63 protein-coding genes and 4 tRNA genes (2 of these 67 only partly in view) are annotated in these 54747 nt (G+C 63.5%); 57 read left to right on the top strand and 10 right to left on the bottom strand.

Features of this window, described 5'->3' with window-relative positions; all coding sequences use genetic code 11:
- The 5 genes from PV773_RS10410 to PV773_RS10390 form a co-directional block, all read left to right on the top strand.
- Positions 1–1997, top strand: partial view of a penicillin-binding protein 1A gene (locus tag PV773_RS10410; RefSeq protein WP_347966264.1) — the 3' portion only. Its footprint begins 457 nt before the window's first position; the window shows 1997 of its 2454 coding nt (coding positions 458–2454); its start codon lies off the left edge, out of view; the stop codon is at positions 1995–1997.
- A 242-nt stretch (positions 1998–2239) separates the two neighbouring features.
- The gene (locus PV773_RS10405; RefSeq protein WP_347966263.1) at positions 2240–2707 is read left to right on the top strand and encodes a VOC family protein; all 468 of its coding nucleotides are present in this window, start codon (positions 2240–2242) and stop codon (positions 2705–2707) included.
- Positions 2708–2849: 142 nt separating this feature from the next.
- A protein-coding gene (gene prfB / locus PV773_RS10400; protein ID WP_347966262.1) for a peptide chain release factor 2 occupies positions 2850–3981 on the top strand; the annotation gives its coding sequence in 2 pieces (ribosomal slippage) (positions 2850–2915 and positions 2917–3981; 1131 coding nt in all).
- A 130-nt stretch (positions 3982–4111) separates the two neighbouring features.
- Entirely contained in the window at positions 4112–4450 is a 339-nt protein-coding gene (locus tag PV773_RS10395; protein ID WP_347966261.1) for a hypothetical protein, read from the top strand.
- A 226-nt stretch (positions 4451–4676) separates the two neighbouring features.
- Positions 4677–5324, top strand: a complete 648-nt coding sequence (locus PV773_RS10390) for an OmpA family protein (RefSeq protein ID WP_347966260.1) — start codon at positions 4677–4679, stop codon at positions 5322–5324.
- Positions 5325–5394: 70 nt separating this feature from the next.
- On the opposite strand, the gene PV773_RS10385 is transcribed toward PV773_RS10390, so the two are convergent.
- The 4 genes from PV773_RS10385 to PV773_RS10370 all read right to left on the bottom strand — a co-directional run bounded on the left by PV773_RS10385 (position 5395) and on the right by PV773_RS10370 (position 8681).
- Positions 5395–6933, bottom strand: a complete 1539-nt coding sequence (locus tag PV773_RS10385; RefSeq protein ID WP_347966259.1) for a DEAD/DEAH box helicase — start codon at positions 6931–6933, stop codon at positions 5395–5397.
- Positions 6934–7101: 168 nt separating this feature from the next.
- Positions 7102–7875, bottom strand: coding sequence for an NAD kinase (locus PV773_RS10380; protein ID WP_347966258.1), 774 nt, complete (start codon positions 7873–7875; stop codon positions 7102–7104).
- Positions 7876–7959: 84 nt separating this feature from the next.
- Positions 7960–8376 carry a hypothetical protein gene (locus PV773_RS10375; RefSeq protein ID WP_347966257.1) on the bottom strand — a complete coding sequence of 139 codons (417 nt, stop codon included), beginning with the start codon at positions 8374–8376 and terminating at the stop codon, positions 7960–7962.
- Positions 8377–8513: 137 nt separating this feature from the next.
- The gene (locus tag PV773_RS10370) at positions 8514–8681 is read right to left on the bottom strand and encodes a hypothetical protein (protein WP_347966256.1); all 168 of its coding nucleotides are present in this window, start codon (positions 8679–8681) and stop codon (positions 8514–8516) included.
- Between the two features lie 154 nt (positions 8682–8835).
- On the opposite strand from PV773_RS10370, the gene PV773_RS10365 reads away from it, so the two are divergent.
- Positions 8836–8911 (top strand) — tRNA-Thr (locus PV773_RS10365).
- Between the two features lie 46 nt (positions 8912–8957).
- On the opposite strand, the gene PV773_RS10360 is transcribed toward PV773_RS10365, so the two are convergent.
- Together PV773_RS10360 and PV773_RS10355 are read right to left on the bottom strand one after the other, a co-directional pair.
- On the bottom strand, positions 8958–9932 hold the full coding sequence (locus tag PV773_RS10360) for a glycosyl transferase family 90 (RefSeq protein WP_347966255.1): 975 nt from the start codon (positions 9930–9932) through the stop codon (positions 8958–8960).
- Between the two features lie 38 nt (positions 9933–9970).
- On the bottom strand, positions 9971–10459 hold the full coding sequence (locus PV773_RS10355; RefSeq protein WP_347966254.1) for a YbaK/EbsC family protein: 489 nt from the start codon (positions 10457–10459) through the stop codon (positions 9971–9973).
- A gap of 202 nt (positions 10460–10661) precedes the next feature.
- Between PV773_RS10355 and PV773_RS10350 the strand changes: the two genes are divergently transcribed.
- Entirely contained in the window at positions 10662–10979 is a 318-nt protein-coding gene (locus PV773_RS10350) for a BA14K family protein (protein ID WP_347966253.1), read from the top strand.
- Between the two features lie 53 nt (positions 10980–11032).
- Here PV773_RS10350 and bhcR read toward each other — a convergent pair whose 3' ends face one another.
- The gene (gene bhcR / locus PV773_RS10345) at positions 11033–11869 is read right to left on the bottom strand and encodes an HTH-type transcriptional regulator BhcR (protein ID WP_347966252.1); all 837 of its coding nucleotides are present in this window, start codon (positions 11867–11869) and stop codon (positions 11033–11035) included.
- Positions 11870–12075: 206 nt separating this feature from the next.
- Between bhcR and gcl the strand changes: the two genes are divergently transcribed.
- Genes gcl through PV773_RS10330 form a run of 3 tightly spaced genes read left to right on the top strand, consistent with a single transcriptional unit; the run spans position 12076 to position 15610 of the window.
- Positions 12076–13857, top strand: coding sequence for a glyoxylate carboligase (gene gcl, locus PV773_RS10340; RefSeq protein ID WP_347966251.1), 1782 nt, complete (start codon positions 12076–12078; stop codon positions 13855–13857).
- A 15-nt stretch (positions 13858–13872) separates the two neighbouring features.
- On the top strand, positions 13873–14670 hold the full coding sequence (hyi, locus tag PV773_RS10335) for a hydroxypyruvate isomerase (protein ID WP_347966250.1): 798 nt from the start codon (positions 13873–13875) through the stop codon (positions 14668–14670).
- Positions 14671–14692: 22 nt separating this feature from the next.
- Positions 14693–15610 carry a 2-hydroxy-3-oxopropionate reductase gene (locus PV773_RS10330; protein WP_347966249.1) on the top strand — a complete coding sequence of 306 codons (918 nt, stop codon included), beginning with the start codon at positions 14693–14695 and terminating at the stop codon, positions 15608–15610.
- Positions 15611–15722: 112 nt separating this feature from the next.
- Here the strand turns inward: PV773_RS10330 and PV773_RS10325 are convergent, their stop codons facing one another.
- Positions 15723–16598, bottom strand: a complete 876-nt coding sequence (locus PV773_RS10325; protein WP_347966248.1) for a F510_1955 family glycosylhydrolase — start codon at positions 16596–16598, stop codon at positions 15723–15725.
- Between the two features lie 125 nt (positions 16599–16723).
- Positions 16724–17572, bottom strand: coding sequence for a 23S rRNA (guanosine(2251)-2'-O)-methyltransferase RlmB (gene rlmB / locus PV773_RS10320; RefSeq protein ID WP_347966247.1), 849 nt, complete (start codon positions 17570–17572; stop codon positions 16724–16726).
- 199 nt (positions 17573–17771) lie between these two features.
- Here rlmB and PV773_RS10315 point away from each other — a divergent pair.
- The 15 genes from PV773_RS10315 to PV773_RS10245 all read left to right on the top strand — a co-directional run bounded on the left by PV773_RS10315 (position 17772) and on the right by PV773_RS10245 (position 34601).
- Positions 17772–17856, top strand: a tRNA-Tyr gene (locus PV773_RS10315).
- A 28-nt stretch (positions 17857–17884) separates the two neighbouring features.
- Positions 17885–17958: transfer RNA gene (locus tag PV773_RS10310), tRNA-Gly, on the top strand.
- Between the two features lie 197 nt (positions 17959–18155).
- Positions 18156–19331: an elongation factor Tu gene (gene tuf, locus PV773_RS10305; protein ID WP_347966236.1), complete on the top strand. Its 1176-nt coding sequence runs from the start codon at positions 18156–18158 to the stop codon at positions 19329–19331.
- 111 nt (positions 19332–19442) lie between these two features.
- Positions 19443–19922: a group II truncated hemoglobin gene (locus PV773_RS10300; protein ID WP_347966246.1), complete on the top strand. Its 480-nt coding sequence runs from the start codon at positions 19443–19445 to the stop codon at positions 19920–19922.
- A 93-nt stretch (positions 19923–20015) separates the two neighbouring features.
- Complete coding sequence (locus tag PV773_RS10295; protein WP_347966245.1) at positions 20016–20309, top strand: metal-dependent hydrolase; 294 nt, start codon at positions 20016–20018, stop codon at positions 20307–20309.
- A gap of 236 nt (positions 20310–20545) precedes the next feature.
- Positions 20546–20621 (top strand) — tRNA-Trp (locus tag PV773_RS10290).
- Between the two features lie 305 nt (positions 20622–20926).
- Positions 20927–21124, top strand: a complete 198-nt coding sequence (gene secE / locus PV773_RS10285) for a preprotein translocase subunit SecE (RefSeq protein ID WP_340041857.1) — start codon at positions 20927–20929, stop codon at positions 21122–21124.
- Between the two features lie 26 nt (positions 21125–21150).
- Complete coding sequence (nusG, locus tag PV773_RS10280) at positions 21151–21678, top strand: transcription termination/antitermination protein NusG (RefSeq protein ID WP_340041855.1); 528 nt, start codon at positions 21151–21153, stop codon at positions 21676–21678.
- Positions 21679–21834: 156 nt separating this feature from the next.
- Positions 21835–22263 (top strand): 50S ribosomal protein L11, encoded by a 429-nt coding sequence (rplK, locus tag PV773_RS10275; RefSeq protein ID WP_347966244.1) that lies wholly within the window; start codon positions 21835–21837, stop codon positions 22261–22263.
- Between the two features lie 4 nt (positions 22264–22267).
- The gene (gene rplA / locus PV773_RS10270; RefSeq protein WP_347966243.1) at positions 22268–22966 is read left to right on the top strand and encodes a 50S ribosomal protein L1; all 699 of its coding nucleotides are present in this window, start codon (positions 22268–22270) and stop codon (positions 22964–22966) included.
- A 363-nt stretch (positions 22967–23329) separates the two neighbouring features.
- Positions 23330–23848 (top strand): 50S ribosomal protein L10, encoded by a 519-nt coding sequence (gene rplJ / locus PV773_RS10265; protein WP_340041848.1) that lies wholly within the window; start codon positions 23330–23332, stop codon positions 23846–23848.
- A 54-nt stretch (positions 23849–23902) separates the two neighbouring features.
- A complete protein-coding gene (gene rplL, locus PV773_RS10260; protein ID WP_340041846.1) occupies positions 23903–24280 on the top strand; it encodes a 50S ribosomal protein L7/L12 in 378 nt (125 codons plus the stop codon).
- Positions 24281–24476: 196 nt separating this feature from the next.
- Complete coding sequence (gene rpoB, locus PV773_RS10255) at positions 24477–28613, top strand: DNA-directed RNA polymerase subunit beta (protein ID WP_347966242.1); 4137 nt, start codon at positions 24477–24479, stop codon at positions 28611–28613.
- 183 nt (positions 28614–28796) lie between these two features.
- On the top strand, positions 28797–32993 hold the full coding sequence (rpoC, locus tag PV773_RS10250) for a DNA-directed RNA polymerase subunit beta' (RefSeq protein WP_347966241.1): 4197 nt from the start codon (positions 28797–28799) through the stop codon (positions 32991–32993).
- Between the two features lie 186 nt (positions 32994–33179).
- Entirely contained in the window at positions 33180–34601 is a 1422-nt protein-coding gene (locus PV773_RS10245) for an APC family permease (RefSeq protein ID WP_347966240.1), read from the top strand.
- 40 nt (positions 34602–34641) lie between these two features.
- Here the strand turns inward: PV773_RS10245 and PV773_RS10240 are convergent, their stop codons facing one another.
- Positions 34642–34923, bottom strand: coding sequence for a transcriptional regulator (locus tag PV773_RS10240; RefSeq protein ID WP_347966239.1), 282 nt, complete (start codon positions 34921–34923; stop codon positions 34642–34644).
- Positions 34924–35407: 484 nt separating this feature from the next.
- Between PV773_RS10240 and rpsL the strand changes: the two genes are divergently transcribed.
- From rpsL to PV773_RS10080, 32 genes are all read left to right on the top strand, one after another.
- Positions 35408–35779: a 30S ribosomal protein S12 gene (gene rpsL / locus PV773_RS10235; protein ID WP_008837709.1), complete on the top strand. Its 372-nt coding sequence runs from the start codon at positions 35408–35410 to the stop codon at positions 35777–35779.
- Positions 35780–35841: 62 nt separating this feature from the next.
- Complete coding sequence (gene rpsG, locus PV773_RS10230) at positions 35842–36312, top strand: 30S ribosomal protein S7 (protein WP_347966238.1); 471 nt, start codon at positions 35842–35844, stop codon at positions 36310–36312.
- Positions 36313–36344: 32 nt separating this feature from the next.
- Entirely contained in the window at positions 36345–38435 is a 2091-nt protein-coding gene (gene fusA, locus PV773_RS10225) for an elongation factor G (protein ID WP_347966237.1), read from the top strand.
- 67 nt (positions 38436–38502) lie between these two features.
- Positions 38503–39678: an elongation factor Tu gene (gene tuf / locus PV773_RS10220; protein ID WP_347966236.1), complete on the top strand. Its 1176-nt coding sequence runs from the start codon at positions 38503–38505 to the stop codon at positions 39676–39678.
- A 66-nt stretch (positions 39679–39744) separates the two neighbouring features.
- Positions 39745–40053 carry a 30S ribosomal protein S10 gene (gene rpsJ, locus PV773_RS10215; protein WP_006205468.1) on the top strand — a complete coding sequence of 103 codons (309 nt, stop codon included), beginning with the start codon at positions 39745–39747 and terminating at the stop codon, positions 40051–40053.
- 58 nt (positions 40054–40111) lie between these two features.
- Positions 40112–40822, top strand: coding sequence for a 50S ribosomal protein L3 (gene rplC / locus PV773_RS10210; RefSeq protein ID WP_340039518.1), 711 nt, complete (start codon positions 40112–40114; stop codon positions 40820–40822).
- Positions 40822–41442 (top strand): 50S ribosomal protein L4, encoded by a 621-nt coding sequence (rplD, locus tag PV773_RS10205; RefSeq protein WP_347966235.1) that lies wholly within the window; start codon positions 40822–40824, stop codon positions 41440–41442. The genes rplC and rplD overlap by 1 nt, the downstream gene beginning before the upstream one ends.
- The gene (locus PV773_RS10200) at positions 41439–41732 is read left to right on the top strand and encodes a 50S ribosomal protein L23 (protein ID WP_340039522.1); all 294 of its coding nucleotides are present in this window, start codon (positions 41439–41441) and stop codon (positions 41730–41732) included. Before rplD ends, PV773_RS10200 begins: the two co-directional genes overlap by 4 nt.
- Positions 41733–41754: 22 nt before the next feature.
- Positions 41755–42588 (top strand): 50S ribosomal protein L2, encoded by an 834-nt coding sequence (gene rplB / locus PV773_RS10195; protein ID WP_018427844.1) that lies wholly within the window; start codon positions 41755–41757, stop codon positions 42586–42588.
- Positions 42589–42603: 15 nt separating this feature from the next.
- The gene (gene rpsS, locus PV773_RS10190) at positions 42604–42882 is read left to right on the top strand and encodes a 30S ribosomal protein S19 (RefSeq protein ID WP_035032279.1); all 279 of its coding nucleotides are present in this window, start codon (positions 42604–42606) and stop codon (positions 42880–42882) included.
- Between the two features lies 1 nt (position 42883).
- On the top strand, positions 42884–43273 hold the full coding sequence (rplV, locus tag PV773_RS10185) for a 50S ribosomal protein L22 (RefSeq protein ID WP_019171222.1): 390 nt from the start codon (positions 42884–42886) through the stop codon (positions 43271–43273).
- Positions 43273–43992 carry a 30S ribosomal protein S3 gene (gene rpsC / locus PV773_RS10180; RefSeq protein WP_340039529.1) on the top strand — a complete coding sequence of 240 codons (720 nt, stop codon included), beginning with the start codon at positions 43273–43275 and terminating at the stop codon, positions 43990–43992. Before rplV ends, rpsC begins: the two co-directional genes overlap by 1 nt.
- Before the next feature lie 27 nt (positions 43993–44019).
- Complete coding sequence (gene rplP / locus PV773_RS10175) at positions 44020–44433, top strand: 50S ribosomal protein L16 (protein ID WP_018427848.1); 414 nt, start codon at positions 44020–44022, stop codon at positions 44431–44433.
- Positions 44434–44446: 13 nt separating this feature from the next.
- Positions 44447–44647, top strand: a complete 201-nt coding sequence (gene rpmC / locus PV773_RS10170; protein ID WP_340039532.1) for a 50S ribosomal protein L29 — start codon at positions 44447–44449, stop codon at positions 44645–44647.
- Positions 44648–44658: 11 nt separating this feature from the next.
- Entirely contained in the window at positions 44659–44898 is a 240-nt protein-coding gene (rpsQ, locus tag PV773_RS10165) for a 30S ribosomal protein S17 (protein WP_018427850.1), read from the top strand.
- Between the two features lie 72 nt (positions 44899–44970).
- On the top strand, positions 44971–45339 hold the full coding sequence (gene rplN, locus PV773_RS10160; protein WP_006205457.1) for a 50S ribosomal protein L14: 369 nt from the start codon (positions 44971–44973) through the stop codon (positions 45337–45339).
- Between the two features lie 12 nt (positions 45340–45351).
- Complete coding sequence (gene rplX / locus PV773_RS10155; protein ID WP_340039877.1) at positions 45352–45666, top strand: 50S ribosomal protein L24; 315 nt, start codon at positions 45352–45354, stop codon at positions 45664–45666.
- Positions 45659–46216, top strand: a complete 558-nt coding sequence (gene rplE, locus PV773_RS10150; RefSeq protein ID WP_340039880.1) for a 50S ribosomal protein L5 — start codon at positions 45659–45661, stop codon at positions 46214–46216. Before rplX ends, rplE begins: the two co-directional genes overlap by 8 nt.
- Before the next feature lie 27 nt (positions 46217–46243).
- The gene (rpsN, locus tag PV773_RS10145) at positions 46244–46549 is read left to right on the top strand and encodes a 30S ribosomal protein S14 (RefSeq protein ID WP_347966234.1); all 306 of its coding nucleotides are present in this window, start codon (positions 46244–46246) and stop codon (positions 46547–46549) included.
- A 12-nt stretch (positions 46550–46561) separates the two neighbouring features.
- On the top strand, positions 46562–46960 hold the full coding sequence (rpsH, locus tag PV773_RS10140; RefSeq protein ID WP_347966233.1) for a 30S ribosomal protein S8: 399 nt from the start codon (positions 46562–46564) through the stop codon (positions 46958–46960).
- Between the two features lie 35 nt (positions 46961–46995).
- Entirely contained in the window at positions 46996–47529 is a 534-nt protein-coding gene (gene rplF, locus PV773_RS10135; protein WP_347966232.1) for a 50S ribosomal protein L6, read from the top strand.
- 78 nt (positions 47530–47607) lie between these two features.
- On the top strand, positions 47608–47967 hold the full coding sequence (gene rplR, locus PV773_RS10130) for a 50S ribosomal protein L18 (protein ID WP_347966231.1): 360 nt from the start codon (positions 47608–47610) through the stop codon (positions 47965–47967).
- Positions 47968–48096: 129 nt separating this feature from the next.
- Complete coding sequence (gene rpsE, locus PV773_RS10125; protein WP_340039889.1) at positions 48097–48672, top strand: 30S ribosomal protein S5; 576 nt, start codon at positions 48097–48099, stop codon at positions 48670–48672.
- A 25-nt stretch (positions 48673–48697) separates the two neighbouring features.
- The gene (rpmD, locus tag PV773_RS10120; RefSeq protein WP_067961904.1) at positions 48698–48895 is read left to right on the top strand and encodes a 50S ribosomal protein L30; all 198 of its coding nucleotides are present in this window, start codon (positions 48698–48700) and stop codon (positions 48893–48895) included.
- Between the two features lie 21 nt (positions 48896–48916).
- Positions 48917–49390, top strand: coding sequence for a 50S ribosomal protein L15 (gene rplO / locus PV773_RS10115; RefSeq protein WP_347966230.1), 474 nt, complete (start codon positions 48917–48919; stop codon positions 49388–49390).
- 130 nt (positions 49391–49520) lie between these two features.
- Complete coding sequence (gene secY / locus PV773_RS10110) at positions 49521–50861, top strand: preprotein translocase subunit SecY (protein ID WP_347966229.1); 1341 nt, start codon at positions 49521–49523, stop codon at positions 50859–50861.
- Entirely contained in the window at positions 50858–51451 is a 594-nt protein-coding gene (locus PV773_RS10105) for an adenylate kinase (RefSeq protein WP_347966228.1), read from the top strand. The genes secY and PV773_RS10105 overlap by 4 nt, the downstream gene beginning before the upstream one ends.
- Before the next feature lie 184 nt (positions 51452–51635).
- Entirely contained in the window at positions 51636–52004 is a 369-nt protein-coding gene (rpsM, locus tag PV773_RS10100) for a 30S ribosomal protein S13 (RefSeq protein ID WP_340039900.1), read from the top strand.
- 127 nt (positions 52005–52131) lie between these two features.
- Entirely contained in the window at positions 52132–52521 is a 390-nt protein-coding gene (gene rpsK / locus PV773_RS10095) for a 30S ribosomal protein S11 (RefSeq protein ID WP_340039903.1), read from the top strand.
- 97 nt (positions 52522–52618) lie between these two features.
- Entirely contained in the window at positions 52619–53629 is a 1011-nt protein-coding gene (locus tag PV773_RS10090) for a DNA-directed RNA polymerase subunit alpha (protein WP_340039905.1), read from the top strand.
- 39 nt (positions 53630–53668) lie between these two features.
- Positions 53669–54097: a 50S ribosomal protein L17 gene (rplQ, locus tag PV773_RS10085; protein WP_340039908.1), complete on the top strand. Its 429-nt coding sequence runs from the start codon at positions 53669–53671 to the stop codon at positions 54095–54097.
- A gap of 196 nt (positions 54098–54293) precedes the next feature.
- On the top strand, positions 54294–54747 hold the 5' portion of the coding sequence (locus tag PV773_RS10080; protein WP_347966227.1) for a DegQ family serine endoprotease. It continues 1031 nt past the right edge of the window; the window shows 454 of its 1485 coding nt (coding positions 1–454); the start codon lies at positions 54294–54296; its stop codon lies beyond the right edge, outside the window.

Here is a 54747-nt window from a genome sequence, read left to right as displayed (position 1 = left end):
GCATCGAGCAGGCCTATTCGAAGGACCGGATCCTCGAGCTCTATGTCAACGAGATATTCTTCGGCCTGGGCGCCTACGGCATCGCCGGCGCTGCGTTGACCTATTTCGACAAGTCGGTCAACGAGCTGACCGTCGCCGAGGCCGCCTATCTCGCTGCCCTGCCCAAGGGTCCGTCCAACTATCAGCCGTTCAAGTACACCGACCGTGCCATCGAGCGCCGCAACTGGGTGATCGACCAGATGGTAACCAACGGCTACGTGTCGCGCGAGGAGGGCGAAAAGGCCAAGGCGACGCCGCTGGGCGTCACGCCGCGCCGCAACGGCACCTATCTGTTCGCCGGCGAGTATTTCACCGAGGAAGTTCGCCGCGAGCTGATCGCCCGCTACGGCCAGGACGCGCTGTATGAGGGTGGCCTGTCGGTGCGCACCACCCTCGACCCCAAGCTGCAGCTCGTCGCCCGCAAGGCGATGCAGACCGGCCTGCTCAAGTACGATCGCCTGCGCGGCTACCGTGGGCCGGTGACCAAGATCGACGTTTCCGGCGATTGGGGCACCGCACTCGGAGAGGTGAAGGGCCTCGACGACGTGCCCGAGTGGCGCCTCGCCGTGGTGCTAGACAGTTCCGGCACAGGCCTGGACATCGGCCTGCAGCCCAAGCGGGATGTGTCGGGCGCGCTGGTGAAGGAGCGCGAGCAGGGCAAGGTGTCGGAAGAAGACATGAGCTTTGCCATGCGCTACGTCGTCGACGGCAAGCGCCTCAAGGCGAATTCTCCGGCCGAAGTGCTCAAGCCGGGCGACGTGATCTTCGTGGAGAAGAACGAGAAGGGCGACGGCTACGCGCTGCGTCAGCCGCCGGAGGTTTCCGGCGGGCTGGTGGCGATGGACCCGCACACCGGGCGCGTGCTCGCGATGGTCGGCGGCTTCTCCTACTCGCAGTCCGAATTCAACCGCGCCACACAGGCCATGCGCCAGCCGGGATCGGCCTTCAAGCCGTTCGTCTATGCCGCGGCACTCGACAACGGCTACACGCCGGCGTCGGTCATCATGGACGGGCCGATCACCATCCAGACGGGTACGACGAGCTGGACGCCGAAGAACTATGACGGCAAGGCGGCTGGCCCGTCGACCTTGCGCACCGGCATCGAACGGTCGCGCAACCTGATGACGGTGCGGCTGGCCAACGACCTCGGCATGCAGACCGTCGCCGAATATGCCGAACGCTTCGGCGTCTACGACAAGATGCTGCCGGTGCTGGCGATGTCGCTTGGATCGGGCGAGACTACGGTGATGCGCATGGTCTCGGCCTATTCGGTGATGGCCAACGGCGGGCGCCAGATCAAGCCGTCGCTGATCGACCGTATCCAGGACCGCTACGGCAAGACCGTCTACAAGCACGACGAACGCGGCTGCGAGGGCTGCGTCGCCACCGAATGGGCCAACCAGCCCGAGCCGGAGCTGATCGACAATTCCGAGCAGGTGCTCGACCCCATGACCGCCTACCAGATCACCTCGATGATGGAAGGCGTGGTCCAGCGCGGTACGGCGATGACGCTGCGCGAACTGGACCGTCCGCTGGCCGGCAAGACCGGCACGACCAACGAAGAAAAGGACGCCTGGTTCGTTGGCTACACGCCCAACCTCGTGGTCGGCCTCTACATGGGCTACGACAAGCCGACGCCGCTCGGCAAGGGATCGACCGGCGGCGGCATCGCTGCGCCGATCTTCAAGGACTTCATGTCGGTCGCACTCGAAGGAACGCCGAAGGTCGACTTCGTGGTTCCCGAGGGCATGAAGCTCATTGCCATCGACCGCAAGACCGGCATGCAGGCCCAGGAGGGCCAGCAGGGTACGATCATCGAGGCGTTCAAGCCCGGTACCGGGCCCGCCGACAGTTACTGGGTCATCGGCATGGGCGAGGATGGCAGCAACGGTTCGGGCGAGGCGTTGTCGCCGCAGGCCAGCAAGGCCATCAGCGAGGGCGGCGGCGGACTTTACTAGCCACGAGCCGGCCACCATGGAAACGATCAGCGCGCGGCTTGCCGCGCGCTTTTTGTTTGAACTGCGACGCGTTCGAATCCGACTTGTGGATTCCAATATAGTTATATATCTTGCCGGTTATCTAAAAGTCAAACCGGAAGCGGTTTCCCGCAAATGTCGGGACCTCCGTTGCCCGAGCGTCCTTGATGGGGTGCGGTACCGGGAGCCGCCCTCCAATCGGATTCAGCACCAGGGAGAGAATGATGCAGAAGATCAGTCCGTTCTTGTGGTTCGACACCCAGGCCGAGGAGGCCATGAAGTTCTATACCTCGATCTTCAACAACTCGAAGATCGGGCGGGTCACGCGCTATGGCGACGCAGGGCCAGGACCGGCAGGCAGCGCGATGGTGGCGGAGTTCGAGCTGGAAGGCCTTCGCTTCATCGCGCTCAACGGTGGCCCCATGTTCAAGTTCACGGAGGCGATCTCGATGGTCGTCGACTGCAAGGACCAGGCCGAAGTCGATCACTACTGGTATGCGCTGTCGGAGGGCGGACAGCCGGGCCAGTGCGGCTGGCTGAAGGACAAGTTCGGCCTGTCCTGGCAGATCGTGCCCGAGGCGCTGCCGCGCCTGCTGAGCGACCGCGACGGTGCCAAGGCCGGCCGCGTCATGCAGGCGATGTTGCAGATGACCAGGATCGAGGTTGCCAAGCTCGAGGCTGCTGCCGGCTGAACTTCCTCAAGCTAGTCGAGCCATGGGCAGGTGCCGCGGCGGCCTGCCCATTTTGCTTTACAGGCGGCGGCCTCATCCCTATGGTCCGCGCCGATTCAATAGGCCTTTCGGGGCCGAACCCAGCAAGAAGAAGCAAGATACCATGCGCGCGGAAACGCAGAACATCGTCGACGAAATCAGGCAGGCCATAAGCCTGCTGAGGAGGCATCTTTGACTGGGATCAGGCGGTAAAGCGGCTTGATTACCTGAACATGCGGGCAGAGGATCCCAGCCTCTGGAACGACCCGCAGGAAGCGCAGAAGCTGATGCGCGAGCGCCAGTCGCTGGATGACGGCGTCAACGGCGTCAAGCAACTCGAACAGGCACTGTCCGACAATCTCGAACTCATCGAAATGGGCGAGGCCGAGGGCGACCAGAGCATCATCGGCGATGCCGAGGCGGCCATCAAGACCATGGCTGGCGAGGTGCGCGAGCGCCAGATCGAGACCATGCTGTCTGGCGAAGCCGACAGCAACGACACCTATCTCGAAGTCCACGCGGGCGCCGGCGGCACCGAAAGCCAGGACTGGGCGAACATGCTGTTGCGCATGTACACGCGCTGGGCCGAGCGCCGCGGCTTCAAGGTCGAGGTGCTGGAGATGCACGACGGCGAAGAAGCCGGAATCAAGTCGGCGACCCTAATGATCAAGGGGCATAATGCCTACGGCTGGCTGAAGACCGAATCCGGCGTGCACCGCCTGGTGCGGATTTCACCCTACGATTCCAACGCCCGGCGGCACACCTCGTTCTCCAGCGCCTGGGTCTATCCGGTCATCGACGACACGATCCAGATCGACATTCCCGAGTCGGAAGTGCGCATCGATACCTATCGTTCGTCGGGCGCCGGCGGCCAGCACGTCAACACCACCGACTCGGCGGTGCGCATCACGCACATCCCGACCGGCATCGCGGTGGCGTGCCAGGCAGGCCGCTCGCAGCACCAGAACCGGGCCAAGGCCTGGGAGATGCTGCGTTCGCGCCTGTACGAGCAGGAACTCGAGAAGCGGGAGGCCGCGGCCAACGCCGAGGCGGCCGCCAAGACCGACATCGGCTGGGGCCACCAGATACGGTCCTACGTGCTGCAGCCCTACCAGTTGGTGAAGGATCTGCGCACCGGCGTCGAGAGCACCAGCCCATCCGACGTGCTCGACGGCGATCTCGACGAGTTCATGGAAGCCTCGCTCGCCAACCGCATCGAGGGCGGCGTGGGGCAGCCCGTCGCGGATATCGACTGAGCGTCGCAAATGCCCGGCCTGCCGCATTGCGGCAAGGCCGGGCGCATGATGCCGGGAACATTCGCGGCAAGATTCCGTTAACCAGACGGGCGCAGGATTCGCTTGGGAGGTGATCTCGAGGGACACTGTCATGCGCCCGAGAAAACGCCTGCCGCGTGCGCGCTGCGCGTCTACCGCAGCCGCCGGTGTCCTCTTGTTGCTTGGCCGTTCTCCCGTGCTTGGGCATGAGGCACCCCAGGGGTGGACCTATCCCTTCGCCTGCTGCTCCGGCTACGACTGCCGGGAGGTGCCCAAGAAGGAGGTCAGCGAGCGACCTCAGGGTTATGTCATAGAAAGGACGGGCGAAGTGGTGGGCTACGGGGATCCGCGCATCCACGATTCTCCGGATGGTGAATATCACTGGTGCTCGGTGGCGGGCGCCGACGACACACGCACCATCTGCCTGTTCGTGCCGCCGAGGTCGTATTGACACGATTTGCGCGCACTGTGCCTGCTCTGTCGAGAACATCGAAGTGTCGGTGGGGAAGGGCGCTAGATCAAGGTTCAACCTTACAGTCGTTCGAAGGCGTGAAACTGTGAGATTGCGCGGCTTCAAGCCTCAGCCGTTCCGTTTTTCGCCGTATTTCATGCTACAAGGCCGAACAGGGCTTTGGGCGATGCGCGGAGCGCTCGCGAATACGGAGAGGGATTTTTCCATGAAGAAGACTGTCTTGTGCGTGCTGGTCGGCAGCATGCTTGTCGCCGCCTGCACGACCGATCCCTATACGGGCCAGCAGAAGGTCTCGAATGCCGCTGCCGGCGCCGGCATCGGAGCGCTGGCAGGCGCGGGCCTCGGCCTGCTCGCCGGCGGCAACGATCGCCGCAATGCCCTGATCGGGGCTGGTGTCGGCGCCCTGGCGGGCGGTCTCGCCGGCGGCTACATGGACCGGCAGGAAGCGGAGCTGCGTGCCCAGCTTCAGGGAACGGGCGTCAGCGTCACGCGCGCCGGCGACCAGATCATCCTGAACATGCCGTCGAACATCACCTTCAACACCGACCAGGACGCGGTCAAGGCGAACTTCTATCCGACCCTGAACTCGGTGGCGCTGGTGCTGAAGAAGTTCAACCAGACGACCGTGGACGTGTTCGGCCACACCGACTCGACGGGCGACGACAACTACAATTTCGAACTGTCGCAGCGCCGCGCGCTTTCGGTGGCGAACTACCTCAGCGCCCAGAACGTCGATTCGCGCCGCTTTGCCGTCACCGGCTTTGGCGAAACGCGGCCGATCGCTTCGAATGGCACGCCGGAAGGCCGCGCCCAGAATCGTCGCGTGGAGATCCAGCTTTCGCCGCTCACCTGAGCGGCGCACGCATTCTGAAAAAAGAAACGGCCCCGAATTTCGGGGCCGTTTCCTTTTGAAGTGAGCTTTTTCAGACGTTGGTCGCGATCAGCATGAAGGCCGGCATGTCGTCGCCGAAGCCGACGATGCGATCGTCCTCCTCGTCTTCGCGGCTGCGATTGCCTCGGCGGCTGCGGTCGTCCCGCCGCGGCTTGTCCTCGTGGTCGGGACGCGACTTGCGTTCGGCATTGCCGTTCCGGATCGCATCCTTGCGCGCCCGGCGCTCGTCGATATCGGAGACGACATTGTCGGCGACCGGCTCGACCTCGGCAGCCTGCTGGGCAGGCGCTTCCTCGCGCTGAGGCTTGCGGTCGCGCTCGCGGCCATGGCGTTCCTTGCCGCCGCGGCGCGAGTGGCCGCGGCCATGGCGCGGGGCCTCGTCGTCGCCTTCGCTCGCAACCACCGTCGAAAGGTCGCCGTCGTGCCATTCGATCTTCTGGCCGATCAGCTTCTCGATGGCGTCGACATATTTGGTATCGGAGCGGGTGGCGATGGTGAACGACTTGCCCGAGCGGCCGGCGCGGCCGGTGCGGCCGATGCGATGGACATAGTCCTCCGAATGGATCGGCACATCGTAGTTGAAGACGTGGCTGACGTCGGGAATGTCGAGGCCGCGGGCGGCGACGTCGGACGCCACCAGCAGCTGCAGCTTGCCGTCGCGGAAGTTGGACAGCATCGTCATGCGCGCCCGCTGATCCATGTCGCCATGCAGCGCGCCCGCATTGAAGTCGTGCTTGACCAGAGAGCGGAACAGCTCGGAAACGTCGACCTTGCGGTTGCAGAAGATGATCGCGTTCTTGATCTCGTCGCCCTCGGCGCGGATAAGGCGACGCAGCGTCTCGCGCTTGTCCCACGGCTTCGGCCCGGATTTGGCGAGCCGCTGGGTGACGGTCGATGCCGTCGTGGCCGCCTTCGCCACCTCGACGCGCACGGGCGCGTGCAGGAACTGCTCGGTGAGCTTGGTGATCTCCGGCGGCATGGTCGCCGAGAAGAACAGCGTCTGGCGGGTGAACGGGATCAGTTTGCAGATGCGCTCGATGTCGGGGATGAAGCCCATGTCGAGCATGCGGTCGGCTTCGTCGATGACAAGGATCTCGACGCCGGTGAGCAGGAGCTTGCCGCGCTCGAAATGGTCGAGCAGCCGGCCAGGCGTCGCGATCAGCACGTCGGCGCCGCGCTCGAGCTTCTTTTCCTGCTCGTCGAAGGACACGCCGCCGATCAGGAGAGCGATGTTGAGGCGGTGGTTCTTGCCGTATTTGACGAAGTTCTCCTCGACCTGCGCTGCGAGCTCGCGCGTCGGCTCGAGGATCAGCGTGCGCGGCATGCGGGCACGAGCGCGGCCCTTTTCGAGGCGCGTCAGCATCGGCAGCACGAAGGAGGCCGTCTTGCCGGTGCCGGTCTGGGCGATGCCTAGGACATCCTTGCCCTGCAGCGCATGCGGAATGGCGCCGGCCTGGATCGGCGTAGGCTGCGTATAGCCCGCGTCGGAAACTGCAGAAAGAACCTTCGGCGAAAGGCCGAGGTCTGCGAAGGTCAACGCTTCTGGAGCGGTCTGAGTGTCTTCGGACAAGTTTGTTGGCTGTCTTTGCTCGTTCATGGGCGCGGCAGTTTCGCCGCGACAGGCGCAAACCGCCTGCGATATGCCGCAACGCGATAGGCGTAAGTATGCGATTTGTCAACTCAAACTGGCACAATGGCGCGCAGTTGCAGCCATCTACTTGTTGGTGCTGCGATTATCTCAGTATCTGAACTGCTCGGCGAGGATGCGTTCGCTCCACGAATGCCCCGGATCGAACAGCAACGTTGCCGTGTGGTTCGTGGATTCCTGCACCTTGACCGAGACCACCGACTTCACCTCGGTATGGTCGGCCACCGCGTTCACGGGCCGCTTCCTTTCCTCGATGATGTCGAAGCGAACCACTGCCGTTTTGGGCAGCAGCGCGCCGCGCCAGCGACGCGGGCGGAACGGGCTGACGGGGGTGAGGGCAAGCAGCGGGGCGTCGAGCGGCAGGATCGGGCCGTGCGCCGAAAGATTGTAGGCGGTGGATCCGGCCGGTGTTGCCACCATCACGCCGTCGCAGATCAATTCCTCGAGCCGTACCTTGTCGTCGACCGTGATGCGCAGGCGGGCGGCCTGGTAGGATTGGCGGAGCAGCGAGACCTCGTTGATGGCGAGCGCCTGCATCGTGGCGCCTGTGTCGTCGACGGCCTCCATCTCGAGCGGACGGATGGTCTCGGCGACCGCCGCTGCCAGGCGTTCGGGGAGGGAGTCCTCGGAGTATTCGTTCATCAGGAAGCCGACGGTGCCGCGGTTCATGCCATAGACGCGCTTGCCCGTGCTCATTGTCTCGCGCAGCGTCTGCAGCAGGAAACCGTCGCCGCCGAGCGCCACGACGATGTCGGCATCCTCGGTGGGAATTTGGCCGTAGCGCCTGCTCAGCCGCTTGGCTGCGCCGTCGGCCTCGGGTGTGCCCGACGATGCGAACGAGAATGTCAGCGACTTGGCGTCCATAACTTTCCTGCCGGCGGTCCAGATGGCGGCCGCCGGCAACGGCGTAGCATGTGCCTCGACGTGAAGCAAAGGCCCGCCGGAGCTTCAGCCGCCGGCTGCGCGGATGATGCCGCACATGCCGTTGCGCACCACATCCTTGGTGGTCACCTGGCCCGGCTGGATGTTGAACACGGCATTGACCACGGTGCCGCCGCCCTGGCTCCGGGCAACCACGCGCAGCGTCTGCAGGCGGCCGCTGCCTGAGGTGTCCTGATAGGCGTCGATCGCCCCGAGTTCCTTGTTCACCTTGATGCCGGAAAATCCTTCGGCCGCCACGGCCTGGGCCAGGCGCTTCAGCGCGACGTCGGGCTTTAGCTTGGCAAACGACTGCGAGCTCTTGTAGCTCATCGCAGTCACCAGCGGCACGCCGCTGACCTTGAAGTTCTTCTCGCAGGTCTGGGCGCTGGCTGCCGTTGCTCCGGCAACAACGACGAGCGACGCAATCACGCATTGCCTCAGCATGTTCTCTCCGCTTGCTTGCTGGCGCCCCGCAGTCGAGGCAACTAGTCTCGCAAGGGCTAGACGGCCAAGCTATGCAAGTCCAGCGGGTGGTTGCTAATATTGCCACCAAACCGCGCGGCGGTCCGAAGTTATCTTTGTCATCCTGTTCCGAACAGGTGCCGCAGATAGAAGGCAAGCGCGATGAAGCCGGCGATGATGCCGATCCCGGTCCAGTCGATTCGCGCCTGGCGAACCTGCCGGTACAGCTTCAGCAGAAGCAGCCAGGCGACGACTGCCACCACGGCCAGGATCACGAATCTGATCATGCCTACCTCCCGCCGAGCCACACCCGGTCAAGGAGATGATGTAGGAACCGGTTGCGTCCGGTTTTAGTGGCCGGTGCGGTTGCGCCGGCCAATGGCTGTGGCCGCCGCGAAATGTTCTTTACTGCGCCGCGAAATATGCTAACCGGAGCGCGTTGCCCTTGTAGCTCAGCTGGTAGAGCAGCGGTTTTGTAAACCGAAGGTCGCGGGTTCGATCCCTGCCGGGGGCACCATTTCCCGCCGAGTTGATTTCCTCGCCTCCCGGCGTGTCCGTGCAGATCACCCGTTCCAGAGGGCGGCGATCCGGGGATCGGGGTCGATCTGGCCCGTCAGCGCGAAATATTTGTAGAGAACGAGCAGCGACAGAAGCTTTTCGCGCGGCGCGTCGGCGAACTGCGCCACGTAGGCGTTCGCGTTGCGGATGATCTCGCGCGCCTCCGCCGGATGCTTCTCGTAGTGCAGTATCTTGTCCTCGAGATCGGCGAAATCGTCGCGCAGTTGGACAAAATGCAGCCCGGCGACGAGGCGCCCTTCCATGAACCAGGTCTCGTAGACCGACAGCGGCATCAAGCACAGCGACTTGCTCGCCATGATCCACTTGAGGTTGGTGGCCACGTCGTTGCCTTCGATCGAGATGACGTAGCGGTACTTCAGCTGTTCGGCGGGCGACAGGAAAGGCTTGTTCGTGTGGTCGACGACTTTCCGCGTTGTCCGGCCGATGTCGCAGAGGGGGTGGTTGTGATAGCGCTGGACGAGCGCGACCCGTTTCGGGTTGCGCCCGCCGCCTCTCCACACGGCCATCGGCTTCTTGTCGTCGAAGTCGGTCCCGTCGTCGAAAAGCTGATAGTGCCGGAACTTGTTCAGCTTCATCACCACGGAGTTTTCGTTGGTGTCGGAGATGGGCCGGCTCTTGACGATCGAGGGCAGTTCGGGAACGTGGACGATGTCCCCGAAGAGATGCTCGATCCGCAAGTGGCGCGGGAAGTAGCGGGCATGCTCCTTGAGGTCGTAATAATACCTGCTCTTTGCCCTGGGGATGCCGGCAACCGTCGCTCCGTCGGCCGGCGTCTGATAGAGGCGCGACATCTTGTTGTAGTAGTTCAATCGCTCTGCGATCCGATCGGCTCCGTGGCTATCGATGCCCTCCAGTATGCGTTGCAGGTTCCGCCGGAACAGGGCTTGCGGTGCCATATCGCGCGCGACGTTGTGCGCATAGTAGTGGACACGCTGTACCGCTCGCTTGATGGCCGACATCGATGATCCAGTCGTCTTGCCGCTCGGATGCCCGGACACTATTCCGCCGCCTCGGCCCTGGCTGAGGCGTCCTGGCAGACGTCGCACCATTCGGCGCCGACCAGCTTGGCCAGGTGTTCGACGCCGATCCTGACGGCGGCATTGGTTGCACCGGCTGCAGGAACCACCTCCGCGTAGGCGCGCAGCGACACGTCGCAGTACACGGGCAGCGGCGAGGGCAGGCCGAACGGGCAGACGCCGCCGATCGGGTGGCTGGTGAGTTCCAGGACCTGGTCGGCCTCCAGCATGCGCGCCTTGCCGCCGAAGACCTCACGGAACTTGCGGTTGTCGATCCGCGCGTTTCCTCCTGCGACGACGAGCAGGACCTTGTCGCCCACGCGCAGGGAGATGGTCTTGGCGATCTGGCCAGTCTCGACGCCGTGCGCTTCGGCAGCCAGCGCGACCGTCGCCGAGCTCGTCGGCGTTTCGACGACTTCGATTTCGGGCGCGCGTTCGGCGAAGAAGGCTCTGACGGACTGAAGGCTCATGATCTTCCTGTCTCGGCACGTGCGTGAATTGTCACTGACTTCCGATGTTGACCGCGTGGAGTCAAGCGACGCGGCCGACAGTTGCCCACGATGCCACGGGCGGCAAGAATCTTGCTGGGCACATGAACCTTTTCTCCTCTGCCGGCGACTGATCGGCATGAGGCGAATGGATCGCCTTCCAGATCAACCAGAGGAGAGCGTCATGTCGTTCAAGAGCAAGATGATTTCGGGTCTTATCGCCGCCACCGTCACGGTCACCGGCCTGGCCGGTACCGTCCAGCAGTCGTCCGCCGGCAGCCTGACCAAGGCGGAGGCGGCAGCTCTTGCCGGCGTCGGTGGCTTCATCGCGGGAGCCATGATCGCCGGAAGCCGGCCTTCGGGACCCTATTACGATGCCTACTACCCGGCCGATCCGTACGATTCGCATGTCCAGCGCTGCTTTGCACGCTATCGCAGCTACGATCCGCGCACCGACACCTATGTCGGCTACGACGGCAGGCTTCGCTACTGCCGTCTCTAGGCGAACGAGGCTACGTAATGGGAGGAGTTCACGGAACTCCTCCCAGTGTCATTTCAGCCCGCTGCCTGCTGGCTTTCGTCCTGGCCGCCGATCATGCGGGTCAGCTCGGCGGCCGCCTCGCGCACCAGCGGGCCGATCTCCCTAACCTTTTCCGGCGTCACCCGAACCGTGGGACCGGAGACGGAGACGCCGCCGATCGGCTCGCCGAACTCGTTGAACACGGGGGCCGCCACGCAGCGCATGCCGGGATAGCGTTCCTCGTCATCCACCGACCAGCCGCGCGCCCGGATCTGCTCGAGGTCACGGGCGAGGGCGGCCGCTTCCGACAGCGTCTTCTCGGTATAGGCGGCAAGTCCGGCCTTGCGCACGATGGCATTGACGCGGTCGCGGTCGAGATGGGCGAGCACGGCCTTGCCGATGCCCGAGGCGTGGAAGGGGCTGCGCGTGCCGGGCCGGAAGAAGGCCCGGATCGCCTGGTGCGTCTCGACCTGGCTCACGAACACGACGCAATCGTCCTCGGCGACACCGAGATTGGCCGTTTCCCCGGTCCTTTCCATCAGCTCCTGCATGACGATGCGGGCCCGGTCGACCAGCTTGCGCCGGCGCAGGAAGGCAGAGCCCATCCGATAGGTCTCGACCCCGATGGACCAGAGCTGTTCGCTGCTGTCGAACTCGACCATGCCGTGGTTCTGCAGGGTCGTGAGCATGCGATAGGCGGTCGAGGCCGCAAGCTCGGAAGCAGCCGAGATTTCGCTGAGGGACAGCCCGTCACCATTTGCAACTATGGCGAGGATGCGCAGCGCCCGGTCGAGCGACTGCACCGAACCGGCATCGGGCGAGGGCTGGAATGCGCGCGGTCTGCCGCGCTGACGCTTTTCGACGGTTGCCAATCTCGCTCTCCAGTCGCGGAAATGTTCTAAAAAACTTTTCCATCAAAATTGGAAATGACGCAACGAAAAATGAAAACGGCAGGAAAATCAACGCATAGAACCTAAATTGCAATAATGAAAAAATATTCTGAAAAAATTGCAAAATGGGCGATGCGGTGACACCATCCGGTCACGTTGAAATTTCACGACCGATGGAGGTGTGCAAAATGGCTAGGATGCGCGCAGTCGACGCAGCAGTCCTCGTTCTGGAGAAGGAAGGCATTTCCTGTGCCTTCGGCGTTCCGGGTGCGGCGATCAATCCGCTTTATTCCGCGCTCAAGGCGCGCGGTTCCATCCGCCATGTGCTTGCCCGTCACGTCGAGGGCGCATCCCACATGGCCGAGGGTTACACCCGCACCAAGGCCGGCAATATCGGCCTCTGCATCGGCACGTCGGGACCGGCGGGCACCGACATGATCACCGGCCTCTATTCGGCTTCTGCCGACTCCATTCCGATCCTCTGCATCACCGGCCAGGCGCCGCGCGCGCGGCTGAACAAGGAGGATTTCCAGGCCGTCGACATCGCAGCGATCGCTGGACCGGTCACCAAGTGGGCGGTCACCGTCATGGAGCCTTACCTGGTTCCGATGGCCCTGCAGAAGGCATTCCATCTGATGCGTTCGGGCCGTCCGGGCCCGGTTCTGGTCGATCTGCCTGTCGACGTTCAGCTGGCCGAGATCGAGTTCGACATCGACGCCTACGAGCCGCTCGCGGTCCACAAGCCGGCGATGACGCGCGCCCAGGCCGAAAAGGCGCTGTCGATGCTCAACGAGGCGGAGAAGCCGCTGATCGTTGCCGGTGGCGGCATCATCAATGCCGATGCGTCGGATCTGCTGATCGAGTTCGCCGAGATCACCGGCGTCCCGGTCATCCCGACGCTGATGGGCTGGGGCTCGATCCCCGACGACCATCGCCTGATGGCCGGCATGTGCGGCCTGCAGACCTCGCATCGCTACGGCAACGCCACGATGCTGGCTTCGGATTTCGTTCTGGGCATCGGCAATCGCTGGGCCAACCGCCACACCGGTTCGGTCGACAAGTACACGGCCGGCCGCAAGTTCATCCACATCGACATCGAGCCGACCCAGATCGGCCGTGTCTTTGCGCCTGACCTCGGCGTGACGTCGGATGCCGGCGCTGCCCTGAAGATGCTGCTCGACGTCGCCACCGAGTGGAAGACGGCTGGCAAGCTGCGCGACTGGTCGGCTTGGGCCAAGGAGTGCCAGGGCCGCAAGAAGACCATGAAGCGCAAGACCCACTTCGAGCAGGTGCCGCTCAAGCCGCAGCGCGTCTACGAGGAAATGAACAAGGCTTTCGGCCGCGACACCACCTATGTCACCACCATCGGTCTGTCGCAGATCGCGGGCGCGCAGTTCCTGCACGTCTACAAGCCGCGCAACTGGATCAACTGCGGCCAGGCCGGCCCGCTCGGCTGGACACTGCCGGCAGCGCTCGGCGTTCGCGCCGCCGATCCTGAGCGCGATATCGTCGCGCTGTCGGGCGACTATGACTTCCAGTTCATGATCGAGGAACTGGCCGTCGGCGCCCAGCACAAGCTGCCCTACATCCACGTCGTCGTGAACAACGCCTATCTCGGCCTGATACGCCAGGCGCAGCGCGGCTTCTCGATGGACTACGAGGTCAGCCTCGCCTTCGAGAACATCAATCGGCCGGAGGGCGCCGAGACCGGCTATGGTGTCGACCACGTCGCGGTCGCAGAGGCCATGGGCTGCAAGGCCATCCGCGTCCGCAAGCCGGAGGAGTTCGCCGATGCCTTCGCCGAGGCCAAGCGTCTCACCAAGGAGCACCAGGTGCCGGTCGTCCTCGAGTTCATCCTCGAGCGGGTCACCAACATCTCCATGGGCGTCGAGATCGACAATGTCGTCGAGTTCGAGGAACTTGCCGAGACCAACGCCGACGCGCCCACCGCGATCATGCTGCTCGACTGATTTGAGGGAAGAAAGATGCCCAAGTTTTCAGCCAACCTGTCGATGCTCTTCGGCGAGCACGACTTCCTCGACCGCTTCGATGCCGCGGCTAGCGCCGGTTTCTCCGCGGTCGAGTACATCGCCCCTTACGACCACGCGCCCGACGTCGTGGCCGCGCGGCTCAAGAAGAACGGCCTGACCCAGGCGCTGTTCAACCTGCCGCCCGGAGACTGGGCGGCAGGCGAGCGCGGCATCGCCGTGCTGCCTGACCGTATCCACGAGTTCCGCCAGGGCGTCGACAAGGCGATCGCCTACGCACAGGCCCTTGGCTGCACGCAGGTGAACTGCCTTGCCGGCATCGCGCCTCAGGGCGTCGATCGCGAGGCGCTCGAAAACGTCTTCGTCGAGAACCTGCGCTTCGCCGCCGAGAAACTGAAGGCCGCCGGCATCCGCCTGCTGATCGAGCCTATCAACACGCGCGACATCCCGGGCTTCTTCCTGACCAACACGAAGCAGGCGCTCGCGATCATCGAAAAGGTCGGCTCGGACAATCTCTACCTGCAGTACGACATCTACCACATGCAGGTCATGGAGGGGGATCTCGCCCGCACCATCGAGGCCAATCTTTCCCGCATCGCCCACATCCAGCTGGCCGACAATCCCGGCCGCCACGAGCCGGGTACCGGCGAGATCAACTACCCGTTCCTCTACGCGCACCTCGACCGCATCGGCTACGCCGGCTGGGTCGGCGCCGAATACAAGCCCGAGGCCGGCACGATCGAAGGGCTGGGATGGTTTTCGGGCTTCGCCCGCAAGGGCAGCGCTGCGGCCTGAACGAGATTTGAAGGACAAGGAAATGGAAAAGATCGGATTTGTCGGCCTTGGCATCATGGGCGCCCCGATGGCGGGGCATCTGCTCGATGCCGGCTACGAAGTGTATGCCAGCGACCACCGCGGCGCGCTGCCCGAAGCGCTGGTCGCCAAGGGTCTGAAGAAGGTGACCGGACATGGCCCGCTCGCCGAAGTTGCGGACATCGTCATCACCATGGTTCCCGACACGCCGCAGGTGGCGGACGTGCTGTTCGGCGAAGACAGCATCGCGTCGGGTCTGTCCAAGGGCAAGCTCGTCATCGACATGAGCTCGATCTCGCCGATCGAGACCAAGGAGTTCGCCAGAAAGATCAACGAGCTCGGCTGCGAGTATCTCGATGCGCCGGTCTCCGGCGGCGAGGTCGGCGCCAAGGCGGCGTCGCTCACCATCATGGTCGGCGGCACCGAGAAGGCCTTCGAGCGCGCCAAGCCTGTGTTCGAGAAGATGGGCAAGAACATCACGCTCGTCGGTCCCAACGGCGTCGGCCAGACCACCAAGGTGGCAAACCAGATCGTCGTGGCGCTCACCATCGAGGCGGTGGCCGAGGCGCTGGTCTTCGCTTCCAAGGCGGGTGCCGATCCGGCCAAGGTGCGCCAGGCGCTGATGGGCGGTCTCGCTGCCTCGCGCATCCTCGAAGTGCACGGCGATCGCATGGTCAAGCGCACCTTCGCGCCCGGCTTCCGCATCGAGCTGCACCAGAAGGACCTCAACCTCGCGCTGCAGGGCGCCAAGGCGCTCGGCGTCTCGCTGCCCAACACCTCGATGACGCAGGAACTCTTCAATTCCTGCGCCGCGAACGGCGGGGCTAAAGAGGATCATTCCGCCCTGGTGCGCGCACTCGAGCGCATGGCCAATTTCGAAGTCGGCGGCTCGGCCGAGACTGCCAAGAACGAAGCGGCATAGGCAGGGACGGCCGCGGTGCAAGTTCCCAACACCGCGGCCTTCTCATCACTATCGAAGAACGGGCTCCTGCGGCGCCGCAGGAGCCCGTTCGGCGTTTGCCGCTTGCGGCGCATCATTCCTTGCCGAGCGCCTTCCAGCTCGCACCCGCGTCGGCGCTAACGACGATCGCCTTTCCGCCGGTGATGGCGACGAGGCGGTCCTTGTTCTTGTGGTCGGCGGCGAGGTGGAGGATGTAGCCCGCGGCGTCGGGACCTTGGCCGATCGTCTCGAAGTTCGGAGCCGCCTCCGTCGCGCGCAGCACGCCACGCCCCGGCGCAAAGGCGTAGATCGTGCCGTCGGTCGTAAGGTCAACGGTCGTCACCGGAACGTCGGAGATCAGCGCCTGCCAGCTCTTGGCGCCGTCGCGGCTGACCATCAGGCCGGTTTCGGTCCCGGCGTAGACCGTCTCGGGATCTGTGGGCGAGATGGCGAGATCGATCAGGCCGCCCGGCGCGGCTCCTGTCACCGTCCACGTCGCGCCGCCGTCGCGGCTCGTCTGCATGTTGCCATAGGAGCCGTAGAAGACGCTGGCGTCCGTCGGGCTGACGGCGAGCTGGTGGAAGTCCACCGGCCCCTCGGCGCCGGGCGAAACCTGCGTCCATGTCTTGCCCGAATCCGTCGACTTGATGAATCCGAGATTGCCGCCGGTCCGTGGATGGCCGCTGGCGAAGAGCACCGTGGCATCGGTCGGATGCGGGCTGAAGCCCATGAAGTCGTCCTGGAGGTCCGAGACCGGCGTGACGGTGCCATCCGGCGCCGCCCGCATCAGCCCGTGGTGCGTCGCGACCAGCACGCTCGACGGATCGGCGCGGTCGAACGACAGGCCGTGGATATGCGTGCTTCCGGCAAGATCGGCGACGCTGGCGCTCTGGGCCAGGCCCGGTGCGGCTGCGCCCAGCGCCAGGAGGAGGCCGGAAAGCAGGGTAACGATGGTGGGGCGATGCGCCATGAAGAAGTCTCCTTTGCGGCGCGGGAGAGTACCGCTTCCAGCGGGCGGAAGGTCAAGGCGCGCGGAAAGGGCTCGACGAGTCGGTTCGCCGCGGAGCGGTGATTGTTGTGGACGGGGCGTGAGCGTCAGCGCAGCCAGAGCCGTGCCGCGTAGAGCGAAACCGCCGCCGCGTTCGACACGTTGAGCGAGCGGATGGCGCCGGGCATGTCGAGGCGGGCGAGGGAGGTAACCGTCTCGCGCGTCTTCTGGCGCAGGCCCTTGCCTTCCGCGCCGAGCACCAGCGCCACCTTCTTCGAGGCAAAGGTCTTCTCGAGCTCCGCCGGCCCTTCCGAATCGAGGCCGATGGTCTGGAACCCGGCCTCGTGCAGCTCGCCGAGGGCTTCTGCGAGGTTGCGCACCTCGATCAGGTCGATGTGTTCAAGCGCGCCGGATGCGGACTTGGCGAGCACGCCGGTCTCGTGCGGGCTGTGGCGCGACGTCGTGATCAGCGCGCCGGCGCCGAAGGCGACCGCCGAGCGCATGATGGCGCCGACATTGTGCGGGTCGGTCACCTGGTCGAGCACCAGCACCAGTGGCGATTCGCCGAGCGCCGACAGCGCCTTGGGCTTCAGCGGCTCGGCCTCGACCAGCACGCCCTGGTGCACGGCTTCCGAGCCGGTGATCTTGTCGATGTCCTTGGGCTCGACCAGCTCGGCCGCGAAGGGCAGGGCCGCGAGGTCGGCGATCTCGAGCCTTTCGGCGGCATTGCGCGTGACCAGCATCCTGCTGATCTTGCGGCGCGGATTGTCGAGCGCCGCGCGCACCGTGTGCAGCCCATAGAGCCGCACCAGGCCGTCTTCGGCATGTTCGCCCGGCGCTACGTGGCGCTTCGGCCGGAAGGCCGGCGCGCCGCCTGCTTTCTGGTCGCGAAAGGTGCGCCGCAGCTTGGCGTAGTGGCTGTCTTTCGGTGTTCCGGGCTTTTTCGTATCGGTCATAGGCACGCTATAGCGGGCGTGCAGGGCTTTGGATACGGCCCGTTGGCCGGTGCTCCGAATATTGTGCGTGAAAACGCGAGCTGCGCGGTTGACAGGCCAAATCCTTGTCGCCATAAGGCCCACGCAGATTTCGGGGCAGGGTGCTTCGCCCGAAACCGGGATCGGTGAAATGCCTCGTTGCATGGCTCCGGCTGCAGTTGGAGAGGTGCCCGAGTGGTTAAAGGGGACGGACTGTAAATCCGTTGGCTTTGCCTACGTTGGTTCGAATCCAACCCTCTCCACCACTGCCGGCCCGAGAGCCATGATTGTGACGCGGGTATAGCTCAATGGTAGAGCAGCAGCCTTCCAAGCTGAATACGCGGGTTCGATTCCCGCTACCCGCTCCAGGCATCCGCCCTGGGCAGGGATGCCTTTCAATTACATCCGCTTGTCCCTATATGTGCATCCTGCACTGAAAGAGCACCGCCGCTTTTGGCCCCTGGATGACCCGCCAGGCCAAAAGGCGCTTGTCTTTTTCGGGCATTCTCGCTAATCGCCCCGCATCCGACCGGAACCAAGGTCCCGATGCCCAAGGAAAGAGACAATGGCAAAAGGTAAATTCGAGCGTACGAAGCCTCATGTGAACATTGGCACGATTGGTCACGTCGACCACGGCAAGACGTCGCTGACGGCGGCGATCACGAAGTATTTCGGCGAGTTCAAGGCCTACGACCAGATCGACGCGGCACCTGAAGAGAAGGCGCGCGGCATCACGATCTCGACGGCGCACGTCGAATACGAGACGGCAGCCCGCCACTATGCGCACGTCGACTGCCCCGGCCACGCCGACTACGTCAAGAACATGATCACCGGTGCGGCCCAGATGGACGGCGCGATCCTGGTGGTTTCGGCCGCCGACGGCCCGATGCCGCAGACCCGCGAGCACATCCTGCTCGCCCGCCAGGTCGGCGTTCCGGCGCTGGTGGTGTTCCTCAACAAGGTCGACCTGGTCGACGACGCCGAGCTGCTCGAGCTGGTCGAGCTCGAGGTACGCGAGCTTTTGTCGAAGTACGAGTTCCCCGGCGACGACATCCCGATGATCAAGGGTTCGGCCGTTGCCGCGCTCAACGATTCGGACAAGAAGATCGGCGAGGACGCGGTGCGCGAGCTGATGGCCGCCGTCGACGCCTACATCCCGACGCCTGAGCGTCCGATCGACAAGCCGTTCCTGATGCCGATCGAGGACGTGTTCTCGATCTCGGGCCGCGGCACGGTGGTGACCGGTCGCGTCGAGCGCGGCATCGTCAAGGTCGGCGAGGAACTCGAGATCGTCGGCATCCGTCCGACGGCGAAGACGACCTGCACGGGCGTCGAGATGTTCCGCAAGCTGCTCGACCAGGGCCAGGCCGGCGACAACATCGGCGCGCTGCTGCGCGGCGTCGACCGTGAAGGCGTCGAGCGCGGCCAGGTCCTGGCCAAGCCGGGTTCGGTGAAGCCGCACAAGAAGTTCAAGGCCGAGGCCTACATCCTGACCAAGGAAGAGGGTGGCCGTCACACGCCGTTCTTCACCAACTACCGTCCGCAGTTCTATTTCCGCACGACGGACGTGACCGGCATCGTGACGCTGCCGGAAGGCACCGAGATGGTGATGCCGGGCGACAACATCACGGTCGACGTCGAACTGATCGTGCCGATCGCCATGGAAGAGAAGCTCCGCTTCGCCATCCGTGAAGGCGGCCGCACCGTCGGCGCCGGCATCGTCGCTTCGATCGTCGAGTAATCGACGCTACGTGTAGCGCATCAAGGGCGGCCTTCGGGCCGCCCTTTTTGTTTGTGCCCAGGACCGACGCCCCCCATATCCCATTGGTTCGAACATCGGTGGAGGCGGCGGATGAGCAGAGACGTTCCGAGCTTGTATGAATGGGCGGGTGGGGCCGATGCGCTGAACCGGTTGACGACCGTATTTTACGACAAGGTGCTCGTTGATCCGGTGCTCGAACCGGTGTTCCGCGACATGTCCGGCGACCATCCTGCCCATGTCGCCGCCTTCATCGGTGAGGTGTTCGGCGGGCCGAAGGACTACAGCGAGAAGCACGGCGGTCATCCCGCCATGATCAGCCATCATCTCGACAGGCACCTGACCGAGGCACAGCGCCGGCGCTGGATCGCCTTGCTGCTCGACGCTGCCGACGAAGTGAAATTGCCTGGCGACCCCGAGTTCCGTTCGGCCTTTGTCGCCTATCTGGAATGGGGGACCCGCTTGGCCAAGCTGAATTCCCAGGATGGTGCAGAACCGGATCTTCATGAGCCGATGCCTCGATGGGGCTGGGGCATACCCGGCGGCCCGTATGTGCCGCCGACCAAGACCTGACAGTTCGAGGGGCGCAACGGCGCTCCTCGCTCCGCCGCTCCCAACGCTGCCGCAATGTCGGGGCGTGATGGGCCACGGATGAAGGGGGACGCCATGCTGATCGCGCATCTGCCGGCAGGCTACATCATCGGATCGCTTGCCCGGCAGAAGCTGCCGCAGGCGGGCGCCCTGATGCTGGCGGCGATGGTCGGCAGCGTGGCACCCGATTTCGACATTGCGTGGTTCTTGTTCGTCGACAATGGCAGCGTCCACCATCGCGACTACCCGACGCACTGGCCGCTGTTCTGGGCTTTGGTCGCGGCCGTCGTCGTGCCGCTCATGCGCTGTCGGCGCCGCGATGGAAGGCTGCGGCAACAGTCTTCTTCCTTGCCGTTCTGTCCCACATGATTCTCGATTCAGTGACGGCGCCGTTGCATGGGCTGATGCCGTTCGACGGGCGGGCGGTGGAACTCGTACCCGTCCGGGCACACAAGGCACATGGGCGGGCAGGGGCAGGGCCCGCACCGCCGCCGCAGCGCAGCCTTGCCCAGTGAATGTTCGCAACATGCCGCAAAGCGCTCTTTACAGACGCCGTGGAAATCCTTAGGAAGCCGGTGCTGCGCAATTGATGCGCGGCGCAATGCACGGGCATAGCTCAGTTGGTAGAGCGGCGGTCTCCAAAACCGCAGGTCGTAGGTTCGAGCCCTGCTGCCCGTGCCAGTCTTGCCAGAATTCGCTGGTTCAGGCATAAGAGACTTTCTATAGCTGGGACGGGACGACTGGATGGTCCCGATGCAGCGTTCAATCGTAGAGGAGATTCCTGCCACTTGCGTGGAGAGAGAATCGTCTCTATGTAGGCGAAACAGACACGCGGCGCGTGGGGCTGGGAATCCGGCTTTACGCGCCCGATATGCATGGGCGAAATGTTTGCGCCGATTCGGCGCGAAAATCTCGGTCCTGTTACATCTCCCGGTCACGGGATCATCCAGAAGTCCGGTTTACGGACGTTGAAAGCAGAGCGGCTCATGGCGAAAACCAACCCCTTCACCTTCCTGCAGCAGGTGAGGTCGGAAACGGCGAAGGTTACTTGGCCCTCGCGGCGCGAGACGATGATCTCCACGGTCATGGTGCTCGGCTTCGCCGCTGTAGCGATGATCTTCTTCTTTGCCGCGGACCAGCTGATGGCGTTCGCCGTCGAGCAGCTCCTGGGCATGGGTCGCTAAGACCGCGAATACGGAGAACTTCTGAGATGACTGCGCGCTGGTATATCGTCCACGCTTACTCGAACTTCGAAAAGAAGGTCGCCGAGGACATCGAGCACAAGGCCAAGCAGAAGGGCCTGAGCGACCAGATCGAGCAGATCGTGGTGCCGACCGAGAAGGTCGTCGAAGTCCGTCGCGGCCGCAAGGTCGATGCCGAGCGCAAGTTCTTCCCGGGCTACGTGCTGCTCAAGGCCAATCTGACCGACGCGGTGTTCTCGCTTGTGAAGAACACGCCGAAGGTGACTGGTTTCCTTGGTGATTCCAAGCCTGTGCCGATCACTGAGAGTGAGGCGCAGCGGATCCTGAACCAGGTTCAGGAAGGCGTCGAGCGTCCGAAGCCGTCGGTCACCTTCGAGATCGGCGAGCAGGTGCGCGTTTCCGACGGCCCGTTCGCCTCGTTCAACGGCTTCGTCCAGGAAGTGGACGAGGAGAGGGCCCGCCTCAAGGTGGAAGTTTCGATCTTCGGGCGTGCTGTGCCCGTCGATCTCGAATTCGGTCAGGTCGAGAAGGGCTGATCGAAATGTCCGTCGCCTCCTGAGGTGGCGGGCGGCGTCGGGCGCATGCCTGGCGCAAGCATGGTGGGAGAGGAAGCGGCTTAGCCGGTCGCCCAAATCGCACCACCGAACTGCAACCGCCGGAAAGGTCCGGCATGAAACAAAGGCAGGAATGAGATGGCTAAGAAAGTAGCAGGCCAGCTCAAGCTCCAGGTTGCCGCGGGTTCTGCGACTCCGTCGCCCCCGATCGGCCCGGCGCTTGGTCAGCGCGGCATCAACATCATGGAATTCTGCAAGGCGTTCAACGCGCAGACCCAGGAACTCGAGAAGGGATCGCCGATCCCGGTCGTGATCACCTATTACCAGGACAAGTCGTTCACCTTCGTCATGAAGACGCCGCCGGTGAGCTACTTCCTGAAGAAGGCCGCCAACCTGAAGTCGGGCTCGAAGGAGCCGGGCAAGGTCAAGGCTGGCCAGATCAGCCGCGATAAGGTTCGCGAAATCGCCCAGGCCAAGATGAAGGACCTGAACGCCAACGACGTCGAAGCGGCCATCAAGATGGTCGAGGGCTCCGCCCGTTCGATGGGCCTGGAAGTGGTGGGCTGAGATCATGGCTAAGATTGCAAAGCGTGTTGCCAAGTCCCGCGAGGGCATCGATCCGAACAAGGCCTACGGCCTGTCCGAGGCGCTCGAGCTGCTGAAGGCTCGTTCGACCGTCAAGTTCGACGAGACCGTCGAGGTCGCCATGAACCTCGGCGTCGACCCGCGCCATGCCGACCAGATGGTCCGCGGCGTGGTCAACCTGCCGAACGGCACGGGTCGTACCGTGCGCGTCGCCGTGTTCGCCAAGGATGCCAAGGCTGACGAAGCCCGCGCAGCCGGCGCCGACATCGTCGGTGCGGAGGACCTGGTCGAGATCGTCCAGAAGGGCGAGATCAACTTCGATCGCTGCATCGCCACCCCCGACATGATGCCGCTGGTCGGCCGTCTCGGTAAGGTGCTCGGCCCGCGTGGCATGATGCCGAACCCGAAGGTCGGCACGGTGACCACCGACGTCGCGGCCGCGGTCAAGGCTTCGAAGGGCGGCGCCGTCGAGTTCCGCGTCGAGAAGGCCGGCATCATCCACGCCGGCGTCGGCAAGGTCTCGTTCGACGTCAAGGCGCTGGAAGAGAACGTCCGCGCCTTCACCGACGCGGTCAACAAGGCCAAGCCCTCGGGCGCCAAGGGCGTGTTCGTCAAGAAGGTGTCGGTCACCTCGACGATGGGCCCGGGCCTCAAGCTCGACCTCACGACGCTCGCTGCGTCCTGATAAGTTGAATTTGGATCGGTCGCCAACGACCTGATCCAGAAAAGAATTCCGGGCCTCCGGGCCCGGATGTCGGAAGTTGGAGACAGCTTCCGAAATCCTGTCCGAGATTGCAGGCGGTCCAAGCGACCCTTGGTCCTTAATTCGAATGGGCCTGCATGAGACGGGTGAAGACCAGACAACGGAGCCGTCGGCTCCAATGAAAGGTTCGAACCGTGTTTGCCTTTTGCCAGCTGTCGCGGGCGAAAAGGGGACAGGATCCTCGAGCGCCGTTCGGGTGATCCGGAACTTCTGGATTGCTCGCCCGGCAAAAGGCAACCCGACCGCCAGCCCCGCAAATGGGAGGCGGTCAACTGGAGATAGGCAGTGGACAGAGCGGAAAAACGCGAACTCGTCACGGGCCTGAATGACGCGTTCTCGAACGCAGGTTCAGTCGTCGTGGCCCACTATGCCGGTATCACCGTCGCGCAGATGAACGATCTTCGTGTGAAGATGCGTCAGGCCGGCGGCACCGTCAAAGTCGCGAAGAACCGTCTCGCCAAAATCGCTCTTCAGGGCACGGAATCCGAAAGCATCATCGATCTGTTCAAGGGACAGACGCTGGTTGCCTATTCGGAGGATCCGATTGCAGCGCCGAAGGTCGCGTCCGACTTCGCCAAGACCAATGACAAGCTTGTCATTCTTGGTGGTTCGATGGGCAAGACCGCGCTCGACGCCGACGGTGTTAAGGCACTCGCCACACTGCCGTCGCTCGACGAGCTGCGTGCAAGGCTGGTTGGAATGATTTCCACGCCGGCAACCCGGATCGCCCAGGTCGTCAACGCGCCGGCAGGTCAGCTTGCCCGCGTCTTTGGCGCTTACGCCCGGAAGGACGAGGCGGCATGAGGCCGTTCCTCGCTATCATCAACACACGTTCGAACTGATTGAAGGAATAGTAAAATGGCTGATCTCGCAAAGATCGTTGACGACCTGTCGGCCCTGACCGTCCTCGAGGCGGCTGAGCTGTCGAAGCTGCTCGAAGAGAAGTGGGGCGTTTCCGCTGCTGCTCCGGTGGCTGTCGCCGCCGCTGCCGGCGGTGCGGCAGCTGCTGCTCCGGCTGAAGAGAAGACCGAATTCGACGTCATCCTGGCTGCTGCCGGCGACAAGAAGATCGAGGTCATCAAGGAAGTCCGCGCCATCACCGGTCTGGGCCTCAAGGAAGCCAAGGACCTCGTCGAAGGCGCTCCGAAGCCCGTCAAGGAAGGCGTCTCCAAGGCCGACGCCGAGAAGCTCAAGGCTCAGCTGGAAGCAGCTGGCGCCAAGATCGAGCTCAAGTAAGCACGGTTTCGGTGGGCGGCCTCGCGCCGCCCACCGGCTCCCGTGTTCGGGGGGTGAGAGGAAACCTATTTCCTGAGGGCCGGTTTGCGGCTTTCAGGAAACGGGTTTTCACCCGTTTTGGATAGGCCGCCGAGGCGGCTCGTATGCAAGGTGAGCAGTAGCGAAGCTCACCCCAAGAAGGCAGCAAGGAGCGACGATGGCCCAGACCCAGACTTTCAATGGCCGCAGACGCGTACGCAAGTTCTTCGGAAAGATCCCCGAAGTTGCGGAGATGCCGAACCTGATCGAGGTTCAGAAGGCATCCTATGACCAGTTCCTGATGGTGGACGAGCCCAAGGGCGGCCGTCCGGACGAAGGGCTGCAGGCCGTTTTCAAGTCGGTCTTCCCGATTTCCGATTTCTCCGGCGCGTCGATGCTGGAGTTCGTGAAGTATGAATTCGAGGCACCGAAGTTCGACGTCGACGAGTGCCGTCAGCGCGATCTCACCTTCGCCGCGCCGCTGAAGGTGACGCTGCGCCTGATCGTGTTCGATATCGACGAGGATACCGGTTCGAAGTCGATCAAGGACATCAAGGAGCAGGACGTCTACATGGGCGATATGCCGCTCATGACGTCGAACGGCACCTTCATCGTCAACGGCACCGAGCGCGTCATCGTCTCCCAGATGCACCGTTCGCCGGGCGTGTTCTTCGACCACGACAAGGGCAAGTCGCACTCGTCGGGCAAGCTGCTGTTTGCTGCCCGCGTCATCCCCTATCGCGGCTCCTGGCTCGACATCGAGTTCGATTCGAAGGACATCGTCCACGCCCGCATCGACCGCCGCCGCAAGATCCCGGTGTCGTCGCTGCTGATGGCGCTCGGCATGGACGGCGAAGAGATTCTGTCGACCTTCTACAACAAGATCACCTACAAGAAGTCGGGCGACCACTGGCGCATTCCGTTCTCGGTCGACCGGTTCCGCGGCCTGAAGGCGGTTGGCGACCTGGTTGACGCCGACACCGGCGAAATCGTCGTCGAGGCCGGCAAGAAGATCACCGCCCGTCAGGCCAAGCAGCTTGCCGAAAAGGGCCTCAAGGCCATCAAGGCGACCGAAGATGACCTCTTCGGCAGCTACCTCGCCGAGGACATCGTCAACTACGCAACCGGCGAGATCTATCTCGAGGCCGGCGACGAGATCGACGAGAAGACGCTGAAGGTGCTGCTGTCGGCCGGCGAGGAGGAGATCAACATCCTCGACATCGACCACATCAACGTCGGCGGCTACATCCGCAACACGCTGGCGGTCGACAAGAACGAGAGCCGTCAGGACGCGCTGTTCGACATCTACCGCGTCATGCGTCCGGGCGAGCCGCCCACGCTCGAAACGGCCGAGGCGATGTTCAACTCGCTGTTCTTCGACGCCGAGCGTTACGACCTTTCGGCCGTCGGTCGCGTCAAGATGAACATGCGTCTCGAACTCGACGCTGCGGACACCGTGCGCGTTCTGCGCAAGGACGACATCCTGGCCGTGGTCAGGACGCTGGTCGAGCTGCGCGACGGCAAGGGCGAGATCGACGACATCGACAACCTCGGCAACCGCCGCGTCCGCTCGGTCGGCGAGCTGATGGAAAATCAGTACCGCGTCGGCCTGCTCCGCATGGAGCGCGCGATCAAGGAGCGCATGTCCTCGATCGAGATCGACACGGTCATGCCGCAGGATCTGATCAACGCCAAGCCCGCGGCTGCCGCGGTGCGCGAGTTCTTCGGTTCCTCGCAGCTGTCGCAGTTCATGGACCAGACCAACCCGCTGTCGGAGATCACCCACAAGCGTCGTCTCTCGGCGCTTGGACCTGGCGGTCTGACCCGCGAGCGCGCCGGCTTCGAGGTCCGCGACGTTCACCCGACGCATTACGGCCGCATCTGCCCGATCGAGACGCCGGAAGGCCCGAACATCGGTCTGATCAACTCGCTGGCCACCTTCGCGCGCGTCAACAAGTACGGCTTCATCGAGAGCCCGTACCGCAAGATCGTGGACGGCAAGCTGACCAACGAAGTCGTCTATCTCTCGGCCATGGAAGAAGCCAAGCACTTCGTGGCCCAGGCCAACGCCGAACTCGACGCCAACGGTCACTTCGTCGACGAATTCGTCATTTGCCGTAACGCCGGCGAAGTGATGATGGCGCCGCGCGAAAACGTCGACCTGATGGACGTTTCGCCGAAGCAGATGGTATCGGTCGCAGCCGCGCTGATCCCGTTCCTGGAAAACGACGACGCCAACCGCGCTCTGATGGGCTCGAACATGCAGCGTCAGGCCGTGCCGCTGGTGCGCGCCGAGGCTCCGTTCGTCGGCACCGGCATGGAGCCGATCGTCGCCCGTGACTCGGGCGCTGCCATCGGCGCCCGCCGCGGCGGTATCGTCGACCAGGTCGACGCGACCCGTATCGTCATCCGTGCGACGGAAGATCTCGAAGCGGGCAAGTCCGGCGTCGACATCTACCGCCTGATGAAGTTCCAGCGCTCGAACCAGAACACCTGCATCAACCAGCGTCCGCTGGTGCGCATGGGCGATCGGGTCAACAAGGGCGACATCATCGCCGATGGTCCGTCGACCGATCTCGGCGATCTGGCCCTCGGCCGCAACGTGCTCGTCGCGTTCATGCCGTGGAACGGCTACAACTACGAGGACTCGATCCTGCTCTCCGAGCGTATCGTGGCCGACGACGTCTTCACCTCGATCCACATCGAGGAGTTCGAGGTCATGGCCCGCGACACCAAGCTCGGGCCGGAGGAAATCACGCGCGACATTCCGAACGTTTCGGAAGAAGCGCTGAAGAACCTCGACGAAGCCGGTATCGTCTACATCGGCGCGGAAGTGCAGCCGGGCGACATCCTGGTCGGCAAGATCACGCCGAAGGGCGAAAGCCCGATGACGCCGGAAGAGAAGCTTCTGCGCGCCATCTTCGGTGAAAAGGCGTCCGACGTCCGTGACACCTCCATGCGCATGCCGCCCGGAACCTACGGTACGGTCGTCGAAGTGCGCGTCTTCAACCGCCACGGCGTGGAGAAGGACGAGCGCGCCATGGCGATCGAGCGCGAGGAGATCGAGCGTCTCGCCAAGGACCGCGACGACGAACAGGCCATTCTCGACCGCAACGTCTACAGCCGCCTGAGCGACATGCTCATCGGCAAGGACGCGATTGCCGGACCGAAGGGCTTCAAGAAGGGCTCGACGCTCGCCAAGGAGACGCTGGACGACTATCCGCGTTCGCAGTGGTGGCAGTTCGCCGTCGAGGACGAGAAGATGCAGGGCGAGCTTGAAGCTCTGCGCGGCCAGTACGACGACTCCAAGAAGCAGCTCGAACAGCGCTTCATGGACAAGGTCGAGAAGGTGCAGCGCGGCGACGAGATGCCGCCCGGCGTCATGAAGATGGTCAAGGTCTTCGTCGCGGTGAAGCGCAAGATGCAGCCCGGCGACAAGATGGCCGGCCGTCACGGCAACAAGGGTGTCGTGTCGCGCATCGTTCCGGTCGAGGACATGCCGTTCCTCGAAGACGGCACGCATGCCGACATCGTGCTCAACCCGCTGGGCGTGCCGTCGCGAATGAACGTCGGTCAGATCCTCGAGACCCATCTCGGCTGGGCTTGCGCCGGCATGGGCCGAAAGATCGGTGAGCTCATCGAGGCGTACAAGCAGAGCGGCGACATCAAGCCGCTGCGCCAGACGATCGAGAGCATCATTCCCGACAACGACCGCAACGAGCCGGTCCGCGACTACGACGACGAGTCCATCGTTCGCCTCGGCGATCAGATGAAGCGCGGCGTCTCCATCGCGACCCCGGTGTTCGACGGTGCGCACGAGGCCAACATCAACGAGATGCTGACCCAGGCGGGCCTGCATACCTCGGGCCAGTCGCAGCTCTACGACGGACGCACGGGTGAGCCGTTCGACCGCAAGGTGACCATGGGCTACATCTACATGCTCAAGCTTCACCACCTGGTCGACGACAAGATCCACGCCCGTTCGATCGGCCCGTACTCGCTCGTCACCCAGCAGCCGCTGGGCGGTAAGGCGCAGTTCGGCGGTCAGCGCTTCGGCGAAATGGAGGTCTGGGCGCTCGAAGCCTACGGCGCGGCCTACACGCTGCAGGAGATGCTGACGGTGAAGTCGGACGACGTCGCCGGCCGCACCAAGGTCTACGAGGCGATCGTCCGTGGCGACGACACCTTCGAGGCCGGCATCCCGGAGAGCTTCAACGTTCTCGTCAAGGAAATGCGCTCGCTGGGCCTCAACGTCGAACTGGAGAACACCAAGGTCGACGAGACGCCGCACCGGTTGCCCGACGCGGCCGAGTAAGCACTAGAGGCGCGCCGCGGGTTTTGCCCGCGGCGTCGCCGCAGGACATGATCCCGAAGAGAGCTTCGGTTCGATCATGCCCGCGATGAGAATTCTTCGGCCCAGAGCCGACACGTATGGCGGGCGCCTAGGCCCGCACCCGATGCAAAGGGGCTTTCGAGGGCCCCGAAAAAGGAGAACGGCATGAACCAAGAGGTCATGAATCTCTTCAACCCGCAGGCGCCTGCGCAGGTGTTCGATTCCATCCGGATTTCGCTCGCCAGCCCCGAGAAGATTCTGTCCTGGTCGTTCGGCGAGATCAAGAAGCCCGAGACGATCAACTATCGTACCTTCAAGCCGGAGCGGGACGGCCTGTTCTGCGCCCGCATCTTCGGCCCGATCAAGGACTACGAATGCTTGTGCGGCAAGTACAAGCGCATGAAGTACAAGGGCGTCATCTGCGAGAAGTGCGGCGTTGAAGTCACGCTGTCGCGCGTCCGTCGCGAGCGCATGGGCCATATCGAACTGGCCGCGCCCGTCGCCCACATCTGGTTCCTGAAGTCGCTGCCGAGCCGCATCGGCACGCTGCTCGACATGACCCTCAAGGACATCGAGCGCGTTCTCTACTTCGAGAACTACATCGTCACCGAGCCGGGCCTCACCGCACTGAAGGAGCACCAGCTCCTCAGCGAGGAAGAGTACATGCTCGCCGTCGACGAGTATGGCGAGGACTCGTTCACCGCCATGATCGGCGCCGAGGCCATCCATGACCTGCTCGCCTCGATGGATCTCGAGAAGATCGCCGGCGACCTGCGTTCGGAGCTCGCTTCGACGACGTCGGAGCTCAAGCAGAAGAAGTACCTCAAGCGCCTCAAGGTGGTTGAGAACTTCATGGAGTCGGGCAACCGTCCCGAGTGGATGATCATGAAGGTCGTGCCGGTGATCCCGCCGGATCTGCGTCCGCTGGTCCCGCTCGACGGCGGCCGCTTCGCGACCTCCGACCTGAACGACCTCTATCGTCGCGTCATCAACCGCAACAACCGTCTGAAGCGCCTGATCGAGCTTCGCGCGCCGGGGATCATCATCCGCAACGAGAAGCGCATGCTGCAGGAGGCCGTCGACGCTCTGTTCGACAACGGTCGCCGCGGCCGCGTCATCACCGGCGCCAACAAGCGTCCGCTGAAGTCGCTGTCCGACATGCTCAAGGGCAAGCAGGGCCGCTTCCGCCAGAACCTGCTCGGCAAGCGCGTCGACTATTCCGGCCGTTCGGTCATCGTGACCGGTCCGGAGCTGAAGCTGCACCAGTGCGGCCTGCCGAAGAAGATGGCGCTCGAGCTGTTCAAGCCGTTCATCTATGCCCGCCTCGACGCCAAGGGCTATTCCTCGACGGTCAAGCAGGCGAAGAAGCTGGTCGAAAAGGAAAAGCCGGAAGTCTGGGATATCCTCGACGAGGTCATCCGCGAGCATCCGGTGCTGCTGAACCGCGCGCCGACGCTGCACCGCCTGGGCATCCAGGCCTTCGAGCCCACGCTGATCGAAGGCAAGGCCATCCAGCTGCACCCGCTCGTCTGCACGGCCTTCAACGCCGACTTCGACGGCGACCAGATGGCCGTCCACGTGCCGCTGTCGCTCGAAGCGCAGCTCGAAGCCCGCGTGCTGATGATGTCGACCAACAACATCCTGCACCCGGCCTCCGGCGCGCCGATCATCGTTCCGTCGCAGGACATGGTTCTCGGTCTCTACTATCTCTCGATCGTCAACCAGAACGAGCCGGGCGAGGGCATGGTGTTCGCCGACATGGGCGAGCTGCAGCATGCGCTCGAGACCAAGGCCGTGACCCTGCACGCCAAGATCAAGGGCCGCTTCCGTACGGTCGACGCCGAAGGCAAGGAAGTGTCGAAGATCTACGACACGACCCCCGGCCGCATGATCCTCGGCGAACTGCTGCCGAAGAACGTCAACGTGCCTTACGAGACCGCAAACCAGGAGATGACCAAGAAGAACATCTCCAAGATGATCGACACCGTCTACCGCCACTGCGGCCAGAAAGAGACGGTCATCTTCTGCGATCGCATCATGGCACTCGGCTTTGCGCACGCCTGCCGCGCTGGCATTTCGTTCGGCAAGGACGACATGGTCATCCCTGACACCAAGCAGGGCCTGGTCGAGCAGACCGAGGCGCTCGCGAAGGAGTACGAGCAGCAGTACAACGACGGCCTGATCACCCAGGGCGAGAAGTACAACAAGGTCGTCGACGCCTGGGCCAAGTGCTCGGAAAAGGTCGCCGACGAGATGATGGCGCGCATCAAGGCGGTTGAGTTCGAGGACAACGGCCGCCAGAAGCCGATGAATTCGATCTACATGATGTCGCACTCGGGTGCCCGCGGTTCGCCCACCCAGATGCGCCAGCTTGCCGGCATGCGCGGCCTCATGGCCAAGCCGTCGGGCGAGATCATCGAGACGCCGATCATCTCCAACTTCAAGGAAGGCCTCACCGTTCTCGAGTACTTCAACTCGACCCACGGCGCCCGCAAGGGTCTGGCCGACACCGCGCTCAAGACGGCGAACTCGGGTTACCTGACCCGTCGTCTCGTCGACGTGGCGCAGGACTGCATCGTCAACTCCGTCGACTGCGGCACCGACAAGGGGCTCACCATGCAGCCGATCGTCGATGCGGGCCAGATCGTCGCCTCGCTCGGCCAGCGTATCCTCGGCCGCACCGCGCTCGAGGACATCAACCACCCGGTGACCGGCGATCTGCTGGTGCAGGGCGGCAAGCTGATGGACGAGCGCGACATCGAGGTCATCGAGAAGGCCGGCGTCCAGTCCGTCCGCATCCGCTCGGCGCTCACCTGCGAAGTCAAGGTCGGCGTCTGCGCGGTCTGCTACGGTCGCGACCTGGCCCGCGGTACTCCGGTCAACCAGGGCGAGGCCGTCGGCGTCATCGCCGCTCAGTCGATCGGCGAGCCGGGCACGCAGCTCACCATGCGTACCTTCCACATGGGCGGTACCGCGCAGGTGGTGGACTCGTCGTTCCTCGAAGCCTCGTATGAAGGCACCGTGCAGGTGCGCAACCGCAACGTGGTCCGCAACTCCGACGGCAACCTCGTGGTCATGGGCCGCAACATGGCGATCCTGATCCTCGACGAGACCGGCAAGGAGCGCGCAACCCACCGCGTCACCTATGGTTCGCGTATCTTCGTGGACGACGGCGACAAGGTGAAGCGTGGCCAGCGTATCGCCGAGTGGGATCCCTACACCCGTCCGATCCTCACCGAAATCGAGGGTCGCGCCGCGTTCGAGGATCTGGTCGACGGTATCTCCGTCCAGGAAACGGCCGACGAGTCGACCGGCATCACCAAGCGCGAGGTCATCGACTGGCGGTCCACGCCGCGCGGTTCCGACCTCAAGCCGGCGATCGTGGTTCAGGACGCCAAGGGCAAGGTCGGCAAGCTGTCGAAGGGTGGCGACGCCCGCTTCCTGCTCTCGGTCGAGGCCATCCTCTCGGTCGAGCCGGGCGCCCATGTGAGGCCGGGCGACGTGCTGGCGCGTATCCCGATGGAAAGCGCGAAGACGAAGGACATCACCGGCGGTCTGCCGCGCGTTGCCGAACTCTTCGAGGCCCGTCGTCCGAAGGATCACGCCATCATCGCCGAGATCGACGGTACGGTCCGCTTCGGCCGCGACTACAAGAACAAGCGCCGCATCATCATCGAGCCGCATGACTCGACGCTTGAGCCGGTCGAATACCTGATCCCGAAGGGCAAGCCGTTCCATCTCCAGGACGGCGACGCGATCGAGAAGGGCGACTACATCCTCGACGGCAACCCCGCGCCGCACGACATCCTGGCGATCAAGGGCGTGGAAGCGCTTGCTTCCTACCTCGTCAACGAAATCCAGGAGGTGTACCGGCTGCAGGGCGTGTCGATCAACGACAAGCACATCGAGGTCATCGTTCGCCAGATGCTGCAGAAGATCGAGATCACCGCTCAGGGTGACTCGGTCTACATCCCGGGCGATCACGTCGACGTCATCGAGTTCGACGAGATCAACGAGCGCCTGATCGAGGAAGGCAAGAAGCCTGCCGAAGGTCAGCCGGTCCTGCTCGGTATCACCAAGGCATCGCTGCAGACGCCGTCCTTCATCTCGGCCGCTTCCTTCCAGGAAACGACCCGCGTGCTCACCGAAGCAGCTGTTGCCGGCAAGACCGACATGCTGCAGGGCCTGAAGGAAAACGTCATCGTCGGTCGCCTGATCCCGGCCGGCACGGGCGGCATGATGAGCCAGATCCGGCGCATCGCCACCTCGCGCGACGAGCTGATCCTCGACGAGCGCCGCAAGCTCTCGGGCGCGGAAGTGGCGGAGCCGATCCTGACCGACATGGTCAACGCCGCCCAGTAACGGGCGTCGACAATCGAGCCAGAAAGGCTGCCGGAGCAATCCGGCGGCCTTTTCTTTTCTGTGTCGACGACAATCGTCCGCCGATTGTCGCATAAGGGAAACCTGAAATAATTACGGGGGTTTGACAGCGCTCCGGCACGAAAATAGCGTTGCCATGTAAAGCCATCAGTCTGGGAGGAACGCGGTATGACCGACACCAGAAGCGATGCAGCGGTCGGGGTACCTTCGGTTGAGCCGAGCCTTCACCGGGTGATGGGTCCCTGGCTACTTCTGCTTTTCATCGTCGGCGACATCTTGGGGACCGGCATCTACGCGCTCACCGGGCAAGTCGCCAAGCAGGTCGGCGGAGTCGTCTGGCTGCCGTTCCTGGTGGCGTTCATCGTAGCCGTCATCACGGCCTTCAGCTATCTCGAACTGGTCACGAAGTATCCGAGGGCTGCCGGCGCTGCGCTCTACGCCCACAAGGCGTTTGGCATCCACTTCATCACCTTCATTGTTGCGTTCGCCGTGATGTGTTCGGGGATCACTTCTGCATCGACGGCATCCCGTGCCTTTGCCGCCAACCTTTCAGGCGCCTTTGACCTCGGGCTGGCTGGAACCTACGGCATTACGCTTGTCGGCTTGGCGTTCATGGCGATCGTCGCTGCTGTGAACTTTCGCGGCGTCGGGGAAAGCGTCAAGGCAAATGTCGTGCTGACCTGCGTCGAATTCACCGGCCTGATGATAATAGTAGTGATCGGCCTGTGGGCTATCGGAGCAGGCGAGGGCGATGTCTCCCGCATCACGCAGTTCCACGCCGCACCGGACCGCAGTGCCTTCTGGTCGGTGATCGCGGCGACCACTCTTGCCTTTTTCGCCATGGTCGGCTTCGAGGACTCGGTCAACATGGCCGAAGAATGCAAGGACCCGACACGCATCTTCCCGAAGGTGCTGTTGACCGGGCTTCTGATCACCGGACTGATCTACGTGCTGGTGTCCATCTCGGCGATCACGCTGGTGCCGCCGGAGCAGTTGGGCGAGGGCGAAACGCCGCTGCTCAAGGTCGTCCAGGCCGGAGCGCCGAACTTCCCGGTCGAGATCTTCGGCTTCATTACCATGTTCGCGGTTGCCAACAGCGCGCTGATCAACATGCTCATGGCGAGCCGCCTCGTCTACGGCATGAGCCGTGAGCATGTGCTTCCGCAAGTGCTCGGCAGGGTGCATGCGACGCGGCGCACGCCTTATGTGGCAATCGGTTTCACAACCTTGCTGGCCTTCGCGCTGATCACCTTTGTGGGAGAGGTGCCGGCACTCGGCGGGACGACGGCGCTGCTGCTGCTATGCGTCTTCACCGTCGTCAACATCGCCGTCCTGGCACTGCGCAAGGACAGTGTTGGGCACGAGCATTTCCGGACGCCGACCTTGCTGCCCATCCTGGGTGCGGTCGCTTGTGCGTTCTTCGCCGGCCCGTGGACCGGTCGCGATCCGGTTCAGTACAAGATCGCCGGTGTCCTGATCGGCATCGGCGTGATCCTTTGGTTCGTGACCGTAATGATCAACCGTGCAACCGGCCAAAGGACTGCCGAACCTGTGATGGCTGATATCGGTGGCCCAGGGCCGGTCAATTGACGAGGGCCGACCAACGGCCCGGCCGTTCATTGGCCGAAGCTCAAAGCGGCTCGTTGAACGTGACGATCGAGACTTCGCCCTCGAGGGCGCCCTGGTAGGCCGAGATATGCGGCTCGTCGTCGGGCTCGCCCTGCATGTCGCCGATCTGGTCGAGCTCGGCTTCGGCATAGCCTTCCTTGGCGAGCGCCTCGAGCGCCGAGCGCACCGCGGAATCGTCGTCGGGAGCGACCAGCATGATGTGCACGCCTTCGGGCTGGCCGCCCTTGCGCCGCCAGACTCGCCCCGTGATGATCGTTACCGGGCGTTCTTCGTTGTCGTTCATGACTGATTCCTTGGTCCGGATGGCAGGCGAGGGGATTCGCCCCTGTTTCCCCGACTTTCGCACGAAGGTTGGGTGCAAGACAGGCCAAAGCGCGTTACAAACGAAGCATTAACCCTTGTTGCAGCGCAATAAAGTTGCGCTGGGCCGCCTGCGCCGCGGCAGAGCCCCTATTCCTTAAGGATTTTGGCGCTTCGGGGTTGACGCTAGGCAGTCATGCGAGTAGAAGCCGCGACGTCTGAGCCGATGTGAGGTTGGCTTTTCCGAGGCGACGCGCCTTGGAGTTTTCCTCAAACAGGGTTCGTTTTACGAGCGAAATGACATTTCTGTCGTGCATGAAGCGGTCTCGCTTCCTCTGCGGTTTGTTCGGGCAGGACCGCGCTATGCGGTTTACGGCCCGAATTTGCGTATGGAAATGCCCAGAAATGTCGCTAGCAGCCGCCCCGAACGGGCTTGAGACACGGAATTTGAGAGACAAGAGGGTTTAATGCCTACCGTCAACCAGCTGATCCGCAAGCCGCGCATTGCGCCGGTGAAGCGCAATAAGGTTCCGGCCATGCAGGCCAACCCGCAGAAGCGTGGCGTTTGCACGCGCGTCTACACGACGACGCCGAAGAAGCCGAACTCCGCTCTGCGCAAGGTCGCGAAGATTCGCCTGACCAACGGCTTTGAGGTGATCGGCTACATCCCTGGCGAAGGTCACAACCTGCAGGAGCACTCCGTGGTCATGATCCGCGGCGGCCGCGTGAAGGATCTTCCGGGCGTGCGCTATCACATCATCCGCGGCGTGCTCGACACCCAGGGTGTGAAGAACCGCAAACAGCGCCGTTCGAAGTACGGTGCGAAGCGTCCGAAGTAAGGTTTTCCGGCTTCGACGCTTTTTTGTCTGCGTCGCGGCCATGAGATTGAGAGACAAGAACCATGTCCCGTCGTCACAGTGCAGATAAGCGCGAAATCAACCCGGATCCCAAGTTCGGCGATCTGGTCATCACCAAGTTCATGAACGCCGTCATGTATGACGGCAAGAAGTCGGTCGCCGAGACGATCGTCTATGGTGCGCTCGACCAGGTGCAGTCCAAGACCAAGCAGGAGCCGGTTTCGGTCTTCCATCAGGCGCTCGACAACGTCGCGCCGCACGTGGAAGTGCGTTCGCGCCGCGTCGGCGGTGCGACCTACCAGGTTCCGGTCGATGTGCGCCCCGAGCGTCGTCAGGCCCTCGCCATTCGCTGGCTGATCACTGCCGCTCGCAACCGCAACGAGACCACCATGGTCGACCGCCTCTCCGGCGAGCTCCTTGACGCGGCCAACAACCGCGGCACCGCCGTGAAGAAGCGTGAAGACACCCACAAGATGGCGGAAGCCAACCGCGCCTTCGCGCACTACCGCTGGTAACGGCGCGAACGAACGACTGAGAGGCACCTCCCATGGCCCGCGAATATAAGATCGAAGACTACCGCAATTTCGGTATTATGGCGCACATCGACGCCGGCAAGACCACGACGACCGAGCGCATCCTGTATTATACGGGCAAGTCGCACAAGATCGGCGAAGTCCACGACGGCGCTGCCACCATGGACTGGATGGAGCAGGAGCAGGAGCGCGGCATCACCATCACGTCGGCTGCCACCACGACCTTCTGGAAGGGCCGTGACGGCAAGCAGCGCCGCTTCAACATTATCGACACCCCCGGCCACGTCGACTTCACCATCGAAGTCGAGCGTTCGCTGCGCGTGCTCGACGGCGCCATCGCGCTGCTCGACGCCAACGCGGGTGTCGAGCCGCAGACCGAGACCGTGTGGCGCCAGGCGGACAAGTACAACGTCCCGCGCATGATCTTCTGCAACAAGATGGACAAGATCGGCGCGGACTTCTACCGCTCCTACGAGATGATCAAGAGCCGTCTGGGCGCCACGGCCGTTGCCGTTCAGCTGCCTATCGGCGCCGAGTCCGAATTCAAGGGCGTCGTCGACCTGATCGAGATGAAGGCGCTGGTGTGGCGCGACGAGTCCCTCGGCGCTGCCTGGGACGTCGTCGAGATCCCGGCGGATCTGCAGGCCAAGGCCGAGGAATTCCGCGAGAAGATGATCGAGACCGCCGTCGAAATGGACGAGCAGGCTCTCGAGAACTACCTCGAAGGCAAGATGCCGTCGAACGACGAGCTTCGCGCGCTGATCCGCAAGGGCACGATCGCGGTCAAGTTCTTCCCGATGTTCTGCGGCTCGGCCTTCAAGAATAAGGGCGTCCAGCCGCTGCTCGACGGCGTCGTCGAGTTCCTGCCGTCGCCGGTGGACGTGCCCGCCATCAAGGGCATCGACCCGAAGAACGAAGCCGAGATCGAGCGTCATTCGTCGGACGACGAGCCGCTGTCGATGCTCGCCTTCAAGATCATGAACGATCCGTTCGTCGGCTCGCTCACCTTCTGCCGCATCTATTCCGGCAAGGTGACCAAGGGTGCTTCGCTCGAAAACACCGTCAAGGGCAAGAAGGAGCGTCTCGGCCGCATGCTGCAGATGCACTCCAACTCCCGCGCCGACATCGAAGAGGCTTTCGCCGGCGACATCGTCGCTCTGGCCGGCCTCAAGGAGACCACCACCGGCGATACGCTCTGCGACCCGCTGAACCCGGTCATCCTCGAGCGCATGGAGTTCCCGGAGCCGGTCATCCAGATCGCCATCGAGCCGAAGACCAAGGGCGACCAGGAGAAGATGGGCCTCGCGCTCAACCGTCTCGCCGCCGAGGATCCGTCCTTCCGCGTCAAGTCGGACGAAGAGTCGGGCCAGACCATCATCGCCGGCATGGGCGAGCTTCACCTCGACATCATCGTCGACCGCATGAAGCGTGAGTTCAAGGTCGAAGCCAACGTCGGCGCCCCGCAGGTCGCCTACCGCGAGACGATCACGCGTTCGTTCGAGCAGGACTACACCCACAAGAAGCAGACGGGTGGTACGGGTCAGTTCGCCCGCGTCAAGCTGGTGTTCGAACCCAACACCGAGAGCGAGGACTTCGCGTTCGAGTCCAAGGTCATCGGCGGCTCGGTTCCGAAGGAATACATCCCGGGCGTCGAGAAGGGCATCCGCAGCGTTCTGTCGTCGGGCCCGTTCGCTGGCTTCCCGATGATCGGCGTCAAGGCGACGCTCATCGACGGTGCCTACCATGACGTCGACTCGTCGGTCCTCGCCTTCGAAATCGCCTCCCGTGCAGCTCTGCGCGAGGCCGCTCCGAAGCTGGGCGTCCAGCTGCTCGAGCCGGTCATGAAGGTCGAAGTCGTGACGCCGGAAGACTACGTCGGCAACGTCATCGGCGATCTCAACAGCCGCCGTGGCCAGATCCAGGGTCAGGAGACCCGCGGTATCGCCGTCGTCGTCAACGCCATGGTTCCGCTGGCGAACATGTTCAAGTACGTGGACAGCCTGCGCTCGATGTCGCAGGGCCGTGCACAGTACACGATGCAGTTCGACCACTATGAGCCGGTGCCGACCGCGGTCGCTCAGGAAGTTCAAAAGAAATACGCGTAATTCCAAGGAATTGCAGCGGTTCGTTAATTTAACGCCCTTATCGGGCTAGCAGGAATGGAGACCTCACATGGCAAAAGGTAAATTCGAGCGTACGAAGCCTCATGTGAACATTGGCACGATTGGTCACGTCGACCACGGCAAGACGTCGCTGACGGCGGCGATCACGAAGTATTTCGGCGAGTTCAAGGCCTACGACCAGATCGACGCGGCACCTGAAGAGAAGGCGCGCGGCATCACGATCTCGACGGCGCACGTCGAATACGAGACGGCAGCCCGCCACTATGCTCACGTCGACTGCCCCGGCCACGCCGACTACGTCAAGAACATGATCACCGGTGCGGCCCAGATGGACGGCGCGATCCTGGTGGTTTCGGCCGCCGACGGCCCGATGCCGCAGACCCGCGAGCACATCCTGCTCGCCCGCCAGGTCGGCGTTCCGGCGCTGGTGGTGTTCCTCAACAAGGTCGACCTGGTCGACGACGCCGAGCTGCTCGAGCTGGTCGAGCTCGAAGTTCGCGAGCTTTTGTCGAAGTACGAGTTCCCCGGCGACGACATCCCGATGATCAAGGGTTCGGCCGTCGCCGCGCTCAACGATTCGGACAAGAAGATCGGCGAGGACGCGGTGCGCGAGCTGATGGCCGCCGTCGACGCCTACATCCCGACGCCTGAGCGTCCGATCGACAAGCCGTTCCTGATGCCGATCGAGGACGTGTTCTCGATCTCGGGCCGCGGCACGGTGGTGACCGGTCGCGTCGAGCGCGGCATCGTCAAGGTCGGCGAGGAACTCGAGATCGTCGGCATCCGTCCGACGGCGAAGACGACCTGCACGGGCGTCGAGATGTTCCGCAAGCTGCTCGACCAGGGCCAGGCCGGCGACAACATCGGCGCGCTGCTGCGCGGCGTCGACCGTGAAGGCGTCGAGCGCGGCCAGGTCCTGGCCAAGCCGGGTTCGGTGAAGCCGCACAAGAAGTTCAAGGCCGAGGCCTACATCCTGACCAAGGAAGAGGGTGGCCGTCACACGCCGTTCTTCACCAACTACCGTCCGCAGTTCTACTTCCGCACGACGGACGTGACCGGCATCGTGACGCTGCCGGAAGGCACCGAGATGGTGATGCCGGGCGACAACATCACGGTCGACGTCGAACTGATCGTGCCGATCGCCATGGAAGAGAAGCTCCGCTTCGCCATCCGTGAAGGCGGCCGCACCGTCGGCGCCGGCATCGTCGCTTCGATCGTCGAGTAAGTTGGATTAATCGATCTGTCGCGGGCGGGAATACGCCCGCGCCGCGCCAGAACAAGGAATTGACTGATGAACGGACAGAATATCCGCATCCGCCTGAAAGCGTTTGATCACCGGGTGCTCGACGCCTCGACGCGCGAAATCGTGTCGACCGCAAAGCGCACCGGCGCCAACGTTCGCGGCCCCATTCCGCTGCCGACGCGGATTGAGAAGTTCACGGTGAACCGCTCGCCGCACGTCGACAAGAAGAGCCGCGAGCAGTTCGAGATGCGCACCCACAAGCGTCTTCTCGACATCGTCGATCCGACCCCGCAGACCGTCGACGCTCTGATGAAGCTCGACCTCGCCGCCGGTGTCGACGTCGAAATCAAGCTCTGAGAGCTAACATGAGCCGGAAGGGTCAGACCGGACGGCTCCTCTGAAGGAAAACGAACCGATGCGTTCAGGTGTTATTGCACAGAAGGTGGGAATGACGCGCGTCTACAACGACGCTGGCGAGCACGTTCCCGTCACCGTTCTCCGCATGGAGAACTGCCAGGTCGTGGCGCAGCGCACGCAGGAGAAGAACGGCTACACCGCCGTCCAGCTCGGCGTCGGCCTCGCCAAGGTGAAGAATACGTCGAAGGCCATGCGCGGTCATTTCGCCGCTGCCTCGGTCGAGCCCAAGTCGAAGGTCGCGGAGTTCCGCGTGTCCGCCGACAACATGCTCGACGTTGGCGCCGAGATCACCGTCGATCACTTCGTCGCCGGCCAGAAGGTCGACGTCACCGGCACTTCGACCGGTAAGGGCTTCCAGGGTGTCATCAAGCGCCACAATTTCGGTGGTGGCCGCGCGACCCACGGTAACTCGCTGTCGCACCGCGTTCACGGTTCGACCGGTCAGCGCCAGGACCCGGGCAAGGTGTTCAAGGGCAAGAAGATGGCCGGCCACATGGGCGACGTTCGCGTCACCACCCAGAACGTCGAAGTCGTCTCGACCGACCTCGATCGCGGCCTGATCCTGATCCGCGGCGCGGTTCCGGGCACGAAGGGCGCATGGATCCTGGTGCGCGACGCCGCCAAGGTGGCGCTGCCGGAGAACGCGCCGAAGCCGGCCGCGATCCGCGCTGCCAACAAACAGGCTCCGGCCAACGAGGGAGCGGAATAATGGACCTCAAGATTACCACCCTCGCAGGCAAGGATGCCGGCAAGGTGAAGCTCTCCGACGAGATCTTCGGCCTTGATCCGCGCGAAGACATCCTGCAGCGCGTCGTGCGCTGGCAGCTCGCCAAGAAGCAGCAGGGCACCCATCAGGCCAAGGGCCGTGCGGACATCGCACGCACCGGCGCCAAGATGTACAAGCAGAAGGGTACGGGCCGCGCCCGTCACTCCTCGGCTCGCGCCCCGCAGTTCCGCGGCGGCGGCAAGGCCCACGGCCCGGTCGTCCGCAGCCACGAGCACGACCTTCCCAAGAAGGTCCGCGCTCTCGGCATCAAGCACGCGCTCTCGGCCAAGGCCAAGGCGTCGAACCTGATCATCGTCGACGAGCTGAAGCTCGACGAGGCGAAGACGAAGGCCCTGGTCGCGAATTTCGCGGCGCTCGGCCTGAGCAACGCCCTGGTGATCGGCGGCGCCGAGCTTGACCAGAATTTCAAGCGCGCGGCGACGAACATCCCGAACATCGATGTCCTGCCGATCCAGGGCATCAACGTCTACGACATTCTGCGCCGCGGCACGCTGGTCCTTTCGAAGGCCGCCGTCGAGGCTCTCGAGGAGCGCTTCAAATGACGGATCTCCGCCACTACGACGTGATCGTGAGCCCCGCGATCACTGAAAAGTCGACCATGGCTTCCGAGCACAACCAGGTCGTCTTCAACGTCGCCAAGAAGGCGAGCAAGCCTGAGATCAAGGCTGCCGTCGAAGCGCTGTTCGGCGTGAAGGTGACTTCTGTGAACACCCTGGTCCGCAAGGGCAAGGTGAAGCGCTTCCGCGGCACGATCGGCCGCCAGAGCGACGTCAAGAAGGCGGTAGTGACGCTGGCCGACGGCCAGTCGATCGACGTCGCGACGGGTCTCTGAGCAAGGTCGCGAGGACAGGACAATGGCACTTAAGAAATTCAAGCCAGTAACGCCGAGCACCCGCCAGCTGGTCATCGTCGACCGCTCGGGCCTCTACAAGGGCAAGCCCGTCAAGGGCTTGACCGAGGGTCTGACCAAGTCGGGCGGCCGCAACAACTACGGTCGCATCACCGCCCGCTTCATCGGCGGTGGTCACAAGCGTTCGTACCGCATCATCGACTTCAAGCGTCGCAAGTTCGACGTGGTCGGCACGGTCGAGCGTCTCGAATACGACCCGAACCGCACCGCCTTCATCGCGCTGATCAAGTACGACGACGGTGAGCTGAGCTACATCATTGCTCCGCAGCGCCTGCAGGCTGGCGACAAGATCATCGCCGGCGAGCAGGTCGACGTGAAGCCGGGCAATGCGATGCCGCTCGGTTCGATGCCGGTGGGCACGATCGTCCACAACATCGAGCTGAAGCCGGGCAAGGGCGGCCAGGTCGCCCGTTCGGCAGGCGCCTACGCCCAGCTCGTCGGCCGTGACCAGGGCATGGCGATCCTTCGCCTCAACTCGGGTGAGCAGCGCATCGTTCACGGCTCTTGCATGGCCACCGTCGGTGCCGTGTCCAACCCGGACCACGGCAACATCAACGACGGCAAGGCTGGTCGTACCGTCTGGCGTGGCAAGCGTCCGCACAACCGCGGCGTCACCATGAACCCGGTCGACCATCCGCACGGCGGTGGTGAAGGCCGCACCTCGGGCGGTCGCCATCCGGTGACCCCGTGGGGCAAGCCCACCAAGGGCAAGAAGACGCGGTCCAACAAGGCGACCGACAAGTTCATCGTTCGCTCGCGTCATCTGCGCAAGAGCTAATAAGAGGTAAGCCCAGTGACTCGTTCAGTCTGGAAAGGCCCGTTCATCGACGGCTATCTGCTCAAGAAGGCAGACAAGGTGCGTGAAGGCGGCCGTAATGAGGTGATCAAGATGTGGAGCCGCCGCTCCACCATCCTGCCGCAGTTCGTCGGTCTCACCTTCGGTGTCTACAACGGCCAGAAGCACGTCCCGGTCTCCGTGAACGAGGACATGGTCGGCCACAAGTTCGGTGAGTTCGCTCCCACCAGGACCTACTACGGTCACGGCGCGGACAAGAAGGCGAAGAGGAAGTAACATGGGCAAGGCCAAAGCTCCGCGCAGGCTTGCTGACAACGAGGCACGTGCAGTCCTCCGCACGATCCGCGTCAGCCCGCAGAAGCTCAACCTGGTTGCCGCGCTGATCCGCGGCAAGAAGGTTGGCACCGCGCTGTCCGATCTGGAATTTTCGCGCAAGCGCATCGCCGGTACGGTTAAAAAGACTCTCGAATCGGCTATCGCCAACGCCGAGAACAATCACGACCTGGACGTCGACGCACTGGTCGTGGCGGAAGCCTATGTCGGCAAGTCGATCGTCATGAAGCGTTTCCACGCTCGTGGCCGTGGTCGCGCCAGCCGCATCGAGAAGCCGTTCTCGCACCTCACGATCGTCGTTCGTGAAGTCGAAGAAAAAGGGGAGGCCGCATAATGGGCCAGAAAATCAATCCGATTGGTCTCCGCCTCGGCATCAACCGCACGTGGGACTCGCGCTGGTACGCCAACACCGGCGAGTACGGCCAGCTGCTGCACGAGGACATCAAGATCCGCAAGTATCTTGAGGCCGAGCTGAAGCAGGCCGCGATCTCGAAGATCGTGATCGAGCGTCCGCACAAGAAGTGCCGCGTGACCATCCACGCCGCCCGTCCGGGCCTGATCATCGGCAAGAAGGGCGCCGACATCGAGAAGCTTCGCAAGAAGCTGACCGAGATGACCCGCTCGGAGACGCACCTCAACATCGTCGAGGTTCGCAAGCCGGAGACCGACGCGACGCTGGTCGCCCAGTCGATCGCCCAGCAGCTCGAGCGCCGCATCGCCTTCCGCCGCGCCATGAAGCGCGCCGTGCAGTCGGCCATGCGTCTCGGCGCCGAGGGCATCCGCATCAACTGCTCGGGTCGTCTCGGCGGCGCTGAAATCGCTCGCATGGAGTGGTACCGCGAAGGTCGCGTGCCGCTGCACACGCTGCGCGCCGACGTCGACTACGGCACGGCCGAAGCCCAGACCGCCTACGGCATCTGCGGCGTCAAGGTGTGGGTGTTCAAGGGCGAGATCCTCGAGCACGACCCGATGGCTTCCGAGCGTCGCGCAACCGAAGGCGATCATTCGCACGCCGGCGAGCGTCCCGAGCGTCGCCGTCGCGAAAACGCCTGATACGCATAGGAATTTGGAGTTAGAACGATGCTGCAGCCAAAGCGCACAAAGTTCCGTAAGCAGTTCAAGGGCCGCATCCACGGTACCGCGAAGGGTGGCACCAACCTGGATTTCGGCGGCTTCGGACTGAAGGCGCTTGAGCCGAACCGCGTCACCGCGCGTGAGATCGAGGCGGCCCGCCGCGCGATCACCCGCGAAATGAAGCGTCAGGGTCGCGTCTGGATCCGTATTTTCCCGGACCTGCCCGTCACCTCGAAGCCGACCGAAGTCCGCATGGGTAAGGGCAAGGGCGCGGTCGACTACTGGGCCTGCCGTATCAAGCCGGGCCGCGTGATGTTCGAGATCGACGGCGTTTCCGAGGAAGTGGCTCGCGAGGCACTGCGCCTCGGCGCCGCCAAGCTCTCGGTCAGGACGCGCTTCGTTCAGCGCATCGCAGAATAAGGAAGGGCTGATCATGAAAGCCTCGGACATCAGGACGAAGACCCAGGACCAGCTCTCCGACGAGCTCGCCTCCCTCAAGAAGGAGCAGTTCAACCTGCGCTTCCAGAAGGCGACCGGTCAGCTGGAAAAGACGGCGCGCGTGAAGCAGGTCCGCAAGGACATCGCGCGCATCAAGACGATCGCCGCCGAAAAGTCGGCCGGCAAGAAGGCTTAAGGACGAAAACCATGCCAAAGCGCATCCTGCAGGGTACGGTCGTCAGCGACAAGAACGAGAAGACGGTGGTCGTCAAGGTCGAGCGTCGCTTCACGCACCCGGTGATGAAGAAGACCGTGCGTATGTCGAAGAACTACAAGGCGCACGACGAGAACAACGCCCACAAGGTCGGCGACACCGTGTTCATCCAGGAGTCGAAGCCGATCTCCAAGGACAAGCGCTGGGTCGTCGTGTCTTCGGACCAGGCGTAATAACGAACGAATTTTGGACAAGCCGGGGAGGGCGGTAGCCCATCCCGTTAGAGAAGAAGAAGGCGGCCAGTCATGATTCAGATGCAAACAAACCTCGACGTCGCGGATAATTCCGGCGCGCGTCGTGTCATGTGCATCAAGGTGCTGGGCGGCTCGAAGCGGAAATACGCCTCCGTCGGCGACATCATCGTGGTGTCGATCAAGGAAGCCATTCCGCGCGGCCGCGTTAAGAAGGGTGACGTGATGAAGGCGGTCGTGGTTCGCACGGCCAAGGACATCCGTCGTCCGGACGGCAGCGTGATCCGTTTCGACAAGAACGCGGCCGTTCTCGTCGACAACAAGAAAGAACCGATCGGCACGCGTATCTTCGGGCCGGTTCCGCGCGAGCTTCGCGCCAAGAACCACATGAAGATCATCTCGCTCGCGCCCGAAGTGCTGTAAGGAGCCGGTAAAATGCAGAAGATCCGTAAAGGCGACAAGGTTGTCGTTCTGACCGGCAAGGACAAGGGCCGCACCGGCGAGGTGCTGGCAGTCCAGCCGAAGGAAGACACCGCGCTCGTCCGCGGCGTGAACATGATCCGCCGCCACCAGAAGCAGTCCCAGTCCCAAGAGGGCGGGATCATCACCAAGGAAGCGCCGATCAACCTGTCGAACATCGCGCTCGCTGACCCCAAGGACGGCAAGCCGACCCGCGTCGGTTTCCAGATCCAGAAGGACGGCAAGAAGGTGCGTGTCGCCAAGCGTTCGGGAGAAGTCATCAATGGCTAAGGCAACCAACGAGCCCCGCCTGAAGAAGGTCTACAAGGAGACCATCCGCAAGGCGCTGCAGGAGCAGTTCAAGTACGAAAACGAGATGCAGATCCCGCGCATCGACAAGATCGTGCTGAACATGGGTGTCGGCGAAGCCACGGCGGATTCGAAGAAGCCGTCGGTCGCAGCCGAAGACCTCGCCATGATCGCCGGCCAGAAGCCGGTCGTGACCCGCGCCCGCAAGTCGATCGCCGGCTTCAAGGTGCGCGAGAACATGCCGATCGGCGCCAAGGTGACGCTCCGCCAGGAGCGCATGTACGAGTTCCTGGACCGTCTCGTGAACATCGCGCTGCCGCGCGTTCGCGACTTCCGCGGCCTGAACCCGAAGAGCTTTGACGGCCGTGGCAACTATGCCATGGGCATCAAGGAACACATCGTGTTCCCCGAGATCAACTACGACAAGGTCGACCAGATCTGGGGTATGGACATCATCGTTTGCACGACCGCCAAGACGGACGACGAAGCCCGGGCTCTGCTCAAGGCTTTCAACTTCCCCTTCCGGCAGTAACGGCAGCGAGCAAAGGAAAAATCTGAAATGGCAAAGACCAGCTCAGTCGAAAAGAACAACCGGCGCCGCAAGCTTGTGGACCAGTACGCTGCCAAGCGTAAGGCCCTCAAGGAAATCGTCATGGATCAGTCGAAGCCGATCGAGGAGCGCTTCCGCGCGCAGCTCAAGCTGTCCGCGCTGCCGCGCAATTCGGCCAAGATCCGTATCCGCAACCGCTGCGAAGTCACCGGCCGTCCGCGCGCCTACTATCGCAAGCTGAAGATGTCGCGCGTCGCGCTGCGCGACCTTGGCTCGACGGGCAAGATCCCGGGCCTGGTCAAGTCGAGCTGGTAAGGAGCATTTGATATGTCTTTGAGTGATCCTCTCGGCGATATGCTGACCCGCATCCGCAATGCCTATGGCCGCAAGAAGTCGACCGTGTCGACGCCTGCGTCCAGGCTGCGCGCCCGCGTTCTCGACGTGCTGAAGGCGGAAGGCTACATCCGCGATTACAGCCAGACCGACTTCGAAAACGGCAAGTCCGAGATCGAAATCGAGCTGAAGTACTTCGACGGCCAGCCGGTGATCCGCGAGATTTCGCGCGTCTCCAAGCCGGGCCGCCGCGTCTACGTCTCGTCCAAGTCGATTCCGCCGGTCGCCAACGGCCTGGGCATCTCGATCCTTTCGACCCCGAAGGGCGTGATGGCCGACCACGAGGCGCGCGAACAGAACGTCGGCGGGGAAATCCTCTGCCAGATCTTCTGATCTGCGTAGGCTGAAAAAAGAAAGGCACGAGGACTATGTCTCGTATTGGCAAGAAACCCGTTCAGCTTCCGCAGGGCGTCACCGCTTCCGTCAACGGCCAGACCGTGACGGCGAAGGGCCCGAAGGGCGAGCTGAAGTTCGTGGTCAACGACGAAGTGCTGGTCAAGATGGAGGACGGCGAGATTTCCGTCCAGCCTCGCGACCAGTCGAAGGATGCCCGCTCCAAGTGGGGCATGTCGCGCACCCAGATCGTCAACATCCTGACCGGCGTTAAGGACGGCTTCGAAAAGAAGCTTGAGATCACCGGCGTCGGTTATCGTGCGGCGCTCCAGGGCAAGAACCTGCAGCTGGCCCTTGGCTTCAGCCACGACGTCGTCTACCAGACGCCGGAAGGCATCACCATCACGGTGCCGAAGCCGACCGAAATCGTGGTCAACGGCATCGACAAGCAGCAGGTTGGCCAGGTCGCTGCCGAGATCCGCGAATACCGCGGTCCCGAGCCCTACAAGGGCAAGGGTGTTCGCTATGCAGGCGAGAAGATCGTCCGCAAAGAAGGCAAGAAGAAGTAACGCCGCGGTGCGTGGTCGCGGGAGGCCTTCGGGCCTACCGCACATGGCCACCCCGGACTTTCAGGCAAGGAAAGAACTATGGCTTCCAAGGAAACCACCCTGCGCCGCTCGGCGCGCGTCCGTCGCCAGATCAAGGCGGTCTCGAATGGCCGTCCGCGTCTGTCGGTGCATCGCACCTCGAAGAACATCTACGTGCAGATCATCGACGATTCGCGCGGTCACACAGTCGTCGCCGCATCGACCCTCGAGAAGGATCTCAAGGGCTCGCTGAAGACCGGCGCCGACATCGCCGCGGCAGCTGCCGTCGGCAAGCTGATCGCTGAGCGCGCGGCCCAGGCCGGCGTCAAGGACGTTGTCTTCGATCGCGGCGCCTACATCTATCACGGCCGCGTCAAGGCGCTGGCCGAAGCGGCCCGCGAGGGCGGCCTGAACTTCTGACGCAGTCATTCGGCGCCGCGCGTGACGCTGCGCCGCATATCTGCCCAGTTGCAATAAATCCGGCGACGCTATAGACGCCGGATTTGTCGTTTTAACCCCGTGCTTCCGGAAAAGAACAAGGACAGGAATATGGCACAAGAACGTAGGGACGGCGGCCGCGATCGCGAGCGCAGCCGTGACCGTGAAGAGCGCGACAGCGAATTCGTCGACAAGCTCGTTCACATCAACCGCGTCGCCAAGGTCGTCAAGGGCGGCCGGCGTTTCGGCTTCGCAGCGCTCGTCGTCGTCGGCGACCAGAAGGGCCGCGTCGGCTTCGGTCATGGCAAGGCGCGCGAAGTGCCGGAAGCCATCCGCAAGGCCACCGAGTCGGCCAAGCGCGACATGATCTTCGTGCCGCTCCGCTCGGGCCGCACGCTGCACCATGACGTCGAAGGCCGTTGGGGCGCAGGCCGCGTTCTGCTGCGTTCGGCCAAGCAGGGTACCGGTATCATCGCCGGCGGCCCGATGCGCGCCGTCTTCGAGACGCTCGGCATGCACGACGTCGTCGCCAAGTCGATGGGTTCTTCGAACCCGTACAACATGGTTCGTGCGACCTTCGATGCGCTGAAGAGCCAGATGCATCCGAAGGATGTGGCTGCGCAGCGCGGCATCAAGTACTCGACGCTTCAGGCCCGCCGCGGTTCCGCGGTCGCGGCAGAAGAATAGTCGCTGGGACCAGGGGATCTAGACCATGGCCAAGAAAGCAACCAAGACCATCACCGTCGAGCAGATCGGCAGCCCGATCCGCCGGCCGAAGGAGCAGCGTGCCACGCTGGTCGGCCTCGGCCTCAACAAGATGCATCGCAAGCGCACCCTGGAGGACACTCCTTCGGTTCGCGGCATGATCGCTGCTGTGCAGCACCTCGTCCGCGTCGTGGACGAGGCCTAAGCCGAGCGCAGGAGACAGGACATGAAACTCAACGATCTGCGTGACAACTCCGGCGCGACCCATTCGAAGAAGCGCCTGGGCCGTGGCATCGGCTCGGGCTCCGGCAAGACCGGCGGCCGCGGCGTCAAGGGCCAGAAGTCCCGTTCGGGCGTCGCGATCAACGGCTTCGAGGGTGGCCAGATGCCGCTCTATCGCCGTCTGCCCAAGCGCGGCTTCAACAACATCTTCGCCAAGAGCTTCGTCACCGTTTCGCTGGCCCGCATCCAGGCCGCGATCGATGCCAAGAAGCTCGACGCGAAGGAAACCGTGAATGGCGAGGCACTCGTCAAGGCCGGCGTGATCCGCCGCGTCAAGGACGGCGTGCGGATCCTCGGCGACGGCGAGCTGAAGGCCAAGGTGGCCTTCGACGTGGCCGGCGCCTCCAAGCCGGCGATCGAGAAGATCGAGAAGGCCGGAGGATCGGTGAAGCTGCCCGAAACGGCAGCTGCCGAGTAAAAGGTTTGCGAGCTGGCGGCGGTAGAGATACCGCCGCTTGCATGTTTACCGTCCGAAGCCTATTTCGTGGCTTCGGTGACTCACGCCGCGCCGGCTTGCGGCATGCGGCGTGACCAAGGGAGTGTCCTCTATGGCATCGGCTGCAGAACAACTTGCATCCAATCTGAATTTCGCAGCCTTCGCCAAGGCCGAAGATCTCAAGAAGCGCATCTGGTTCACCCTCGGCGCGTTGCTCGTCTATCGCCTCGGAACCTACATTCCGCTCCCGGGAATCAATCCCGACGCCTTCGCCCAGGCCTTCACCCAGCAGAGCCGCGGCGTCCTCGGCATCTTCAACATGTTCGCCGGCGGTGCCGTGCAGCGCATGGCGATCTTTGCCCTGGGCATCATGCCCTACATCTCCGCCTCCATCATCATGCAGCTCATGACGTCGGTCATCCCGTCGCTTGAAGCGCTGAAGAAGGAAGGCGAGGCGGGCCGCAAGATCATCAATCAGTACACCCGCTACGGCACGGTCCTTCTCGCACTCGTCCAGGCCTACGGCATTTCCGTCGGGCTCGAGAGCGGCAATGGCATCGTCGCCGATCCCGGCATGTTCTTCCGCGCCTCGACGGTCATCACGCTCGTCGGCGGCACCATGTTCCTGATGTGGCTCGGCGAGCAGATCACCGCCCGCGGCATCGGCAACGGCATTTCGCTCATCATCTTCGCCGGCATCGTCGCCGGCCTGCCGAGCGCGATCAGCGGCACTCTGGAACTCGGCCGCACCGGCGCCCTGTCCACGGGCCTGATCCTGGCGATCATCGTGCTTGCGATCGTCCTGATCGCCGTGATCGTCTTCTTCGAGCGCGCCCAGCGCCGCCTGCTGATCCAGTATCCGAAGCGCCAGATCGGCAACCGCATGTTCCAGGGCGACACCTCGCACCTGCCGCTGAAGCTGAACACCTCGGGCGTGATTCCGCCGATCTTCGCCTCGTCGCTGCTCTTGCTGCCCGCGACCTTTGCCGGCTTCGCCAACACGACGACGCTGCCCGGCTGGGCAAGCGCGATCATGGCGGCCCTCGGCCACGGCCAGCCGCTCTACATGGCGCTCTATGCCGGCATGATCATCTTCTTCTCCTTCTTCTACACGGCGATCGTGTTCAATCCGAAGGACACGGCCGACCAGCTGAAGAAGCACTCCGGCTTCATTCCCGGATACCGTCCGGGTGAACGCACCGCCGAATACATCGACTACGTGCTGACACGCATCACCGTCATCGGCACGGCATACCTCGTGGTCATCTGCTTGATCCCGGAGTTCCTGATTTCGTGGACGGGCGTGCCCTTCTACCTTGGTGGTACTTCGCTTCTCATCGTCGTCAATGTAACTCTCGACACGGTGGCGCAGATTCAGGGTCACCTGATCGCCCATCAGTATGAGGGTCTGATCAAGAAGTCGAAGCTCCGCGGAGGTAAGAGGGGAAGATGAGGCTGATATTGCTTGGACCGCCGGGGGCGGGCAAGGGGACGCAAGCACAGAGGCTGGTCGAAAAGCACGGCATACCTCAACTTTCAACCGGTGACATGCTGCGGGCAGCCGTCGGAGCCAAGACGGAAGTTGGACTGCGTGCCAAGGCGGTGATGGATGCCGGCGGTCTGGTGTCCGACGAGATCGTCAACGCGATCGTCGCCGAGCGCATCGACCAGGATGACTGCGCCCGCGGCTTCATCCTCGACGGCTATCCGCGCACGCTGGCCCAGGCCGATGCCGTCGCCGACATGCTCGCCGAGCGCGGCATGCCGCTTGACGTGGTCGTCGAGCTCGTCGTCGACGACAAGGCGCTGGTCGGCCGAATCGTCAAGCGTGCCGAGGAGGCGAAGGCCGCCGGCCTTCCGCCGCGCAAGGATGACAATCCGGAAGTGTTCGACGAACGCCTCCGGGAGTACTACAAGAAGACCGCCCCGCTGATCGGCTACTACTACGCCAACGACCTCTTGAAGCAGGTCGACGGCATGGCCGAGATCGACAACGTGACCGCTCAGATCGACGCGGTCCTGGCGGATACGCTGCGCAATTAGCGCCGGGGGTCTTGACGGACGGGCCGATCCGGAGTATGGCGGCCCGTCTTCCATTCAGGCATGATTTTGTTTGCCCCTGAGGGCATGCACAAGCATTGATACGGAAAACCCGCAAGGGCCGGCCTCCACCGGACGCGGGACAACTTGAAGCGCCGGCACGGTCCGGCCCAAATGGAGTGAAAAGATGGCTCGTATAGCCGGCGTCAATATTCCGACCAACAAGCGCGTCGTGATCGCGCTTCAGTACATCCACGGCATTGGCAAGAAGTTCGCCCAGGAGATCGTCGAGAAGGTCGGCATCCCGGCCGAGCGTCGCGTCAACCAGCTGACCGACGCGGAAGTTCTGGCGATCCGCGAGACGATCGACCGCGACTATCAGGTCGAAGGCGATCTGCGCCGCGAAGTTTCGATCAACATCAAGCGTCTGATGGACCTCGGCTGCTACCGCGGCCTGCGTCACCGTCGTTCGCTGCCGGTGCGCGGTCAGCGCACGCACACCAACGCCCGCACCCGCAAGGGTCCGGCCAAGGCGATCGCCGGCAAGAAGAAGTAAGGTTTTCCCGGCGGGTTTAGGCCCGCCGGTTTCGCCTTTTTGGCGGGTGTTCGGCCTGGCACCTTAAATGCAGGCTGGTGTAGCCGCTGGCGTTACGGCGGTGAAGAGATCAACCGAAAGGACTACCATGGCCAAGGAAGCCGGCCGCGTTCGTCGTCGCGAACGCAAGAACATCTCGTCGGGCGTTGCCCACGTCAATTCGACCTTCAACAACACCATGATCACCATCTCCGACGCGCAGGGCAATGCGATTGCCTGGTCGTCGGCCGGTGCCCAGGGCTTCAAGGGTTCGCGCAAGTCGACCCCCTTCGCGGCCCAGATGGCTGCCGAGGATGCTGCCAAGAAGGCCCAGGAGCACGGTATGCGCACCCTCGAGGTCGAGGTTTGCGGACCCGGTTCCGGTCGTGAGTCGGCGCTGCGCGCGCTCCAGGCTGCGGGTTTCACCATCACGTCGATCCGCGACGTGACGCCGATCCCGCACAATGGCTGCCGCCCGCGCAAGAAGCGTCGCGTCTAAGCACATTTCACCGCCGCACGGCGCCCAGGCGCTCGTCTGCGGCTTCCAGTTCGCTCGCCACGATTGGATGGTGGCGGGGTATCGGAAGGAAGCGAATATGATCCAGAAAAACTGGCAGGAACTGATCAAGCCGAACAAGATCGAGTTCTCGTCAAAGAACAAGACTCTGACCACGCTGGTCGCGGAGCCGCTGGAACGCGGTTTCGGCCTGACGCTGGGCAACGCGCTCCGTCGCGTGCTCTTGTCGTCGCTGCGTGGCGCGGCCGTCACTGCCGTCCAGATCGACGGCGTGCTGCACGAGTTCTCCTCGATCGGCGGCGTTCGTGAGGACGTCACCGACATCGTGCTCAACATCAAGGAAATCGCCATCCGCATGGAAGGCGATGGCCCGAAGCGCATGGTCGTTCGCAAGCAGGGCCCCGGTGCCGTGCTCGCCGGCGACATCCAGACGGTCGGCGACGTCGAGATCCTGAACCCGGATCACGTCATTTGCACCCTCGACGAGGGCGCCGAGATCCGGATGGAGTTCACGGTCGACACCGGCAAGGGCTACGTGCCCGCCGAGCGTAACCGCGCCGAAGACGCGCCGATCGGCCTCATCCCGGTCGACAGCCTGTACTCGCCGGTCAAGAAGGTTTCGTACAAGGTCGAAAACACCCGCGAGGGCCAGGTTCTCGACTACGACAAGCTGACCATGACCATCGAGACCGACGGTTCGATCACGGGCGAGGACGCGGTGGCCTTTGCTGCGCGCATCCTGCAGGACCAGCTCGCGCTGTTCGTCAACTTCGAGGAACCGCAGAAGGAAACGGCTGCCGAGGCCGTCACCGAGCTCGCCTTCAACCCGGCGCTGCTCAAGAAGGTCGACGAACTCGAGCTTTCTGTCCGTTCGGCCAACTGCCTCAAGAACGACAACATCGTTTACATCGGCGACCTGATCCAGAAGACGGAAGCCGAGATGCTGCGTACGCCGAACTTCGGCCGCAAGTCGCTCAACGAGATCAAGGAAGTCCTGGCCGCGATGGGGCTGCACCTCGGCATGGAAGTGCCGGACTGGCCGCCGGAAAACATCGAAGACCTCGCCAAGCGTTACGAAGATCAATACTGAGGCCCAGGCCTCTAGAACCAGACCCAAAGGAGAAGAACCATGCGCCATGGATTTGCCGGCCGCCGGTTCAGCCGCAGTGCAAGCCACCGCAAGGCGATGTTTGCGAACCTCGCCGTTTCGCTGCTCGAGCATGAGCAGATCGTCACCACCCTGCCGAAGGCGAAGGACCTGCGTCCGATCGTCGAGAAGCTGATCACCCTCGGCAAGCGCGGCGACCTGCACGCTCGCCGTCAGGTCATCGCCCAGATCGGCAACGAGCACGTCGTCAAGCGCCTGTTCGACACGATTGCTCCGCGCTATGCCCAGCGTCACGGCGGCTACCTGCGCATCATGAAGGCGGGCTTCCGTCACGGCGACAACGCGCCGCTCGCGGTCATCGAGTTCGTCGATCGCGACACCTCGGCCAAGGGCGCCGGCGACCGCGTTCGTCTCGAGGCTGAAGCTGCGAACGAAGCCGAAGCTGCTTGATCGGGCATCTGCCTGACGCGAATTGACCGAAGGGGCCCTTGCGGCCCCTTTTGTTTTGGGCGGATGGCGCAGCCTTCAGCAGTCCTTCCGCAAGATTTGCCAAGTGCGCGGAAAATCGCGACTTCGCGGCCTCTGCAGCCTTTCATTTTGCACAATCGTCGGAACAATGGCGGCAACAAGCTTTGGAGGATTCGCGATGCGCGCGAAACGACTTTCCCTGCTCCTGCTGTGCGGCTGGATGGCGGTCGCGGGGGCAGCCACGGCCCAGGAGGCCGCCAAGCCGGCTGAGGACCCGGGCCTCTCGGACGTGCTGACCGACCTGTTGAGCGGCGGCAAGGGCGACGGCTCCGCCACGCCGGGGCCGGACCGCCGGGTGCCGTTCGGCCGCGAGGAGATGCAGTTGTCCTTCGCGCCGCTGGTCAAGGACACTGCCGCGGCCGTGGTCAACGTCTACGCCTCGCAGCAGGCCAAGGTGCGCTCGCCTTTCGAAGGCGACCCGTTCTTCGAACAGTTCTTCGGCCGCGCCGCGCCGCGCCAGCGCTCGTCGCTCGGTTCGGGCGTCATGGTCGATGCGAGCGGCATCGTCGTCACCAACAATCACGTGGTGCAGGACGCCGACCAGGTGAAGGTGGCTCTCTCGGACGGCCGCG

The sequence above is a fragment of the Mesorhizobium sp. CC13 genome, from assembly GCF_039907765.1.
Taxonomy (GTDB): Bacteria; Pseudomonadota; Alphaproteobacteria; order Rhizobiales; family Rhizobiaceae; genus Aminobacter.
This window is presented reverse-complemented; position numbering and strand designations above follow the sequence as displayed.

Bases quoted from the DNA above. Each gene is read 5' to 3' on its own strand.
- PV773_RS10405 (WP_347966263.1), top strand. From the start codon at position 2,240: ATGCAGAAGATCAGTCCGTTCTTGTGGTTCGACACCCAGGCCGAGGAG.
- PV773_RS10395 (WP_347966261.1), top strand. From the start codon at position 4,112: ATGCGCCCGAGAAAACGCCTGCCGCGTGCGCGCTGCGCGTCTACCGCA.
- PV773_RS10390 (WP_347966260.1), top strand. From the start codon at position 4,677: ATGAAGAAGACTGTCTTGTGCGTGCTGGTCGGCAGCATGCTTGTCGCC.
- PV773_RS10380 (WP_347966258.1), bottom strand. From the start codon at position 7,875: ATGGACGCCAAGTCGCTGACATTCTCGTTCGCATCGTCGGGCACACCC.
- PV773_RS10375 (WP_347966257.1), bottom strand. From the start codon at position 8,376: ATGCTGAGGCAATGCGTGATTGCGTCGCTCGTCGTTGTTGCCGGAGCA.
- PV773_RS10370 (WP_347966256.1), bottom strand. From the start codon at position 8,681: ATGATCAGATTCGTGATCCTGGCCGTGGTGGCAGTCGTCGCCTGGCTG.
- PV773_RS10360 (WP_347966255.1), bottom strand. From the start codon at position 9,932: ATGTCGGCCATCAAGCGAGCGGTACAGCGTGTCCACTACTATGCGCAC.
- PV773_RS10355 (WP_347966254.1), bottom strand. From the start codon at position 10,459: ATGAGCCTTCAGTCCGTCAGAGCCTTCTTCGCCGAACGCGCGCCCGAA.
- PV773_RS10350 (WP_347966253.1), top strand. From the start codon at position 10,662: ATGTCGTTCAAGAGCAAGATGATTTCGGGTCTTATCGCCGCCACCGTC.
- gcl (WP_347966251.1), top strand. From the start codon at position 12,076: ATGGCTAGGATGCGCGCAGTCGACGCAGCAGTCCTCGTTCTGGAGAAG.
- hyi (WP_347966250.1), top strand. From the start codon at position 13,873: ATGCCCAAGTTTTCAGCCAACCTGTCGATGCTCTTCGGCGAGCACGAC.
- PV773_RS10330 (WP_347966249.1), top strand. From the start codon at position 14,693: ATGGAAAAGATCGGATTTGTCGGCCTTGGCATCATGGGCGCCCCGATG.
- PV773_RS10325 (WP_347966248.1), bottom strand. From the start codon at position 16,598: ATGGCGCATCGCCCCACCATCGTTACCCTGCTTTCCGGCCTCCTCCTG.
- rlmB (WP_347966247.1), bottom strand. From the start codon at position 17,572: ATGACCGATACGAAAAAGCCCGGAACACCGAAAGACAGCCACTACGCC.
- tuf (WP_347966236.1), top strand. From the start codon at position 18,156: ATGGCAAAAGGTAAATTCGAGCGTACGAAGCCTCATGTGAACATTGGC.
- PV773_RS10300 (WP_347966246.1), top strand. From the start codon at position 19,443: ATGAGCAGAGACGTTCCGAGCTTGTATGAATGGGCGGGTGGGGCCGAT.
- PV773_RS10295 (WP_347966245.1), top strand. From the start codon at position 20,016: ATGCTGATCGCGCATCTGCCGGCAGGCTACATCATCGGATCGCTTGCC.
- secE (WP_340041857.1), top strand. From the start codon at position 20,927: ATGGCGAAAACCAACCCCTTCACCTTCCTGCAGCAGGTGAGGTCGGAA.
- nusG (WP_340041855.1), top strand. From the start codon at position 21,151: ATGACTGCGCGCTGGTATATCGTCCACGCTTACTCGAACTTCGAAAAG.
- rplK (WP_347966244.1), top strand. From the start codon at position 21,835: ATGGCTAAGAAAGTAGCAGGCCAGCTCAAGCTCCAGGTTGCCGCGGGT.
- rplA (WP_347966243.1), top strand. From the start codon at position 22,268: ATGGCTAAGATTGCAAAGCGTGTTGCCAAGTCCCGCGAGGGCATCGAT.
- rplL (WP_340041846.1), top strand. From the start codon at position 23,903: ATGGCTGATCTCGCAAAGATCGTTGACGACCTGTCGGCCCTGACCGTC.
- rpoB (WP_347966242.1), top strand. From the start codon at position 24,477: ATGGCCCAGACCCAGACTTTCAATGGCCGCAGACGCGTACGCAAGTTC.
- rpoC (WP_347966241.1), top strand. From the start codon at position 28,797: ATGAACCAAGAGGTCATGAATCTCTTCAACCCGCAGGCGCCTGCGCAG.
- PV773_RS10245 (WP_347966240.1), top strand. From the start codon at position 33,180: ATGACCGACACCAGAAGCGATGCAGCGGTCGGGGTACCTTCGGTTGAG.
- PV773_RS10240 (WP_347966239.1), bottom strand. From the start codon at position 34,923: ATGAACGACAACGAAGAACGCCCGGTAACGATCATCACGGGGCGAGTC.
- rpsL (WP_008837709.1), top strand. From the start codon at position 35,408: ATGCCTACCGTCAACCAGCTGATCCGCAAGCCGCGCATTGCGCCGGTG.
- rpsG (WP_347966238.1), top strand. From the start codon at position 35,842: ATGTCCCGTCGTCACAGTGCAGATAAGCGCGAAATCAACCCGGATCCC.
- fusA (WP_347966237.1), top strand. From the start codon at position 36,345: ATGGCCCGCGAATATAAGATCGAAGACTACCGCAATTTCGGTATTATG.
- tuf (WP_347966236.1), top strand. From the start codon at position 38,503: ATGGCAAAAGGTAAATTCGAGCGTACGAAGCCTCATGTGAACATTGGC.
- rpsJ (WP_006205468.1), top strand. From the start codon at position 39,745: ATGAACGGACAGAATATCCGCATCCGCCTGAAAGCGTTTGATCACCGG.
- rplC (WP_340039518.1), top strand. From the start codon at position 40,112: ATGCGTTCAGGTGTTATTGCACAGAAGGTGGGAATGACGCGCGTCTAC.
- rplD (WP_347966235.1), top strand. From the start codon at position 40,822: ATGGACCTCAAGATTACCACCCTCGCAGGCAAGGATGCCGGCAAGGTG.
- PV773_RS10200 (WP_340039522.1), top strand. From the start codon at position 41,439: ATGACGGATCTCCGCCACTACGACGTGATCGTGAGCCCCGCGATCACT.
- rplB (WP_018427844.1), top strand. From the start codon at position 41,755: ATGGCACTTAAGAAATTCAAGCCAGTAACGCCGAGCACCCGCCAGCTG.
- rplV (WP_019171222.1), top strand. From the start codon at position 42,884: ATGGGCAAGGCCAAAGCTCCGCGCAGGCTTGCTGACAACGAGGCACGT.
- rpsC (WP_340039529.1), top strand. From the start codon at position 43,273: ATGGGCCAGAAAATCAATCCGATTGGTCTCCGCCTCGGCATCAACCGC.
- rplP (WP_018427848.1), top strand. From the start codon at position 44,020: ATGCTGCAGCCAAAGCGCACAAAGTTCCGTAAGCAGTTCAAGGGCCGC.
- rpmC (WP_340039532.1), top strand. From the start codon at position 44,447: ATGAAAGCCTCGGACATCAGGACGAAGACCCAGGACCAGCTCTCCGAC.
- rpsQ (WP_018427850.1), top strand. From the start codon at position 44,659: ATGCCAAAGCGCATCCTGCAGGGTACGGTCGTCAGCGACAAGAACGAG.
- rplN (WP_006205457.1), top strand. From the start codon at position 44,971: ATGATTCAGATGCAAACAAACCTCGACGTCGCGGATAATTCCGGCGCG.
- rplX (WP_340039877.1), top strand. From the start codon at position 45,352: ATGCAGAAGATCCGTAAAGGCGACAAGGTTGTCGTTCTGACCGGCAAG.
- rplE (WP_340039880.1), top strand. From the start codon at position 45,659: ATGGCTAAGGCAACCAACGAGCCCCGCCTGAAGAAGGTCTACAAGGAG.
- rpsN (WP_347966234.1), top strand. From the start codon at position 46,244: ATGGCAAAGACCAGCTCAGTCGAAAAGAACAACCGGCGCCGCAAGCTT.
- rpsH (WP_347966233.1), top strand. From the start codon at position 46,562: ATGTCTTTGAGTGATCCTCTCGGCGATATGCTGACCCGCATCCGCAAT.
- rplF (WP_347966232.1), top strand. From the start codon at position 46,996: ATGTCTCGTATTGGCAAGAAACCCGTTCAGCTTCCGCAGGGCGTCACC.
- rplR (WP_347966231.1), top strand. From the start codon at position 47,608: ATGGCTTCCAAGGAAACCACCCTGCGCCGCTCGGCGCGCGTCCGTCGC.
- rpsE (WP_340039889.1), top strand. From the start codon at position 48,097: ATGGCACAAGAACGTAGGGACGGCGGCCGCGATCGCGAGCGCAGCCGT.
- rpmD (WP_067961904.1), top strand. From the start codon at position 48,698: ATGGCCAAGAAAGCAACCAAGACCATCACCGTCGAGCAGATCGGCAGC.
- rplO (WP_347966230.1), top strand. From the start codon at position 48,917: ATGAAACTCAACGATCTGCGTGACAACTCCGGCGCGACCCATTCGAAG.
- secY (WP_347966229.1), top strand. From the start codon at position 49,521: ATGGCATCGGCTGCAGAACAACTTGCATCCAATCTGAATTTCGCAGCC.
- PV773_RS10105 (WP_347966228.1), top strand. From the start codon at position 50,858: ATGAGGCTGATATTGCTTGGACCGCCGGGGGCGGGCAAGGGGACGCAA.
- rpsM (WP_340039900.1), top strand. From the start codon at position 51,636: ATGGCTCGTATAGCCGGCGTCAATATTCCGACCAACAAGCGCGTCGTG.
- rpsK (WP_340039903.1), top strand. From the start codon at position 52,132: ATGGCCAAGGAAGCCGGCCGCGTTCGTCGTCGCGAACGCAAGAACATC.
- PV773_RS10090 (WP_340039905.1), top strand. From the start codon at position 52,619: ATGATCCAGAAAAACTGGCAGGAACTGATCAAGCCGAACAAGATCGAG.
- rplQ (WP_340039908.1), top strand. From the start codon at position 53,669: ATGCGCCATGGATTTGCCGGCCGCCGGTTCAGCCGCAGTGCAAGCCAC.